General features: G+C 47.3%; 31 protein-coding genes, 13 tRNA genes, 4 rRNA genes and 2 pseudogenes (2 of these 50 only partly in view). 10 read left to right on the plus strand and 40 right to left on the minus strand.

Features of this window, described 5'->3' with window-relative positions:
* The 10 genes and pseudogenes from JNUCC31_RS10555 to JNUCC31_RS10600 form a co-directional block, all read right to left on the minus strand.
* A protein-coding gene (locus tag JNUCC31_RS10555) for a non-ribosomal peptide synthetase (protein WP_192271029.1) crosses the window boundary here: on the minus strand, nt 1-3826 show its 5' portion. It extends 1220 nt beyond the left edge of the window; only the first 3826 of its 5046 coding nucleotides appear in the window; the start codon lies at nt 3824-3826; its stop codon lies beyond the left edge, outside the window.
* A 22-nt stretch (nt 3827-3848) separates the two neighbouring features.
* Nucleotides 3849-4898 (minus strand): low-specificity L-threonine aldolase, encoded by a 1050-nt coding sequence (ltaE, locus tag JNUCC31_RS10560; RefSeq protein WP_192271032.1) that lies wholly within the window; start codon nt 4896-4898, stop codon nt 3849-3851.
* Nucleotides 4899-4941: 43 nt separating this feature from the next.
* Complete coding sequence (locus JNUCC31_RS10565; protein ID WP_228469614.1) at nt 4942-5697, minus strand: thioesterase II family protein; 756 nt, start codon at nt 5695-5697, stop codon at nt 4942-4944.
* Between the two features lie 13 nt (nt 5698-5710).
* Nucleotides 5711-6952, minus strand: a complete 1242-nt coding sequence (locus JNUCC31_RS10570; protein ID WP_192271036.1) for a cytochrome P450 — start codon at nt 6950-6952, stop codon at nt 5711-5713.
* 18 nt (nt 6953-6970) lie between these two features.
* A complete protein-coding gene (locus tag JNUCC31_RS10575; RefSeq protein WP_192271038.1) occupies nt 6971-9034 on the minus strand; it encodes an amino acid adenylation domain-containing protein in 2064 nt (687 codons plus the stop codon).
* Nucleotides 9034-16188, minus strand: a complete 7155-nt coding sequence (locus JNUCC31_RS10580) for an amino acid adenylation domain-containing protein (protein WP_192271040.1) — start codon at nt 16186-16188, stop codon at nt 9034-9036. Before JNUCC31_RS10580 ends, JNUCC31_RS10575 begins: the two co-directional genes overlap by 1 nt.
* A 33-nt stretch (nt 16189-16221) precedes the next feature.
* Complete coding sequence (locus JNUCC31_RS10585) at nt 16222-22752, minus strand: non-ribosomal peptide synthetase (protein ID WP_192271042.1); 6531 nt, start codon at nt 22750-22752, stop codon at nt 16222-16224.
* Nucleotides 22753-22801: 49 nt separating this feature from the next.
* Nucleotides 22802-23692, minus strand: coding sequence for a GHMP family kinase ATP-binding protein (locus JNUCC31_RS10590; protein ID WP_192271045.1), 891 nt, complete (start codon nt 23690-23692; stop codon nt 22802-22804).
* 11 nt (nt 23693-23703) lie between these two features.
* On the minus strand, nt 23704-25179 hold the full coding sequence (locus JNUCC31_RS10595; RefSeq protein ID WP_192271046.1) for an argininosuccinate lyase: 1476 nt from the start codon (nt 25177-25179) through the stop codon (nt 23704-23706).
* Between the two features lie 726 nt (nt 25180-25905).
* A pseudogene (locus tag JNUCC31_RS10600) lies at nt 25906-26081 on the minus strand (IS3 family transposase); the annotation flags it as partial.
* A gap of 722 nt (nt 26082-26803) precedes the next feature.
* On the opposite strand from JNUCC31_RS10600, the gene JNUCC31_RS10605 reads away from it, so the two are divergent.
* Nucleotides 26804-27172, plus strand: a complete 369-nt coding sequence (locus JNUCC31_RS10605; RefSeq protein ID WP_228469615.1) for a helix-turn-helix transcriptional regulator — start codon at nt 26804-26806, stop codon at nt 27170-27172.
* Between the two features lie 425 nt (nt 27173-27597).
* On the opposite strand, the gene JNUCC31_RS10615 is transcribed toward JNUCC31_RS10605, so the two are convergent.
* Nucleotides 27598-28266: a CPBP family intramembrane glutamic endopeptidase gene (locus JNUCC31_RS10615; protein ID WP_228469616.1), complete on the minus strand. Its 669-nt coding sequence runs from the start codon at nt 28264-28266 to the stop codon at nt 27598-27600.
* Between the two features lie 255 nt (nt 28267-28521).
* Here JNUCC31_RS10615 and JNUCC31_RS10620 point away from each other — a divergent pair, with 255 nt between their 5' ends.
* Together JNUCC31_RS10620 and JNUCC31_RS10625 are read left to right on the plus strand one after the other, a co-directional pair.
* Nucleotides 28522-29256, plus strand: coding sequence for a response regulator transcription factor (locus JNUCC31_RS10620; RefSeq protein WP_192271054.1), 735 nt, complete (start codon nt 28522-28524; stop codon nt 29254-29256).
* Nucleotides 29253-30995: a sensor histidine kinase gene (locus tag JNUCC31_RS10625; RefSeq protein WP_192271055.1), complete on the plus strand. Its 1743-nt coding sequence runs from the start codon at nt 29253-29255 to the stop codon at nt 30993-30995. Before JNUCC31_RS10620 ends, JNUCC31_RS10625 begins: the two co-directional genes overlap by 4 nt.
* Before the next feature lie 206 nt (nt 30996-31201).
* Here JNUCC31_RS10625 and JNUCC31_RS10630 read toward each other — a convergent pair whose 3' ends face one another.
* Entirely contained in the window at nt 31202-31441 is a 240-nt protein-coding gene (locus tag JNUCC31_RS10630) for a helix-turn-helix domain-containing protein (protein ID WP_192271057.1), read from the minus strand.
* A 113-nt stretch (nt 31442-31554) separates the two neighbouring features.
* Here JNUCC31_RS10630 and JNUCC31_RS10635 point away from each other — a divergent pair, with 113 nt between their 5' ends.
* From JNUCC31_RS10635 to JNUCC31_RS10650, 4 genes and pseudogenes are all read left to right on the plus strand, one after another.
* Entirely contained in the window at nt 31555-31869 is a 315-nt protein-coding gene (locus JNUCC31_RS10635; RefSeq protein WP_192271059.1) for a DUF6809 family protein, read from the plus strand.
* 393 nt (nt 31870-32262) lie between these two features.
* On the plus strand, nt 32263-32589 hold the full coding sequence (locus JNUCC31_RS10640; protein WP_228469617.1) for a helix-turn-helix transcriptional regulator: 327 nt from the start codon (nt 32263-32265) through the stop codon (nt 32587-32589).
* Between the two features lie 123 nt (nt 32590-32712).
* Nucleotides 32713-32985, plus strand: a pseudogene (locus JNUCC31_RS10645) (SDR family NAD(P)-dependent oxidoreductase); the annotation flags it as partial.
* A gap of 346 nt (nt 32986-33331) precedes the next feature.
* A complete protein-coding gene (locus tag JNUCC31_RS10650; RefSeq protein WP_192271063.1) occupies nt 33332-33700 on the plus strand; it encodes a VOC family protein in 369 nt (122 codons plus the stop codon).
* 631 nt (nt 33701-34331) lie between these two features.
* Here JNUCC31_RS10650 and glmS read toward each other — a convergent pair.
* The 7 genes from glmS to ppc all read right to left on the minus strand — a co-directional run bounded on the left by glmS (nt 34332) and on the right by ppc (nt 45301).
* Nucleotides 34332-36164, minus strand: coding sequence for a glutamine--fructose-6-phosphate transaminase (isomerizing) (glmS, locus tag JNUCC31_RS10655; protein WP_192271065.1), 1833 nt, complete (start codon nt 36162-36164; stop codon nt 34332-34334).
* A gap of 741 nt (nt 36165-36905) precedes the next feature.
* Entirely contained in the window at nt 36906-38246 is a 1341-nt protein-coding gene (gene glmM / locus JNUCC31_RS10660) for a phosphoglucosamine mutase (RefSeq protein ID WP_192271066.1), read from the minus strand.
* Between the two features lie 69 nt (nt 38247-38315).
* Nucleotides 38316-39806: a CdaR family protein gene (locus tag JNUCC31_RS10665; RefSeq protein ID WP_192271067.1), complete on the minus strand. Its 1491-nt coding sequence runs from the start codon at nt 39804-39806 to the stop codon at nt 38316-38318.
* Entirely contained in the window at nt 39799-40638 is an 840-nt protein-coding gene (cdaA, locus tag JNUCC31_RS10670; protein ID WP_062329948.1) for a diadenylate cyclase CdaA, read from the minus strand. The genes JNUCC31_RS10665 and cdaA overlap by 8 nt, the downstream gene beginning before the upstream one ends.
* 294 nt (nt 40639-40932) lie before the next feature.
* Nucleotides 40933-41547, minus strand: a complete 615-nt coding sequence (locus tag JNUCC31_RS10675) for a zf-HC2 domain-containing protein (protein WP_192271068.1) — start codon at nt 41545-41547, stop codon at nt 40933-40935.
* A gap of 134 nt (nt 41548-41681) precedes the next feature.
* Complete coding sequence (gene sigW, locus JNUCC31_RS10680; protein ID WP_017692117.1) at nt 41682-42248, minus strand: RNA polymerase sigma factor SigW; 567 nt, start codon at nt 42246-42248, stop codon at nt 41682-41684.
* 260 nt (nt 42249-42508) lie between these two features.
* Entirely contained in the window at nt 42509-45301 is a 2793-nt protein-coding gene (ppc, locus tag JNUCC31_RS10685; RefSeq protein WP_192271069.1) for a phosphoenolpyruvate carboxylase, read from the minus strand.
* Between the two features lie 575 nt (nt 45302-45876).
* Here ppc and JNUCC31_RS10690 point away from each other — a divergent pair.
* Nucleotides 45877-46182, plus strand: a complete 306-nt coding sequence (locus JNUCC31_RS10690; RefSeq protein ID WP_192271070.1) for a WGxxGxxG family protein — start codon at nt 45877-45879, stop codon at nt 46180-46182.
* Nucleotides 46183-46364: 182 nt separating this feature from the next.
* Here JNUCC31_RS10690 and JNUCC31_RS10695 read toward each other — a convergent pair.
* The 19 genes from JNUCC31_RS10695 to JNUCC31_RS10785 all read right to left on the minus strand — a co-directional run bounded on the left by JNUCC31_RS10695 (nt 46365) and on the right by JNUCC31_RS10785 (nt 54525).
* Nucleotides 46365-46435, minus strand: a tRNA-Gly gene (locus tag JNUCC31_RS10695).
* Nucleotides 46436-46443: 8 nt separating this feature from the next.
* Nucleotides 46444-46517, minus strand: a tRNA-Pro gene (locus tag JNUCC31_RS10700).
* 16 nt (nt 46518-46533) lie between these two features.
* A tRNA-Arg gene (locus JNUCC31_RS10705) sits at nt 46534-46610 on the minus strand.
* Between the two features lie 6 nt (nt 46611-46616).
* A tRNA-Gly gene (locus JNUCC31_RS10710) sits at nt 46617-46691 on the minus strand.
* Nucleotides 46692-46701: 10 nt separating this feature from the next.
* Nucleotides 46702-46782 (minus strand) — tRNA-Leu (locus JNUCC31_RS10715).
* A 10-nt stretch (nt 46783-46792) separates the two neighbouring features.
* A tRNA-Lys gene (locus JNUCC31_RS10720) sits at nt 46793-46865 on the minus strand.
* Nucleotides 46866-46874: 9 nt separating this feature from the next.
* A tRNA-Gln gene (locus tag JNUCC31_RS10725) sits at nt 46875-46949 on the minus strand.
* Between the two features lie 10 nt (nt 46950-46959).
* Nucleotides 46960-47035 (minus strand) — tRNA-Val (locus JNUCC31_RS10730).
* Nucleotides 47036-47157: 122 nt separating this feature from the next.
* Nucleotides 47158-47229: transfer RNA gene (locus JNUCC31_RS10735), tRNA-Glu, on the minus strand.
* Between the two features lie 10 nt (nt 47230-47239).
* Nucleotides 47240-47312, minus strand: a tRNA-Thr gene (locus JNUCC31_RS10740).
* A 3-nt stretch (nt 47313-47315) separates the two neighbouring features.
* Nucleotides 47316-47391 (minus strand) — tRNA-Asn (locus JNUCC31_RS10745).
* 84 nt (nt 47392-47475) lie between these two features.
* Nucleotides 47476-47592: ribosomal RNA gene (rrf, locus tag JNUCC31_RS10750) — 5S ribosomal RNA — on the minus strand.
* Nucleotides 47593-47736: 144 nt separating this feature from the next.
* Nucleotides 47737-50784, minus strand: a 23S ribosomal RNA gene (locus JNUCC31_RS10755).
* A 203-nt stretch (nt 50785-50987) separates the two neighbouring features.
* Nucleotides 50988-51063 (minus strand) — tRNA-Ala (locus JNUCC31_RS10760).
* 22 nt (nt 51064-51085) lie between these two features.
* Nucleotides 51086-51162: transfer RNA gene (locus tag JNUCC31_RS10765), tRNA-Ile, on the minus strand.
* A gap of 36 nt (nt 51163-51198) precedes the next feature.
* Nucleotides 51199-51315: ribosomal RNA gene (rrf, locus tag JNUCC31_RS10770) — 5S ribosomal RNA — on the minus strand.
* Between the two features lie 106 nt (nt 51316-51421).
* A 16S ribosomal RNA gene (locus JNUCC31_RS10775) occupies nt 51422-52973 on the minus strand.
* The 16S, 23S and 5S rRNA genes sit together here with 13 tRNA genes alongside, the layout of an rRNA operon.
* A 496-nt stretch (nt 52974-53469) precedes the next feature.
* On the minus strand, nt 53470-53700 hold the full coding sequence (locus JNUCC31_RS10780) for a hypothetical protein (RefSeq protein ID WP_017692114.1): 231 nt from the start codon (nt 53698-53700) through the stop codon (nt 53470-53472).
* Between the two features lie 207 nt (nt 53701-53907).
* Complete coding sequence (locus JNUCC31_RS10785; protein ID WP_192271071.1) at nt 53908-54525, minus strand: stage II sporulation protein M; 618 nt, start codon at nt 54523-54525, stop codon at nt 53908-53910.
* A 120-nt stretch (nt 54526-54645) separates the two neighbouring features.
* On the opposite strand from JNUCC31_RS10785, the gene pdaB reads away from it, so the two are divergent.
* Nucleotides 54646-55422 carry a polysaccharide deacetylase family sporulation protein PdaB gene (pdaB, locus tag JNUCC31_RS10790; RefSeq protein WP_192271073.1) on the plus strand — a complete coding sequence of 259 codons (777 nt, stop codon included), beginning with the start codon at nt 54646-54648 and terminating at the stop codon, nt 55420-55422.
* A gap of 132 nt (nt 55423-55554) precedes the next feature.
* Here the strand turns inward: pdaB and JNUCC31_RS10795 are convergent, their stop codons facing one another.
* Nucleotides 55555-56187: a KinB-signaling pathway activation protein gene (locus JNUCC31_RS10795; protein ID WP_192271075.1), complete on the minus strand. Its 633-nt coding sequence runs from the start codon at nt 56185-56187 to the stop codon at nt 55555-55557.
* Nucleotides 56188-56312: 125 nt separating this feature from the next.
* On the opposite strand from JNUCC31_RS10795, the gene gerD reads away from it, so the two are divergent.
* Nucleotides 56313-57083 (plus strand): spore germination lipoprotein GerD, encoded by a 771-nt coding sequence (gerD, locus tag JNUCC31_RS10800; RefSeq protein WP_192271077.1) that lies wholly within the window; start codon nt 56313-56315, stop codon nt 57081-57083.
* 127 nt (nt 57084-57210) lie between these two features.
* On the opposite strand, the gene JNUCC31_RS10805 is transcribed toward gerD, so the two are convergent.
* Nucleotides 57211-57671 carry the 3' end of an Mrp/NBP35 family ATP-binding protein gene (locus JNUCC31_RS10805; RefSeq protein WP_192271079.1) on the minus strand. The gene runs 640 nt beyond the window's last position, so only the last 461 of its 1101 coding nucleotides appear in the window; its start codon lies beyond the right edge, outside the window; its stop codon occupies nt 57211-57213.

Genomic DNA, 57671 nt, shown 5'->3' on the forward strand with positions numbered 1-57671 from the left:
CCACTGCTGCATCGTCAAAGGTCAGCGTTGTTTTCTGAAGAACGGTTTCCCCTGCTTGCAACTTAAAGTGCTTCTGCATCCAACACATTCGATTTACCCAACCCCGGTGAACATTGATAAGTCCCTTCGGCTTGCCGGTAGAACCTGAGGTATAATACACCGACACAGGCGAATCCGCTGTTACGTTGCGTATAGGTCTGCTTGTTGGCTGCTGCTTGATAATATCCCACTCCGAATCGGGGCAGATGAGGACAACTTCGTCCATTGTAAGTTTCTCTCTTGCATGTTCCTGGACAAGACATACCTTCACATCCGCATCTTGCAAAATGTGCCGAATTCGGCTTGAAGGCAGTTCCATGTCGATGGGAACGAAAGCAGCGCCTGCTTTTAAAATCGCCATCAGACCGACTACCAGCTCCAAAGACCGCTCTACGCAAACCCCTACAACACTTCGTTCGCCCAGATCGTGAAGCAACAGGTAATTCGCAAGCATATTGGAGCGTTTCTCCAGTTCCTCGTAAGTTATCATTTTGTTCTGATAGATTGCCGCTATAAGCTGTGGAGTTTCACCTGCCTGACGTTCAAATAATTCATGCAGGCATACCTCAGAAGGAAAAGCTGCAAAGGTATCATTCCACGTAAAAAGAATACGCTGCTGCTCCTCCACCGATAACAGAGGCAACCTGGCTATGCTCTGCTCTGGATCACCCAAAATCGCTTCCATCAGGGAGGTAAAGCTCTTAATCATTCGATCTATTGTTGCTCTCCTGTAGAGTCGAGTATTATATTCGAATGTACATGACAACTGTCCGGAGGCTGCTTCCTTCACAAAAAGTGTCAGATCAAATCTCGAAATCTTGCTGTTCACTTCGATTGGATGTACTGTCAGATCACCAAGCTCCAGCATTTCCTCTAACTGGTTTTGATAAGCGAACATGACCTGAACAATCGGAGAATAGGCATGATTCCGTTCCGGTTGCAGCTCTCTTACCAGCAATTCAAATGGGATGTCCTGATGCTCATAGACGTTTAGGCACCGTTCTTTGACCTTTTGCAAATAGACACGGAAGCTGTCTTCTCCCTTAAATTGGCTGCGAATAGCTACCGTATTTACGAAGAAGCCCATCATTTGCTCCAGGCCGTGCTGATTCCTATTCGCTATGGGTGACCCGACAATGATATCCTTTTGACCGGAGTAACGATGAAGCATGAGGCTAAAAGCGGCCTGCAAAATCATATATACGGATGCTTCCGTCTGCCGGCCAAGCGCCTGAATGCGCGACATCCACTGCTCTGGAAGTGTAAAATGTATTTTATCCCCCGCAAAGGTTTGAATAGGAGGTCTAGGTTCATCGGTTGGTATCTGCAAAATGGGCAGTTCTCCCGATAGTTCGTTTTTCCAGAAATCAAGCTGCTTCCGAAGACCATTCTCCCGAATCCATTCCTTGTGCCATACAGCATAATCGGAGTATTGCAGGGGCAGCTTCAATAGCGGACTTGGTCTGTAATCAAGATAAGCTTTGTACAGAATGTTCAGTTCATCCAAGAAAATCACGTTCGACCAGGCATCTGTTATCAGATGATGCATATTGATGAAGAGAATGTGGCTACCCTCTCCAAGTTTGAACAGAACCGTTCGGATCAAAGGTCCCTGCTCAAGGTCAAAAGGCTTGCGCGCTTCCTCGCTCAGTCTTTGCTGAATGAGTGTTTCTGGATGATCCTCTGCACCCGTTTCCAATGGAATGATCGGGAACTGTAGCTCCAGTTCTTCAACAATGATCGGTACGGGTTGGTCATTTACAACGGTAAAGGTTGTTCTCAACGCCTCATGCCGACGCATTAATTCGAGCAACGCCTCATGCAACGCCCGGGTATCCACATCACCTTCCAATCGGTAAGCCAAAGGCTCGTTATACACCGGATCGAGCGGGTCCATTTGCTGTACAAACCATAGACGTTCCTGGGCAAAAGACATCTCCCGCTTTTGATCGGCCAGCTTATTGGAAGTAAATAATGTCTGTGTATTCAAGTTCTCGCCCTGGTAACCACGATCTTCAAGATACCTGGCTAGATCCTGCACGTTTCTTTCGGCAAAGATCAGTGTCAGAGGCAGGTTCGGATCCGTACAGGAACGAAGCAGACTTATAACCTTTGAAGCAGAAATGGAATCTCCCCCAACTTCAAAAAAGTCATCCATCCGTCCGACTCGTTCAAGCCGTAGGACATCCGCGAACGTTTCAGCGAGAAAAGTTTCCATCTTTGTTTTCGGTTCATTCTCTGTTGTAGAGTCGCCAACAGCAACCGACGGGATGGGCAAGGCGAGACGATTGAGCTTGCTATTGCTGTTCAGCGGCAGCTCATCCAGTAGCATAATAAAATGCGGGATCATATAAGCAGGTAGCTTTTCCTGTAAAGCCTCTTTGATTTGTCCCGCCGTTGTTGACTGATCGGGGTACAATACGACATATGCTGTCAGGCGCTGGATATTGGGAATGTCCTCGCGTAGCAGCACCGCAGCTTCTTTAACGTAGGATTCGGCGATCAACGTGGCTTCAATCTCACCAAGTTCAACACGAATGCCGCGAATTTTGACCTGATGATCGGACCGTCCCACAAACCCAATGCTTCCATCCTCGTGAAAATAGGCCTGATCCCCCGTTCGATACATTCGTTCATCTGGAACAAACGGATCTTGGATGAACACCAAATTCGTGCGTTCGGGATCATTGATATATCCCTTTGATAAACCTTGGCCCGCGACATATAGGTCGCCGGTCATGCCAGTCTCTACCTTTTGCAAACGGTGGTCCAGAATATAAACCCTGCTGTTGCTCAAAGGTGTTCCAATGGAAATTTGACCCTCTGCCGAGAAGTCCTTTATCGTGCAGCGATGTAACGTGGAACCAATAGAGAGTTCCGTTGCCCCCCAAAGATTGTATAAGTCTCCAGGCATATTAAGCTGCATGTATCGGCGCCCCATCTGTGCTGGAAGTGCCTCTCCCCCTCCGAAGCACCCCCTTAAGTGTGTCATGCTTTGGACCTGTTGCGACGTAACTACATCCAGCAATCGGCCAAGCATACTTGAGACTAGAACAAGGAAAGCGACGTCATATCGTATGACAGCCTCTACGATCGCCTCAGGGTCCCGATGCAACCCTGGCTCAAGAAGTGCGATTCTTCCCCCAACAAGCAGCGGCCAAAAGATTTCCAGCGCCGCATCATCAAAGGTCAGTGTCGTTTTCTGCAAAACGGTCTCTCCAGGTTCTAGCTGCAAGACCTGCTGCATGGACAGTAGCGCCGTCACCCAGCCTTGATGCATGTTGGCAACACCTTTCGGCTTGCCGGTAGAACCTGAAGTATAATAAACAGAGACAAGATGATCCGGACGAACCCCGCTACGCGGCGAGCTGTCAGGCTGATTTTTGAGTTCCTCGAAGAAGGCCGCGAAGACAAGCATCTCCTCTGCAATGTATGAATTATCGGGCTGCCCGACTTGGTCGGTGATGTAACAACGAGCTCCTGCATCGATCAATACTTGTTGCTTGCGGGAATATGGAGCTTCCGGGTCGAGTGGCACGTAAGCACCGCCAGCTTTTAATATCCCGAGCAATACCACAATCAGCTCTGGTGAGCGATTCATGCAGACGCCTACTGGTATATCCGGGCCTACCCCTTTTTGGATCAAATAATGTCCAAGCCGGTTGGACTGTCTATCTAATTCCTCATATGTAAGGCATGAATCGTTCATGAGGACCGCAATAAGCTGCGGAGTCCGCTCGACCTGCTGTTCGAAAAGCTCATGAAGGCAAGCATTCGGAAATTCCAAGCCATTCCCCTCCCTTAATTGTTCATGCCAGTGTATCCCTCATATGATGCAATGCCTCCTCAATCTGCTGTGAGTTGACTCCTACATGAGTCACTGCCCGAATACGGCCATGTCCAAGCTCATCGACGTGTACTCCTTTTTGATGTAATTTCTGTACAAAGCTCTCCCACGTAAATCGGGGGTCGGTTACGCGAAAAAAAACGATATTGGTCTCTACAGTCTGAGGATCACATGCAATACCCGGAATGGACGATAATCCTTCCGCGAGCCGTTTGGCATTCAAATGATCTTCCGCCAGCCGCGATACCATTTTGTTTAAGGAAACCAATCCCGCTGCTGCAATTATGCCTGCCTGTCGCATGCCTCCGCCAAGCATTTTGCGATTTCGGTATACCTTTCGAATGAACGCCTCGCTGCCAACAACCATTGATCCAATGGGAGCAGATAAGCCCTTGGAAAGACAAAACTGGAGGGATTCGGCGTAATCGGCAATCGCAGCTACCGGTATTCCCATTGCTACAGAGGCATTCCAGATGCGGGCACCATCCATATGCACAGGGATTTGATGCTCATTGGCAAATGCCCGAATGTCCTCCAGATAAGACAGTGGCAATATTCGTCCGCCCATGCGATTATGGGGATTTTCCAGGCAAAGCAACCCCGGCAAAGCAAATTGCGGGTCTTCCGGGTCCCGGGGAATTGCCTTTTGCAGGTCTTCGAGATCAAGACGCCCATCAGCTTGGGTGCTGATTGGTTCGTACATAATCCCTCCACAAACACTCGCCCCCGCTGCTTCATAAATATAAATATCCGACTCATCACCAACGAGTACCTTGGATCCACGTGGGCAATGGGCCATAATAGAAGCAAGGTTAGCCATCGTGCCGCTGGGCATAAAAATGGCCGCTTCCTTTCCCAGCATTTCAGCTGCCTTCAATTCCAGCTTTTTTACAGTAAGGTCTTCACCGTACACATCGTCCCCAAGCTCAGCCTGAAACATGGCTTCCAGCATTTCAGGAGTAGGCAGAGTAAAGGTATCGCTGCGAAGTTCAATCTTGGAAAAATCAGACATACCGTCTCCTCCAGACTAAAAGCAAGATGTTCATTTCATGCGATTAAATATAGCGCCTCATCGCTTCGGCAATGGTACTTAGCAACTCCATCGGGGCTTGGAGGAAATCATGATGATCTCCATCCAACACTTTGAAGGACGCTTGTCCGTATTCTTTCCAGCCGCCTAATAGGGACGGGTTCACCTCTTTGTCTCTATTCCAGCCGATAGCGGTTACCGGAAAAGGAAGAGTCTCGGGGCAATCTTGTTTATAACTGCGATTCGCTTCCAGATCAGAACGCATGATTCCGGTGTTCAGCTCAACAATGTCAGGCAAAGCCTTGCCCCCCATTTTATGAATGAGCAATTCGATCTCCACTGCAAGCTCCTGATCATCCAGTTCCAGAAACCGGCCATAGGGGCCTTCATGGGGTGCGACTTGGGATGATATAAACAAGTGTGACGGCAATGGCCCTCCATTACGCATCAATTGAACGGAAGCCTCATAGCTGGGTAACGCCGAACCACAGTGGCCAAAAAACGCAAAGGGACGATCCATATAAGGGCGTAGTGCTTCATTAAAATTCTCTGCAAGTTGCTCATAGGATGAATAAGTGGGTTCATGAAATCTGTTCTCGCGACCAGGAAGCTGGATCGGGCATACTTCGATCTTGCCAATGAATTCAGGCCAGTGGCGATACATGCTTGCACCGCAGCCGGAGTAGGGTATACAGAACAAACGTGCTTTGGCAAATGGGGACGGCTCTCTGAGGAGCCATGGATTGTTTTGAATTTCCGCTTCTTCAATAACGTATTCCAAGTTTATCCACTCCTTACGATTTTCGTGCATACCCTCGAACAGGCATATGTTTGATGCCGCTAATAAAGTTGGAGCCCAAATATTCGACGGGTCCCATGATGTCAAAGCGTTCGTAATTCGCGAATAGCTCCTCATACAGCATGGTCATCGTCTGCTTCGCCGTTTTGTGACCGATACAGTGGTGGGGACCGCTGCCAAAGGCAATGTGCGGATTTGGCGTTCGCCGAATGTCGAAGGTATAGGGATCGGCGAAGATATCCTCATCTCGGTTAGCCGAGCCAAGCCACACAACAACAGCATCGCCTTCTTTAATTTGCGTTCCCCTAATTTCAACATCACGCGTCGCGTATCTCATAAAATGACTGGCTGGAGAAGACCAGCGAAATACTTCTTCGAGTCCACTGTCCATGCATTCCGGGTGGGAGGCAAACTCACTGTACAGATCCTTTTTGACCAGTTCCAAAAAAGAGATACTGGCAGCATGGGGTGTAGTGACCGTTGCTCCGAGTAAAATACTGTAACAGTTGGAAATCACGGTCCCCGTATCTATCTTGGCTCCATCCATTTCCACATTCATCAGAATGCTGATCAAGTCTTCGCCTGGAGAGCGACGACGCTCACTAACGATGTCCAGAAAGTAACCGAACAACTCCCGATGTGCTCGTTGCAGGGTGGCGGTACTCCCCTCGACCAACATGTATTCTTCATCATCAGGAGCAATGGCCATCGTGGTAAGCTGCGTCAGCATCGGCCAATCCTCTTCAGGCAGATCCAACATGCATCCACTCACGGCAATGGACATCTCGAACATGGCACGGGCAAAGTCTACTCCGTCCGCTTCCAAGCAAGGAGATAACAATCTGCGGATGGTCTTGCGAATCTGTTCCTCATGTTTGTCAATTGAATTGTGATTGAACCCGCGCTGGAGCGGGCGACGAATCTGGGTATGACGCGGTGGGTCTGTGACCGCCATTTGCTTCCTGCCGGCCGGGTCCTTTGTTCCCAGTAGGTTCACCAAGCTGCCCTGTTCCGAAGTAAATGTGTTGTAGTCTTTTAAAACTTGAATGGCATCTCTATGCTTCGTAATGGACCAAAATCCCAGTTCCTCATTAACCTGCTGCCAATGAACAGGCGCCTCACGGCGCATAACGTCCCATACAGCGTAAGGCTCCCCATGGCTATATAACCGAGGGTCGAGCAAATTGACTTCGGCTAAATTCACTTGTGATGTATTTGGGGCATTGGTTGTTGGCATGTATCCATCCTCCTTGAGTTAGCCTTGTGTGACCGGTTTGCTATCCTCGATCATGACAGCAAGCTCCGCAACCGTCGGCTTCGTATAAAGGAAGCGGGCAGGTATGACCGTTTCCAGTAAGTTCTCCATATTAACGATCAGTTCAGACAGGATCAGCGAGTCGCCGCCAAGTGAGAAGAAGTTGTCGTGAATGCCGACAGGCTCCACCAACAAGTTCTCTCCCCATAGTCTGACAAGTTCCGATTCCATCGCATTTCTCGGCGCAGTATAGGGTGTGCCCAATCTGCGAGGAGAGCGCACAGCCGCAGGCAATTGTCCCCTGTCTACCTTCCCGTTCGGCGTTAACGGCAATTCTGCCAACGGCATGATGGCCCATGGAACCATGTAAGGAGGCAACTGCTGACTCAGGTATTCATACAACCCGGTCAGCTTCCCAGATTCCTCATCTGGAGAAGCGTTGGTCACAACATATGCAAGCAGACGCTTGTTGCCCAACCCGTCCTCTTGTGTTGTAACTACGGCAGCCTGAACATCTCCATGTTTGGTGATGACCATTTCGACTTCATCCGGCTCTACCCGGTATCCCTGAATTTTAACCTGTCGATCTGCACGACCGATAAACTCCAAGCTTCCGTCTTCAAACCACCGAGCAAGGTCCCCTGTTCTCAACATTCGGGCCCCGGCTGTTTTACTCCATGGATTTGGCATGAATCTGCTCGCCGTCTCTGCCGGATTATTCAGATATCCTCTCGCTAAACCTGCCCCAGCAACGTATAATTCACCCTCCTGTCCCGGGGGCACCGGATTCAGATTCTCATCGCAGACGATTGCCCACGTTCCGTTGATCGGTGAACCAATCGGGACAGTAGGGTGGGTCGTCATCGTCGTGGTGGTCCAGCAGGCCGAGAATGTCGTATTCTCCGTTGGACCATATCCATTGGTGAACGTCAGATGCGGATGGGTTGCCAGAAGCAGCTCAAGGTGTGCAGACGAGATCACATCCCCACCTGCCAACACATGTTTAAGCCCCTTAAACATATCCAGATAGGAATTCACCATTACCTGAAACAATCCAGCGGTTAGCCATACGGTCGTTACTCCCTCCGTTCGGATCGTTTCAGACAGCAGGTCCGGACGTATCACTCCGCAATCGTAGATAACCAGCCGCCCGCCATTGGTAAGAGGAGACCAAAGTTCAAACGTGGAAGCGTCGAAAGCGACCGGTGAAACAAGCAAAAATACATCATTGGGTGTAAACGAGAAATCCTTGGCATTATCGACTAAACGAGAAACCGCCCGATGCGGTACACATACGCCCTTCGGCGTGCCTGTCGAACCTGATGTATAACTAATATAAGCCAAGTGCTCTGGTGTCACTTCTGCTTTCTTCCGCCTATGGGCCGAAACAAAAGTCTGTTTGTCATGATCCAGCAGCAGTACAGGTATCGAATGTCCTTCGAACCGCTCACTGAAGCAGCTTTGAGTAATAACCAGGCAGGGCGAAGCATCTTCAAGGATAAAATTCAGCCTTGCCTGCGGAACATTTGTCTCGAGCGACAAGTAGCATCCCCCTGCCTTTAGGATGGCTAATAACGAAATCACGAGGTCAAAAGAACGATTGGCAAGAACCGTAACGATGCTGTCAGGGCCAACTTCAAACTCTGCCAGCCTGTTTGCGAGAGCTTCAGCAGCTTCATCCAGTTCACGGTAAGTCATATGTGTGGATTCATAGGTCAGTGCAACGCTATCAGGATTCGCTTGCGCATGGCGTTCGAACAAGTGATGGATGCAGGAAGACGGATTCAAAGGGATGACGCTCCCGCTCCAAAATGGGGCTGGCTCCGTTTCCGAAATTTCCTGAATACATCCCTCTTTCACTAAATCGCTGACAAATGAAGGATTAGGCTGCAGGCTTACTGGCCGCATATCCGTCCAGACGCCTTCGATCTGCTTCAGACATTCCTCGACCGTTCCTTCAAAGCCCGCGTATTCCCAGCCATATGCAAGCTCTCTCTCCACAGGCCAGATAGAATATTGTCCGTCGCTATTTCTAAGCGTTATATATCGCAATTGGGCTGACATCAGACCGACTCCTTCGCTTCATGGGTATAGGATTTCAGATACGCTGCAATCCGTGCAATATTCGAGGGATTCATCATGGAATAGTGATCCCCGTCCAGCATGATGCTATCTACTTGCTTGGCATAGTTGCTCCAGTCACCCTCCATAGACAGAGCACGTTCCTCCGCTTGGGCCTTGAACCAGGTTAACGTACCACCAAACCATTGGGGAACATGCTCGTGCATCGCCCTGTAATTGGATTTGAACAGAGTATAGAAATGATTCAGATGCTCCTCATCAGGACTCCACTCTTTTTTCCGCTCATCAGAACGATCCCCTATCATTTGTACGCCTGTAAGGTCCTGCAGGAAATGTTCCTTCCATTCGTTCTCCGAAAGCTCAAACGCTGCTTCGTCATGAGACCTTAGTCTTGCATCAAGCAGCATCAGCATCTCGACCTCTTCTCCCACCTGTTCAAGCTGGCAGGCCATTTCATGCGCCACAATACCGCCGAATGACCAACCTAACAAGGCATAGGGTCCTGTTGCCTGCACAGCCCTGATCTGTGCAATATACTGATGAGCCATATCCTTAATCGAAGAGAAGGAACGCTCTGGCATGTCATAGTTCATGGGTCCGTTCAAATGCTCGTCCTGAATGGCGTAAACAGGCCATTCCGCTCCCAAAGCCTGTGGAAAAGCGTTATAACATACGATGCTTCCACCTACAGGATGAATGCAATAAAGGGGCGTTCTGGAACCTGAAGCATTTAAAGCAACAAGAGATGATGGTTTTGGCTCTCCTGTCGGAGCCTGACTCAGCAGTGTGGCTAACCGCTCGATCGTGTCATACTCTAGAATCGTTGATAATGGCAGCTTGCGGTCAAATGCCTGTTCTACTCTGGCCATGAGCTGAATCGCGAGTAATGAGTTACCGCCCAGGTGGAAAAATGAGTCCCTGATGCCTGGAGCAGCGATTTGAAGAACCTGTTTCCAAATATCCGATAATTGGTGCTCATAGGAATTCCTTGGCGGCTGGAATGCATCATTCAGTTCTGCCACAGGGTCCGTATTGGGCTGCGGGAGCGCCTTCCGGTCTATTTTTCCGCTAGTCGTTAACGGCATTTTATCAATGAACATCCAATGAGCAGGGATCATATACTCAGGCATGCGATTTTTTGAGAAGCTGTACAAGTCTTTGCGAACCAGCGGAGCATTCGGGTTGCTTTGCACGATGCAAGCAACTAGCTGCACATGCTGCCGATTGTCACTGGTCGTGTATACCACGCATTCCGCAATGCCGGGATGTTCGCCCAATCTGGCCTCAATCTCCCCCATTTCAATACGATGACCGCGTATTTTGACCTGGTGGTCTAGACGACCTATATATTCAATAGCTCCGTTCGGAAGATACCTGGCTTCATCCCCTGTTTTGTACAGGCGTGCATTTGGCTCGGTTCGGAGTGGATCGAGTATAAATCTCTCCGCATCCAATTCCGGCCGGTGATGGTATCCGCGTGCCAGGCAGACGCCGCCGATATACAGCTCACCAGGTACACCGACAGGCACAGGCAACATCCGTTCATCGAGTATCCGCAGATAGACATTGGCAATGGGATAACCGATTGGAACGTGGATATCTTCCGGTTTGCATGACCAACTGGTTACATCAACAGCAGCCTCCGTAGGTCCATACAGGTTATGCAATTCACACGACAGCTTTTCAAAAAATAGTTGTTTTAACATATGCGTAAGTGCTTCCCCGCTGCAAATGACCCTTTTCAGTGTGGTACATTGCTCTACTCCTCGTTGAGCCAAAAAAGCATGCAGCATGGAAGGCACGAAATGTATCGTTGTAATCTCTTCTTCCTGAATGAGCTTAACCAGATATTCCGGGTCCTTATGCCCTTCAGGCTCTGCAATGACTAATCCCGCTCCCGAAATCAACGGCCAGAAAAACTCCCATACGGAGACGTCGAATGTAAATGGTGTTTTCTGAAGCACCCGATCCATTCCGGTTAATCGATATTCTTTCTGCATCCAGAGAAGACGGTTAGCAATCGCTTTATGCTCGATCAACACCCCTTTGGGTCTTCCCGTAGAGCCGGAGGTATATATCATGTATGCAAGCTGCTCAGGCAGGCACGGGACAATGGGATTCGATGCAGACTCGGTGGCTAATTCCTCATGAATCCGTTCCATATACAGAACTGTTCCAGCGTATCCTTCAAATAATGAAGCCCACTTTTCGCTGGTCACGACAAGCCCAAGATCAGCATCCTGAATAAGCTCCTGAACGAAAACTGCCGGATGATGCGGATGAATCGGTACGTAGGCGCCGCCCGCCTTCAGAATAGCCATCAGACTGGTGACCAGTTGAGTGGATCGTTCCAAACATATACCTGCCTTCACATCTGGCCCAACTCCATGTTTATGCAAGTAATGAGCTAGCCGATTCGCTTGTTCATTACACTCACGGTAGCTTAAGCGTTGACCTTGATAAGCAAGAGCAAGCTGCTCAGGTGTGCTCTCCACTTGCTGCTCGAATAACTTGTGCAGCAGATGGACCTGGGGAAAATGGTTTTCCGTTTGATTCCAGTTATCTATTTCCTGAAGTTCCTCAACAGACAGTAAGGTGTCGTGATCAGCGACTTCATAGGTATGATGAACGATTGCACGGAGCGCCATCTGATAGTATCCGGCAACTCGGCTCATTTGCTCTTCGCTGAACAGCACCTGATCCCAACGGAGCGCCAGCCTTAATTCACCACTTTCACCATCCAGCGAAAATTCAGCACCAAATGGAAAACTGTTATCGGCGTATCCCGGCTCCTCAACAATGTGCAGTTTCCCATAGGAACCCAGCTTCTGCTCAGATACATAGAAATGAGTGAAATTAAAGAATGTCTCAAATAACTTGCCGTTTCCGGTATCCTGTTGGATCTGGGCCATAGGATATCTGCGATATTGCAGCATTTCCTTTTCGGTTTCCCACGTTTTTTCCGCAATGGCGGCCCAGGTCCCTCCGTCCAGTTGCATGCGAAATGGCAGTGTATTCAGAAATAAGCCCAGGGCGCGATCACCATCCTTCTGCTCAAGACGACCGTGGAACAGCACTCCCGTTGTGATGTCCCGCTGATTGGTTAATGTTTTTAAAATGTGTATGTGAACGGCCAGCAGCCAGCTCTTGATCGGAATCAGCGTCCTCTGTGCGAGTTCATGCACGTCACGTGAAAGAGATGGCGATATGTCCACCTCCTTGAGCTTCATGACGGGAGGAGCTGTATCTGCCGGTTCCCACTGTGGAAGCCTAATTCGGGAAAAGCCGTCCAGTTTTCCCTCCCAGTACTCCTTGTGCTCGGGGGATTGTAATGCGTTCAATTCCTCTCTCACATATTGCTTGAATGTCGTTTGTAATCGTGGAGCAGGCTCCAATACCTGATCTTGCAAAAGGTGATCCACTGTTCCGAACAACTCTGCTGTAAAATGGGCCACACTCCAGCCATCCAGTACGGAATGATGCATGGACACGATCAGTTGAACCCAGTCCTTCGCGCGCTGCAACAGAACGACACGCAGGAGCGACTGACTCCAATCAAAGGATGTATCCATTTCATGCTCCACCCATTCCTGAAGCATTTCCTGTTGTGTGTCAGGGTCCATATCGCTTACATCTACATACTTGATAGGCAGCTTGCCTTTTGTATGCACCAATTGCAGAGGAAGACTGTAACTCGAGAGATCAAACGTCGTACGCAAGATCGGATGACGGTTGATTAACATCTGGAAGGCTTCGTCCCATACTTTCCTATGGAAGGAACCCTTTATGGAAAATTGAATGAGATCATGGTACAACCTGGACCCCGAATGCAGCTCACTTTGAAACAACATGCCTCGTTGCAGTTGTGTAAGAGGGTACGCATCCTCTATTTCTTCAGGCAGTTTGGCAAGGTCCTCTTCAGGCACCAGATCAAACCTCTTGTCTGTAAGCTTGACGATGTCCTGATTCATCAATACATGAGGGGCAAGCTCCCGGATTGTTTGATGAGATAACAAGTCCCTGATACCGAAATAGAGATTGGCATCTTTGGCAAGAGCAATAATCGACAGCATCCGGATTGAATCTCCTCCACAGACGAAATAATTGTCCTTGACGCCGATCCTGGAAACTTCAAGCACAGTCTCCCATATGTTTACCAGGCTCTCCTCAATTGGATTGGCTGGGGGCACATAAGCGGACCGCCTCGACTTATGTTCCGTGTTACTCTGAAGAAGATCATAGTCTATCTCACCGCTGGTCAATCGAGGCAGTTGTTCCACCCAAAGCAACGTTCCCGGAACCATATATTCAGGGAGCTTGTCCCGCAGATCATGCTGAACCTGTTGTACGGGAACAGTCTGCCCAGTCACAGCAACTAGGTAAGCCATCACATACTCAACACCGTATTCGTCTCTCTGTACCTGAATTGCTGCTTCCTGAACAGCCGGGTGATGAAGGCACGCCATTCGTATTTCATCAAGCTGAACGATATATTCACCTAGCTCCGCTTGGTTATCCAAATGACGTAAGCATTCGATCTCTCCGTTCGGTAAATAGCGACACATATCGTCCAGACGATATAACCATACACCGGGCTCGCCGTTTACTGAACGATAGCTCCATCGCTCATCGAGGTGACTGGCGTGAAACGCTCTTGCATGATCCGAATCCGGCTCGCTCACATGCAGTGTACCCGCGGCACCCATCGGCACAACCTCGCCACTGGCATCAAGAATATACAGCACCCGCCCAGTTAATGGTGCACCAATTCCTCGATCTGGTCGTTCATATGAATTTCCACTAGCCGGAATGATACGACTACTGACCACGCCCCCCAGTTCGCTCAGGCTGTTTATTTGAATGAGTTGCGGCTGGTGACGGGTATGACGACCTAACCACCCATTCAATGAAGGTATGGTTATGTTCTTTCCTTTAATAAAAATCGTACGAAGGTCCAACTTCCCTTTTGCATTGGTTTCATCCAGCCTGATCCAGGCGAGAAATGAAGCCTGAGTTAGTGTAAGACGCGTTATTTTTTCCTGAATCAGCAGTTCATTCATATATTTAGGTTGATCGGCAATCCATCCAGGCACGATAACCAGTGTTCCTCCATTGAACAACGCTCCGCATATTTCCCATAACGCAAGTTCACTGTCCACTGCATGAAGCATGGCCCATACATCATCCTGATTCAAATCAAACGTTCCCGTTGCCGATTGGGATAGCTGCACAATTCTGTAATGAGGGACAGCGACAGTTTGTGAAGCACCAGATGCTCCAGCATTCCAGAACAGATACGCTCCATCATGTGCAGCCACCTGTACCTCAGGATTGGCAGCATACGCAGGGATGTCAGGAATCCGTTCCAAACAAAAGATCTCTTGTCCTGCTTGCGGGACTTTGCGGACGTTGTTTTCGTTTGTAACAATGCATGATACACCTGCATGTTGCAGCATCATAGTATTCCGTGCTACAGGATGCTCAGAATTCAACGCAACGCAGCAGCACCCTGCTTTCCATACGCCCAACATACTCACAACGAGGTCTATGGATGGATCAAGCCATAGTCCTACGGCCGTGCCGGGAACAACCCCGTTCTCACGCATATACCACGCAACCTGATTGGCTCTCTGATTAAGTTCAGCGTAGGTCATTGCTTCACTTTGATCACGAACGGCAATGGTATCCGCTTGCAAGACAGCCCAGTGTTCAAACGAATGATGGCCACATGTCGAACTCGGTACTTGGATCTTCGTATCCTTTTGCTGATACAGTTGTTCGTTTATAGACCGCTTCTCTTGTTCATGCATAAAAGGAATATGCCATATTTGCTGCTCCGTATCCTCCAGAATGCTTTCTATGAGTTGCACATAATGGACAGATAGCTGTTCAATCAGAGCCTCATCATATAAATTCTTTTGGTATTCGAATATGCCATGTAGTCCAGCTGACGATTCCGCAACGTCTAGATACAATTCGAACTTGGCTGTACCCAGATCTAACTCAACCGGCTTAATATCGATATGTGGCAAATCGAGCTCTAGCTTCGGATGATTCTGAAACGAGAACATCGCCTGAAAGATTGGTGTCTGTCCGAGACTACGCTCCGGGGCCAGTCTTTCAACGAGCATATCAAAGGGTACATCCTGATGCTCGTAAGCTTCTAATGCAGTCTTTCGTAGCTGCATCAGCATTTCCCGAAAGGTAGGATTGTCATGCAGACGAGCACGCAAGGTCATTGTATTCACAAACATCCCAATGACGTTCTCAAGCTCAATGTGATGCCGATTGGCGATAGGCGTTCCGATAATAATATGGTCTTGACCCGAATAACGAGCCAGAAGCAATTGGTATACAGCCAAGAGCCCAATATATAACGACGTACCGCTGCTGCTGCATAACTGCGCGAAGCGCTCAGATAGCTGTAGAGGAATGTGAAATTCAAGAGAAGCTCCTGTATTATCGATCACAAGTGGTTTTGCTGGATCAACAGGAAGATCCAGAACAGGTAGTTCTCCTTCCAGATGCTTCTCCCAAAATTGCATTTGTTTCTCCAGCCCTTCGCCTTGCAGGCTTTCTCTTTGCCATTGCGAAAAGTCAGCTACCTGGATCGGCAGCTCTGGTAACTCAGCCTCTTTTCCTTGTCGTCCAGCGGAATACAGCAAACTCAGCTCCCGCATGAAGACAGAATAGGACCAACCGTCCGTAATAATATGGTGCATGTTGATTAAAAGGTAATGTTCCTGTTCACTAATGGAGTAAAGAACCATCCGGAAAAGGGGGGCCTGTTCCAATGAAAACGGACTGCGTATGTCCCGCATTATCCGCTCATTAATTCGCATGACAGCTTCGGTCGGTAATTGAATATGACTGATGACATAGTCCAGTTCGGGAATGATGACTTGCATGATGTCATTGTTCTCCACTGTAAAATAGGTTCGGAAGGATTCGTGACGCTCCACCAGTTTGTTAATAGAGCGCTGAAGTACTTCGAGATCAACGGGTCCGTCAAGCTTATACAGCAGCGGCACATGATAGACAGAAGGATCAGTTATGGTCTCCTGAACAAACCATATTCGTCTTTGAGCAAAGGACGCTGGAAACAAATAATGGTTACTGCTAATCGTTGTACTCAATTGGTCAGTCCCCTTTTTCCTTAGATGGTGGCTTCACGCTTTCGTGCCCCTCGGCATTCTTGAAATTTTCGGAATTTCCACTTTGTTTTCCGCTTCAATACTGCTGATAATCTGAGCCAATTCCATAATCGTTGGCGAATCAAAGATCGCTTTAATGGGTACGTTCTTGGAGAACTCCTTGCGGATTAGAGAGTTCATCTGGGTTGCAAGCAGAGAATGGCCACCTATCTCAAAGAAGTTTTCCTTCGTCCCAACTCCCTTTCGATGAAGGAGTTGACACCAGATCCGAGACAAGCGTTCCTCTGTTTCATTCGCAGGCTCCACTGAACCTGTATTTTCCGCTGAACCTACATCCGGTTTCGGAAGAAGCGCGCGATTAATCTTTCCACCCGCCGTAAACGGGAAATTCTTCAATGTCACGTAGAAGGATGGTTGCATATAAGAGGGCAGTAGCTGCTTGGCATCATGGCGGATGGTATCCAGAACAGCCTCTCCATTTTTGCATTTGATGTAGGCGACAAGTTGCTGCCCGGAGGCATCCAAGTCATCTCTCACCGTCACCAAAGCCTGTTCAACCTGTGGTAACTGTTCCAAACAAGACTCAATCTCTCCAAGTTCGACGCGATACCCTCTAATTTTGACTTGCGAATCTTTCCTTCCGATGTATTCGATCTGGCCGTCCGCACGATAACGAACGTAATCCCCGGTTTGATACAAGCGTTCCCCCTGTTGGAACGGATGAGGAATAAAGGCCTTGTCGGTTAGCCCCGGTTGATGCAGATAGCCTTGGGCCAATCTCACTCCGCCTATAAATAATTCCCCTGCAACACCAATGGGTACGGGCTGAAGCAAGTGATCCAGAATGTATAGCTGTGTATTCGGTAAAGGTCTGCCAATCGGAATGTCCTCATGCTCTTCATGCAGCTTATCCATATCATCATAAAAAGTGGTCGCCGCTACCGTTGCCTCTGTCGGCCCATACGCATTGCTCCAGCGAATACGTCCCTGCGTAATCTGCTTCCATCTTTCGTATATGGCTATGGAGGCTTTTTCTCCGCCGACGGATACCAGCTTCAAAGACGCTGGAAAAGCATCTGTTTCATCCCACTCGCTGACGAGCAAATGCCAGTAAGCTGTAGGCAAGTAAAGTACACTGATTTCTTTCACGTTTAACCAGCGGACGAACTCATGCGTATCTAATACCGATTTCGGACGCAGTACGAGCGTTGCACCTGTGAGAAGCGCTGGAAACATCTCATGGATGGAGAAGTCGAAGCTGATCGCTGAAAATTGCACAATCCGGTCGTTATCGTTCAGACGGTTCCCCTCTATGACAGTCTGAACATGATCCGCAAGCGAACGCTGCGAAATCATGACTCCCTTGGGCTTACCCGTAGACCCCGAGGTATAGATTACATAAGCTGTATTTTCCATGGATATGCACTTCGAAGGTAGTCCAACTTCCTCTTGGGAGACACGTTCCACCTGTATTCCTTGCAGCTTGTCCACGGCTACCACACAATCATGATCAATAGGCAAACCATCCATTAAATCGGAGTGCGTCAAGACAATCGGTATCCTGCTGTTCTCCACCATCCAGCGAATACGCTCTGCTGGGTACTCAGGGTCGATCGGCACAAAGCAGGCGCCTACCCTCAACGTCCCGAGCATGGACGCCACCAGTTCTATCGAACGCTCCATGTACAAACCAATGACTGTACCCGCCTCAGCTTGTGCATCCCATAACATGCATGCAATCGTCTGAGCTTGGGTCTGAAGCTCTTCATACGTGATTGTTCGTTCTCCATCCTCAATGGCGACAGCATGTGGATGACGAAGGACAGCTTGCGAAAATTGCTGATAGATGTCCTGCTCCTGGGCCCTATGACTTACCCCGGACCTCGCCGTATCATTCCAGTCGACGAGCAGTTTCCTCCGCTCCTGTTCGGTCAACAGGGAAGCTTGTGCAATCGATGTTTCCGGCTGCTGTATCATGCTCTCCAGTAACTGTGAATAGTGCTGGGCGAACCGCTCGATGGTTCCTCGTTCAAACAGAGCAGCCCCATACTCAATCGTGACTTGAAGCTCGTGGCCCTCCTCAATGAACATGCTGATATCAAACAACGAATTGATGTTTTCCAGATTATACGGGCTGAACTTTAATGCCTCTCTATCATTTACATGTTGCATATTTTGTAGGGAAAACATCACCTGGAATACGGGCGAAAATCCCTGGGAACGTTCCGGTTGCAACTCTTGGACCAGCTTTTCAAAAGGAATCTCCTGATGGGAGAAAGCCTCCAACGTGACCCTTTTCACCCTGCCCAACAGATCCTTCCACGTCATCTCAGAAGACACACTAGTTCGGAGCACCAATGTATTCACGAAAAAACCGATCAACTGCTCCCATTCCGTCCGATTGCGATTGGTCATGGGTGAACCAACTAGAAGGTCTTGCTCCCCAGTATATCGATACAACAGGGCCTTGAACGTCGTAAGCAGGGTCATATATAATGATACATTTTCCTGCTTACTGAATTGCCTCGCTTTCTCGGCGAGTCGTCGATCTATAGTAAAGTCAACATGCGCCCCTTTATACGATTGCTGGGCAGGTCTCGCCCGATCGGTAGGTAATTGCAGAATGGGAAGTTTACCTTGCAATTGGTTTTTCCAATAGGCCATTTGTTCTTCCCAACGGACACCTTGAAGCATATTTCGTTGCCAAATCGCATAATCCACGTATTGTAGAGGAAGGGCTTCCCTTTGAAAAGAAGGGTCCTGCTTGCAGCGATCATAATTTTCCCACCATTCCTGTTCAAGCAACGACATGGACCAACCGTCGAAAATAATATGGTGTACCACCAGCAGTAGAACCCACTCTTCATCGTCCAAACGATACAGACTCGTTCGAATTAACGGATCGTTGGCCAAATCAAATGGCTGTTGCTCCTCCTCAGCAATCAAAGCTTGGAGACGGACATACTGGCGCTCATCCATGTCATTACGCAAATCTACCCGTCTAATCGGAAGGGACCGAAAGGGATGGATCATTTGCTTCGGCTGTCCGGCTTGATCCACAAAGTTGGTTCGCAAGCTCTCATGACGCTCAATTAATTGCTGGTAGCTCTGTTCCAGAGCTGCTTCGTCCAACTCCCCCATAACACGTAAAGCCTTGGAGATGTTATACATGGATGAGTCCTGCTGCCATTGCTCAAAAAACCAAATTCGCTCCTGAGCATAAGAGAGTGGCATATAAGGCTCGCGAGGTACTGGAACTATACTTTCACTTTCCGATGAAAGACGTTCATGCTGTGTTGCCAGGTAATGCACTAAATGTGCTGCAAAGTCACTAAGCTGTGGAAACTCAAAAATGGTATACAGCGGCAAATCGGTCTGGAACGCGCTTCGGATGCGAGAGATAACCTTGATCGCCAGCAATGAATGACCGCCCAGTTCAAAAAACTGGTCCTCCAGTCCAACTTCTTCGCATTCGAGAATATCTACCCAAATGGCGGCAACACCCTTTTCCGCTGCAGTGACAGGAGCTGTCTTGTTTTTTCCTCCCATGTTGCGTTTGGGCTGTGGAAGAGCAGATCGACTGACCTTGCCACTCGGTGTCAGCGGCATCTCCTCAATCTTCATGAAAATGGTAGGAAGCATGTAATCCGGCAATTTCTTTTTTAAGTGCTCCCTTAATTCAGGCTCTGCAATATCCTTATCCACTACAACGTAAGCGACCAGTTCATGTGGTGCTTGCTGTTCCTGGTATGCCACGACCACCGTCTCCCGAATACCAGGATAAGTGCTAATGACTGATTCCACCTCACCTGGTTCCACGCGGAAGCCGCGAATTTTGACCTGCTCATCCATTCTCCCTAAAAATTCAACATCACCGCTTGGCAGAAAACGGGCCAGATCCCCCGATTTATACATACGCTGACCAGGCTCATCTGCAAACGGATTAGGGATAAATCTGTCCGCGATCAGTTCCTCCCGATTCAAGTATCCTCTCGCGAGACATATTCCACCAATATACAGCTCTCCATATACACCAACCGGGACAGGTTGAAGTTCGTTGTCGAGAATGTATATTTCACAGTTATCAATGGCTCTGCCTATGGGTGGCAGCGGATTAACTTCATCCATATCTTCAATCATAAATGCGGTAACGACATGGGTCTCCGTTGGGCCATAGTGATTCTGAACCGTGCAATTCCCAAGCTTTTTATGCCAGTTTCTGATCTGTGGTGTAACGCGAAGCTGCTCTCCTGAAACAGTAATATCTGTAATCTCATATTCGATGCCTTCGATCTGCTCGGCGACTTCAGCCAGCTGCTGGAAGCTGATGTAGGGCAAGTGCAAACGCTGAACTTTATGCTCAATGATCAGTTCAAGTAGACTCTCCGGATTTTTGCGAGTCTGCTCATCGACCAGAATCACCGTGCCTCCGCTGCCAAAAGCTGAAAACATCTCGTGGCATGACATGTCGAAATTCAGGGTCGAAAACTGAAGCACGGTCGCCTGTTGCGGTGACTTCAGGTTTTTCATTTGCCAAGCCATCAGATTTACGATAGGGCGATGATCCATCACGATGCCCTTTGGTTTGCCCGTTGAACCCGAAGTATACAATATGTATAAAATATGATCTGGACCAACACCAGACTCCGGGACTTCTTCCACAGGCTCAAGCTCTTCAATATGATCCAGAACGAACAGATTTGTGCCAGCCTCCCCAATAAGCGACAACAGTGTGGATTGAGTAATTACAACCGGGACATCCGTATCCTCCAAAATATAAATTAAGCGGTCCTGAGGATAATGTGGATCAAGCGGGACGTAAGCTCCTCCAGCTTTTAGAACACCAAGCACCGCAACGACCATTTCCAATGACCGTTCCATACAGATTCCGACGCAAACATCTGGGCCCACCCCATGCTCCCTAAGCTTGAAAGCAAGCCCGTTAGACAGACGATCTAACTCCTGGTAACTCAAGCGAGTGTCCTTAAAGACGATAGCACTCTTATCAGGTGTCTGTTTGACCTGACGTTCGAAATACTGGTGCAAGCAGATGTCATCCGGATAAGGCACGGTCGTCTGATTCCATTGCTCCAGAAGCTGACATTCCTGTTTCGATAAAAATTGAAGCTGCGAAATCGGAACATCCGGATGCCGAACGACGGACTCCAGCAGCAGCAGATAGTGCTGGATTAAGCCGGTAATGGTATCTTCCTTGAACCGGTCGGTACTATATTCAAATCCACCAGACATCCCTTCAGCGTGTTCAATCAGGGTAAGCTCCATCTCAAACTTCGATGTTTGATTATCAATCTCCAGAGAGGTAACATGAAGCCCATCCAGACTCAGCCGAACATCGTTAATCAGATTGAACATCACCTGAAATAGCGGGGTTCCACCCAGATTCCGCTCAGGTTGAATGGCCTCAACAATGGTGTCGAATGGCACATCCTGATTCGCATAGGCATCCAGTGTTACTTGCTGTACCCGTTTCAGCAGGTCCACAAAGGACATGTCGCTGGATATGGATGTACGAATCACTAAGGTATTCACAAAAAATCCAATCAAATCTTCCAATTCATTGATATTACGATTGGCGATTGGCGTTCCTACGATCAGGTCTGCTTGTCGTGTATATCGATATAAGAGAATTTTATAAACGGTCAGAAATGCCATAAAAGGAGTTGCTCCATACGTTCGGCTTATCTGCTTCAATGCAACATTTATTTCAGATGGAATCGTAAAGGTAGTAAATGCACCTTTGAACGTTTGGCGAGAAGGACTTGGAAAATCATATGGAAGCTGTAATACCGGTAAACTACCACTCAGCTTCTCCTCCCAATAAGACAACTGCTGCTGAACTTCGCTTCCTTTCAGATGCTCGTTCTGCCAGTGTGCATAATCTGCATACTGAATCTCAAGAGGCAGCAGAGGCACATCCTCACCATTCCGATTCGCACGATAAAGCAGTTCCAATTCCTGGCACAGGACGCCTGTTGACCAACCATCAAAAACAATATGGTGGATGTTCATCATGAAAAAGTGATCATCCGGCTGAACGCGAATCAAACCGGAACGCAACAATGGCCCTGTCGATAAATCAAACGCTGTCTGTGCTTCCCGCTGGAACAACTCCATGGCGGCGAGTTCCCGCTGTTCTTCAGGCAGATCGGTTACATCGTTCATTCTCCAGTGATATTCAGACTGATCATGGATAATTTGAACGGGTTCCCCGTCTTCAACTGCAAAGGTGGTTCGCAACGACTCATGCCTGCTGACCATCTGCTCAAGACTTTTGGTTAAAGCACTCGTATCCAGCTCTCCTTTGAAGCGAAATAGAAAAGGAATATTGTAAAATGCGTTTTGTGGATATAACTGATCCAAAAACCAAAGACGCTTTTGAGCAGAGGATACCGGAGAAGATTCCGTCCGCGATACAGGCTGAATAGTTGTATAAACGGCTGTGTTTCCCACTCTTTGTTGCAGCAATCTTTGGAGCATTTCTTGCTTGGATGCAGGAATTGAAGACTTGCGTTGACCTGTTTCCATTCAAATTCTCCTTCCGTGGATCAGAATGAATAACTGTTTTTCAGACGGCTTACATATTGGTATGAAAAATTGTAACCTCGCCATGCAGTAAACTCATCAGTTGATAGGCCTTATGTAATTGCCAGCAATACTCGCCATCAGTTTGGTCCAGCAAAATTCCAATGCAGGTACCGCTATGCGTGATGACAATACCCAACCCGCCCACCTCATTGCATATATCCAGAACCTGCTCCATCTGTTTTTTCTCCAGCAGTCGCTGATTCATAATTGCGCTTTGAGTGGAGATTCTCCCCATAGCCTTCAAATCATTTTCTTTTATCGCAGCAGAAATGCTTGCAAGCATTTGGTCGTAATCCAGCTTCTCCACTGCAGTAAAGGATCTGGAAATTTTATTGAACTCTGTTGTATCAACTTCGCCACCTTCATCAATACTTACAATAGACAAATTTGGAACCGGGCCAAGACTCTCACGTAACCTCACAGCCCGATGATAATAAGATACGATACCGTCATACATGACACCGTCCGTTGGTTCAATCTCCTGGATTAACGCCTCCAATTGTTCTGTGGTCAGATTCAAACCAAAACAATGATCAATCGCTCGGGCAGTTGCAACAATATCAGCTGAGGAACTGGCCAAACCCTTTCCAACCGGAATGTTGCTGTTAATCTCAATAAATCCTCCCATCGGAAGGTCATACAATTGAAGAATTCTAAGCGCGATTTGTCTAGACTTCGATCTGTAACTGGGAGATACAATCAGGTGGGGGAGGCTCGGCTGTGACTGAAATGTTACATGTGAATATCGGTTGATCGGCAGCGTGATCAGGAAATTCTGTGCATCGGTTCCCACCCCTTGAAGAAGTTCACCAAATGTCCCGAATGATTTTCCAACTCCAATCGACTTTGTTACATTTTTCCCCTCCAAATATGAGCTCATCTGGTAACCCCCTAGGTCAGTAAATAAGTTCGACTTCTCTCCTTCACATTCTGCACATATTCCCAAGTCAACGCTCGTTCCCGTTCTTGAATGGATATAAGCTCTGCCACCTGATCCGGGTGAGTAGATCCTGAAGACCGCTTCGCAGATAAACCAGATTCAGCGGAAAAACATTGGATCAAAATCTCATCCTGAAGTTGACTGACATAACCCATCTCAGCGCATATCGTTCGGAGTAACTCTGAATCAACATCCAATGGCCTTCGCCCCTGTTCAATCATGGCTGTAATGTACTTTCCTGCTATGATCTGAGCATTTCGATAGGGGATATCGCACTGCAAGGTTAGTTGATTCGCTAAGGAGAATCCGCCAAAAAACTGCTCGTTGCAAACCCGTTCCATTTGCTCTTGATCAAAGCTTACATGCGTAATGACATGAGTCAGCAATTGAATCGCGCTATTCATAGTCTCAAGCATGGTTAAAAAATGGCTACCTCCCTCCTTTGCTGTCTCAACCAAATTGGTATATGGAGTTCGTTGTTGCCCCATCACAAGATCGAGATAATATGCAGGAATATGAGCCAATTTCCCTCTAATTCGTTCTAAAATAGTAAAATTTTTCTTTTGAGGCATGGCTGAAGAAATGCCGCACAGATGATCGGGCAACTGCAAGAAACGGTATTCGCTACTCCCCCAATTCATGAAATCTGTCATAAATCGCGTTAACGTCACACTCACATTGGATAACTCCGCACCAATCAGCAGCATGAAATCCTTGGAGGCGACACCCATCAATGCATGACGACATTCCCGATCAAATCCTAACATTCGTGCCATGTTCCTTCGGTCCCACTGTAATTCCAGACCTGACATTGCCCCTGAGCCTAGCGGACATTCATCCAGGCTTGTCCAATGGTTTTGAAAGCGTCCAATCGTTTGTCCAATGTGCTCCAGCATTGCTGCAAAATAAAAACCCGGGCTGATGATTTGTGCTGATTGGTAATGTGTATAACCGGGCATTTTGGTATGGATATGTTTCAGTGCAAGTGGATGAATAGCATCAGCGAGTGAGAGTAGAGCTTCCATCATATCGAGCAGTTGGTCTCTGGCAAGCATGACCTGAGCTGTTGCCTGTACATCATTACGACTTCGATCCAGATGCCAAGCTATAATAGAGTGGCTGGTATTCTGTTCTACATAACGTTCAATCGCAAACAAGATATCCGTCATGTTTTCCTGAGGATTGCCTACCAATGTGTCCATGTCGAGTTTGTCCAATTGAAGCAAAATATGCTGCAACGCTTCATGTTCTAGCAACCCCATGCGGGTATATTCCATGGAAATGACTTTTTCGATTTGAATATAATAGGGAAGCAGGTGTTGAACCTCGTATTTGAATTGAGGATACAATATTTCATCATGAATAAAGGTGTTAGGTTGCTCCTTTAGCCGCCCAGTTAGTGTGTTTTGGCCCATCCTTTTGTCCATAAATCACTCTTCCTACCGTCATATTTAAAAAGCATTTTAACTGCAACCTGACTAGAGAAAAAAGACAAAAAATAATTAGGAAAATTTTCATATATTTGATGTAATTATGTTTTCTTCTTCTTAATTACTTTTAACACAACCCACATGTCGAAGTAAGTCGCTTCTTGGTAAAATACCTTGATAATTTGTTTTTTTTCACATTTCTTTCTCAACAGCCTAGAATTGTGTGCGAATCGGTTATGACAGTTTTTTCACAAAAGGTAGTTATATGTATTGATAGACATGCACCTGATGAAATATCAGAAATATCTATGAAATTCACTCCGACCATCAAAGACTTGGTTTAGTATCCTTTTGATTTGAATATGTCATGACACATAAAAAAGGCCGTCCAAAATGACTCGGATGACCTCCTTTTCATGCAGTGTTATGCAACAAACATACAGCCCGTTAGTCCCAAAAAGAAAGTTGGAAACTTGTACTTTACGATAATATAATTATCATAACCATTTCCTCAATATACTGAATGTCGCATATAACGTGCTTAAATGATCAATCTTCCTTTTCAAAGAATTATCTCCGATAATCTGTCCATCTTTAGTCCATTGTCCATATATTTGAACTAATCGCCCTGTAGTTCGTGAGAGTTCAAGAAGGGTGCCATTGCCTAGACTTAAGCTTGAATCCGAATTAGTTATAGTAGGTGAAGTAGTCTCGAACGGTCTAAAGGGCGATGGCCGTTTTTGTACACTTGAGATCTTCGAGGTAGAACGTTTCAGACTTTAGTGTGGAATGAAACGAGGGGCATTGTCAGCGGGCGTTCCTTTACGGGACATGCTCATGGTAATGCCTTTTCCTTTTCCTTTTACTACAGTCTGGTAAACTTGAGAAGTATACACGCTAGCTAAGACGATAATCCATATGAAAATCACCAGCATAATTTATACGAACACAACGATCGTTCCAACTCGCTCAATGTCACCTAAGAAACTCCAATGGTAATAGCGAACTCAGTTTGATTTAACTTATGTAGCTTCCGTATGCTTCTAATTCGTTCTCCAATAGTAGACAAATAACCTCCTTAAATTAAAGAAAAGTCCTGATGACATTTAATCATCAGGACTCCTTAATGTTACACTTCAAAGTATTAATTTTATAAACAATGATCGTTGTTTTGACTTACCAACTATAATGTAACTGAACACATCTTTGCTTTTGAAGAAGTTAAAAATAGTTCGCAACTGAAAACCCATGACACTTCTAACTTTCCTTGTCTTAGGATCGATTTAAAGCTTGTAACTGAATCTTCTTTACAGGAAAATAAATTTTGTAACTTCATATCAGGGTAGTCCATTTCAGTAGATCTGTTTATTGATTCAGTTTCCAAAAAAATATTTATCCCACATCTTAGAATTTCGTAACTTTATGCTCTCAGCCCGACTATACCTTTCATCATCATCACGAATCATAAGATCGGTATTGATCTGTTGTAACTATTAAATCTTATATTTTCATAACTCTTTGATGAAGAAATTATAGGCTCTCTGTGCGCTTATTCTTCATTAAGCTGAGCAACCGGATTCACTCCACCCAGAAGGAAGTCGGCAACACGCATTACAACAAGATGTCCGTCATCCGCACCAAAATCTACAACCAGCCCTTCCTGAACTGGACGATCGAAGGCCTATCCCACGAGCTGACCATGAGCCGGTCCTGCTTCCAGCACCTGTATAAGGACTTCTTCGGCGTAAGCCCGATGGCTGACGTCATTGCCAGCCGGATCGAACATGCCAAATATCTGCTCACGACCACAGACATCTCCGTCAAAAAGATCGCCGAGATGAGCGGCTACGCCAGCGAGATTCACTTCATGCGCCAATTCAAGCAGCAGACGGGGCAGACGCCATCAACAGTCCGTCTGCACCAGCTGGCAGTGTCCAAGCAACTCGTCAGGCGTGTACTGGTCACAGTACTTTTTATACTCAGGAAATAAGTTCGGATATCGGTCCCGCAGAATCTTCGCGATCCCCGACCCCATCACCCCCTGACAATTCACCTGATGCCCAAGAATATTTTCACTGGCTTCTAATAGATCGCCGTTTATGATTTGGATGGTCATGGTTCTCTCCTTGTTGTTGTGACTTGGGTGTTTGGCAGATAGATTGAACTTAAGAATGTCCGTTCCGGGATAGCCGTGACTACAGAGAATGTTTGGCCTTCCGGCCGCTGTTGTCCCCAGATTTCTTGATTTGAACTATATTAGCAGTAGAAATCCGGCGACAAAGGCGGACGCTACCGCTCCTCCAGCTCCAAAATTCTCCTCCGTCACTCTTCCCTAACCGAATAGTTTCAATTTCAATCTATCTCATTCTTGTATTAGGATTATATCATTCTCCCCCTAAGCCATTCCTCCTCCGTCTACAGCGTAGAATAATAGAGAAGATTGAGGCCGTTATACACGATATGCACCACGACTCCCGGCCAGATGGAGCCTGTCTTGCGGAACAGGTATCCCACCAGGATGCCGACCATGAATGCGTCTAACAGGATAACGGTGAATCCATGAATCACGCCGAAGATTGCAGCGCTGCCGACCACCCCGGCCCATGCTCCATATCGGTTCAGTGCATTGGCAATTACGCCGCGGAATACAAACTCCTCGCTGAGTGGCGTGAGGATGGCCCCGGTGATAATCAGAATGAAGAGCGAGAGCGGACCGCCTTGCGCTGCCGTCTGGAAGTCCGCCTGGGTGTTGATCTCGGTAATAAAGTGATAATAGATTCCTTCAATAACAAAGCATCCCCCGAACGCGGCAATGCCGATTACGACCGCCACCAGCAACCATTTCCGTTCAGTCATCCGAAACCCGAAAGCACGTAAATTGCGAATCCGCAAGGCGTAGGCTGCAAACAAAGCCAGGAAGCCAATCAGACCATTGCCCGCACCTCCGATATTAATCCGCAAGATGGCTTGCTCATCAGGAAGTTGAAGCATCCAGACACCAAGGATAACAACGCCAACCATATAGAGGGACAGTGCAGTTAGGATCTCCGGCCAGCCGGGCCGGGTTTGAGGTATTTCAGACATGGATGGACTGCTCATTGCCAGCCTCCCGGTAGTGACCATTTTTTACTCATGCTATTAACCTCCGCTTTAATAGATTGAATGCAACCATCCTTTTCCTGCTACTCCTCTCATCGAAGCTCGAATATGCTGCTCAGACCTATCCTACCAACCCCGCTGGAACGGAACTTAAACGAACCGATGAATTTTTGCTTAATTTTGTCCCTGCTGTTTAGGTCCTGTTAAGATAAATATGCTATTTTGAAAAAGGGTGAGAAAATGCCAAATCTATCCGCTATTAAAATCGCTATCGTTGACGACGAACCTTCGATGATCACCATGCTGCAAATGGTGCTTCGCCGGGAAGGTTTTCATCAACTGTACGGGGCTTCCACTTATACCGAAGCTCTCAGCCTAGTGCAACGCGTGGTCCCCGATATTGTTCTGCTTGACATTATGCTTCCCGACGGCAGCGGACTGGAGCTCTGCTCCAAGATCCGCGAATACGGGAACCCGTATATACTGTTCCTGACAGCCAAGGCGTCCGATCTCGATATTCTAAAAGGCTTCGCCATGGGTGGGGATGATTATATCACCAAGCCCTTCAACCCCCTGGAGGTAGCCGCAAGAATTCAAGCGCGCATACGCCGGTTGGAGCCGGAAGCCCTGGCGTCCGGTTCTGCGAAGCATCCCGATGCGGGAATTTACCGGTTCGGCCGCTTTACCATCAACGAGTCGGAGGGCGAGCTGACCGTAGAGGGACAGCCCGTTCCTTGCCCTGCACAGGTTTTCCAGCTATTACTGCACTTCTGCAGACATCCCGGAATCGTATTCTCCAAAACCCAGCTCTACGACAATGTCTGGGGGATCAACGGACAGGGCGATGATTCGACCGTGATGGTGCATATCCGCCGCATACGGGAGAGGATTGAACTCGATCCCGGCAATCCAAAGCTGCTGCTTACGGTACGCGGACTTGGCTACAAGCTGGTGAAGGAGCCGGAGGAGCGATGAAAATCCAGCAACGTATGGCTTTCCACTTCACGTATCAGTTGATTTTCTATGCTCTGGCAATTGTGACCATTGCTTTGGTTGCCTGCATCCTGTTCTTTCAGAACATGACCAGTAATGAGATACGCCGGAACTTTCCGGTTGGCGTCCTGCAACAGATTGCCCAAGAAGCCCAGTACAAAGACGGAAAAATTCACATCTTCCCCCAGTGGGACAAGCTTATCGAAGAGAAAGAGATGTGGCTGCAGGTGGTTAGTGCGGAAGGAGACGTAGTCTACAGCATTAATACAACTCCCTACCCCGCACTACCTGCCTCCTACTCCACCGCTCAATTGCTCGATATCCAGGAGACACGGAGACTGGGGTCTTATGCTGTGCAGACGCAACTGAATTTCTCGTTCCAGGACCCGCTTCTATATGTACTCGGCTATCCAACCCCTGACCTTGACCAGCTCACGGCGTGGTTCAACGCTTACGGACAGCAGGGCATGGTAAGAAGTGAAGCGGTTCCCCTCTTGGAACAGCAGCTTCGAAAGACTGGCAGTTATCTGCAAGTGATCGACCCTGAGAGTAACACCGTACAAGGCATTGGCGATCAAACGTATGTACAAAAGGCATATCGGCCGCTGGATATTCTGGCCATCCAGCAGTCTCCAGACAACTATGAAGCGGGTATTGTGGCCCACCGGGACGAGCCGAGCGGAATGACCTGGATCGTCTATACGCCCCATGCAGCCGGACTCCCTCTGAAGCATCCTGTATTGGAAAACGCAACGCCGAGACTCATCTGGATTGCGGTACTGATCCTGATCCTCGCTCTGTCGATCTCCATCTGGCATGGCTACCGCTATGGGCGGCCTCTGATTCTGTTCGCAGGCTGGTTCGAACGGATGGGCCAAGGGCAGTACGACGAGGTGCTGACCGCCAAGGACAAACGCAAGGTATTCCGCCGCAATGGCACTATGCGAACCCGCAACAGGCTCTATCAGGAAGTCATTCAAGCCTTCTATCAAATGACTCATCAATTGGCTCAAATCGAGAGGGACCGCAAGAGGCTCGAGAAGGAGCAGGCGGAGTGGATGTCAGGGATCTCCCATGATTTGCGCACACCTCTGGCCACGATTCAAGGCTACGGATATATGCTGGAGAAGCTGCCTGAGCAATGGAGCCAAGAGGAAATGCGGATCATGGGTGCGACCATCCGGGAAAAAGGGGATTATATGCTTGAGCTGATCTCCGACTTCTCTCTAATCCATCAGCTCAAGCAGAGCGATTCCATCATGGTCCGCCGGGACATCGATCTGGCAGAGTTGATACGCTGCTCCGTGTTGAAGTACGTCAACGATGCCACCATGTCTGAGTATCTGTTTCACTACACCGGGGAAGAGGGTTCCCTGTTGATACAGGGAGATGTAACCTGGTTACAGCGGCTGATGGACAATTTGCTGTCCAATGCGGTCAAGCATAATCCGCCAGGCACAACCATTACCGTCAATCTTATCCGAGTCAACGGCCAAGCTTGCATACGGGTACTCGATAATGGGAACGGGATGGATGAGGAGACACTGCATCATTTGTTCAATCGCTATTACCGCGGAACCAATACCGAGGAATCAACAGACGGCTCCGGACTCGGAATGAGCATCGCCAAAACCATCGTCGAAGCACACGGCGGCGAAATCAAGGTCCAATCGAAAATTGGGCAAGGCACGGAATTTGAGATTCTTTTGCCCTGCTGCTAGATCACGCTAATCTGTCAAGTTCAGCTAATTCTGTAATGAAGCAAAGAATTCAGGCAATCGGCCCTTAATCGTACGATATCAATTCACTTCAATCCAAATGGGGGAATTAAAGTTTCTGAAATAACTTACCAAATTATAGAGTTAATATTGAATGGATAAAAACCAAAAATGACTGTGCAGAAATCTGCAACAGTCATTTTTGTGTTTTATATTCTCTTGGCTCCAGCAATCTCTTCCTCCACAAGCCTAACCAATTCCGAAGCCTTCATATTCAACGCCTCAGCAAGCGCTAGCAATGAGTTCAGGGTAGGCTGATGAATCCCGCGTTCCAGCATCGATATGTAAGTCCGGTCAAGATTGCTTTGGAAGGCTAACTTCTCTTGACTCATCTTGTTTCTCTTCCGAATAGTCTTTAACACTTGCCCAAAGATTTCTTCTGATTTCAAGGCCATACCTCTTTTAGGTTAATTATCTAGTTGTCCGAACATTCAAATCCACGTAGTATACTCTACAAAATGATAATAATTCATGATATAATTTGCATAATGGGGATGAGGGAATGAAGAGTCTTTTAGAAAAGCTATATCATGGCCATTTGCATCCGAATGAAAACGTAATACCAAGTGACCCGCAATACTCTGAATTATGTCAACAAACATCTGAAATCATAGAGATTTGGAAGAAACGACATACAGAAGAGGAGTTCCAACAATTAGAAGCATTGTTAGACCTAAACGCTCAGACACACGGCATGGAGCTATCCTCGATTTTCAAATATGGATTCCGTCTAGGAGCAGGCATTATGGTTGAGGTTTTAACGGGGGAGGAGGATCTTGCTAGTAGGTTGAGTAGTGTCACTGATAAGACTCAGTGATTAACGGAAAAATTCTGCGTGGTTCATAAATGTTAACCTCAATTAAAAGTAATCAGAAACCTTGATTTCTCAAGGTTTTCTTTGCAATGCCAGAGTGAGCGGCTATTATTGATCTCCGGTCGCTCAGTCGTTTTAGTACATCTCTCATAAAGCTAAAGTGTATCTGAAAATGCAACTTAAACTGGGTATCGTCAAGCATACTGCAGTCCCTTGCAGGTTGCCAGGGCAGAATGCTGGTAGGCAGAAATACACGGGGATTTTCGGTGCTCAAACACTTGGGCCGAATCCAGACATCCCGAATCCCGCGCACCTCAATTTTCCGCTGCGTAATCCTTCTCGACTTGTCCAGATATATGATTTCTAAAGTTTGGACGATGTTCATCCTTATGATTTATGTCGGAGCTTTTCGAGCTGGAAGATACATTTATGTTGCCAGCAGATTTCCTTTTAGATGTATACCAGCCTCCAGATGATCGCGACGTCCGTGTGCGCATCTGGGTCCAACCTGACATTGCCGATAAGGTAAGGGAATCGAACAACTTCTATATAGAAACCATAGAGGATCATACGGAAGGGTTGCTGGTGACCTTACGTGTTCGGCAGCCTGAGGAATTGCTGCATTGGGTGCTCGGCTGGGGAGGCGAAGTGGTTGTGCTGGAGCCGGAATCCTTCCGACATCGGGTTAGAAACGAACTGAAAAAAACGTTAAAACGCTACTGACATAACGGTGTCAGTAGCGTTTTTGTATACTTCAAATAAGTAAAAGCTCGAATTTGAGCTTTTATTATATCTCCTGTTATAACTATTTGTGTTATAACAAGAAACATTACAATTATTATGGAGGAATCACTCGCGTCCGCACTTGGAATCGTTTTGGGCAAGGAGGTTCTCGGCCAGCAAGTAGATGATGCCACCTATGCCGAGATCATGAAAAAGGCTGGCGTACCGGACTTCGTTATTCCGATTCTTGTAGGGATTCAGCAAGGTATTCGGGGAAGAGCTTTTGAGGTGGAAAGCAACGATTTCGATAAGCTGCTTGGCCGGCCATTAACGCCAACGAACGAAGCCCTAAGTCAACTTGTACAAGGGATCTCCTATAAGCAGTTGGATAACTAGACTGCCGTGTGGCGAATGACCCTCGAGCGAGTTATGAGTTAGAGAGCTCCGAAAGGCTCCAGACACGAATAGTGCGTTAAGGTCAAGCCGTGTGGTCGCAAAACAGCTTCTATTGACATACGTAGTGTAATGGCGGTTTCCTTGAAAAGGTACCCAAGAGAGGTATCCAAATCTATCTGCGATTGTTTTTGACTCATGTCAGGAGAATGTTAAACCTTCGTGTAATTGGTATTAATTTCCACAAAGGAGGTGTTGCCCAAGGAAGAAAAGTTGAAACATTCCCGATGTCAGTATTACGACTTATATTAATAACATAAACAACCCCACATACAAAGGAGGACATTAAATGTCAGTAATTGGACCCGACTTCATTTCACTTCAAGTGAGCAATCTTGAAGGCTCTGCGGAATTCTATCAAAACTATCTCGGACTGGTCCGCTCACAGGCGGGACCACCTCATGCTGTGGTCTTTGAAACAAAGCCTATTGCATTTGCTCTTCGTGACCTAATGCAAGGAATAGAACTCGGTTCAGGTACTCAGCCTGGACTTGGTGTCGCTCTGTGGCTTCATGCCCCTGATACGCAAGAAATCCACGACAAGCTTATTGCAGGAGGCGTAAAGATTACATCCGCACCAATAGATGGACCATTCGGGCGAACCTTTACATTTGCCGACCCAGACGGTTACCTAGTTACCCTTCACAGTAAAGCCTAATACGCAAATGTATCCAGGGGGATGGTTCAGTGAATGAGTTTTTCATAAGAAAAGTTAATCATCTAGAAACCTGTAAGTTGATGCATCTCGTTGAAGAAAGTACGCGCGAAGGTGCTAAAAGAAACCAAGAGCAATTTTCTGCTCTTGGTTTCTTTTTACTGATCTTTTTGATTTCTAGAATCTCATCAGGAAAGCACAACGAGAATAGGTACTAATTATTATTAAAAAAGTGCTGCTAAAAATCACATATTAGAAACCATCATTTATTATCCCTTCTCTTTTTCCTAAGCCCCTAGGCAAGCTACCAACGGTGCTCTGTGAACCCCAAAGTACAATAAGATACTTAGATTGGCCGTTAGCCCATTTCATGGCCCTTAGGAGGACCATATGTGTTGGAGACATATATTTTCGACAAAAAGGCTGTTGAATGGCAATTTAAGCCCCGAGAACGGCCACTCCAATACGGAATTTGTTTTTAATCTTATTAAGACCCCTGATTTTCCTGATTAAACAACAAATGAGCTCAGACTAATCTGAGCTCATTTGTATGTTGGTTAAGAAGTTACAATCTATATTTTTCAGTTACATACTAAATTTAACGCATTCATCTTTGAAATTAAAGACTCTTCCCTTACTCTACCGTTACACTCTTCGCCAGGTTACGTGGTTTATCCACATCGTGACCCAGAGCGAGAGAAGCGTAGTATGCAAGCAATTGCAAAGCTACAACGGATAGAGCCGGGCTGAGCAGTGGCAACGTCTTAGGAATGGCAAACGCTTGGTCAACCGATTTCAGCAATGGTGCTACGTGCTCTTCGTACGTAATTGCCAGTACGTCTGCACCACGTGCTTTCACTTCTTTGATGTTGCTCACCGTTTTCTCCAGAACGTTCTCCTGCGTTGCCAGAGCAATGACAGGGATACCGTCCTCGATCAATGCGAGTGTACCATGTTTCAACTCACCCGCAGCATACGCTTCGGAGTGAATATAAGAGATCTCTTTCAGCTTCAAAGAACCTTCTTGTGCTACTGCATAATCCAGACCACGGCCGATGAAGAAGAGATGTTGATGTTTGGAAATTTGTTCTGCATATCCTTTAATGGCTTCCGCTTGCTCCAGCATAGATTCCACTTGCTCAGGCAGAGCTTGCATTGCTGCGAGCGTGTGAGCAATCTCTTCTGCTGTTTGTGTACCACGAACTTGTGCAAGGTACAGACCCAGCAGGTTAAACGCAATCAATTGCGAAGTATACGCTTTGGTAGAAGCTACAGCAATTTCCGGTCCTGCCAATGTTGCGATCACATCGTCTGCATCACGTGCAATGGAGCTACCTACAACGTTAGTGATGGCGAGTACATGTGCACCATTCGATTGTGCTTCGCGCAGTGCAGCAAGAGTATCTGCAGTTTCGCCAGATTGGCTCACTACGATTACCAGTGTATCTTTGTTAACGATTGGAGAACGATAGCGGTACTCGGAAGCAACGTCAGTTTCTACCGGAATACGCACCAATTGTTCAATTACAGTACGTCCAACCAGACCTGCATGGTACGCTGTACCACAAGCAATGATTTGAACGTTACGAATATTTTTAATTTGCTCTTCTGTCATTTTCAACTCAGGAAGTTGAACTTTTTTGCCTTCATTGTCGATGCGACCCAGCATTGTATCACGGTATGCTTTTGGTTGCTCATGAATTTCTTTCAGCATGAAGTGCTCGAATCCGCCTTTTTCTGCAGTTACAGCATCCCAATCGACATGAATCATTTCCCGAGAAATAAAGTTGCCTTCAATCGTCATCAATTCGACAGCATCATGTGTCAAAACAGCCATCTCACCATCATTCAGAATATACACATTACGTGTATGTTCCAGAATGGCCGGGATATCGGAACCGATAAAGTTCTCGCCTTTACCAATACCGATAATCAGCGGGCTTGCTTGACGCACAGCTACGAGTTTCTCAGGCTCATACTCTGTCAGAACACCCAGCGCGAATGCTCCGCGCATCAATGTGATCACTTTTTGCACTGCTTTAACGATATCTCCATCGTATTCACGTGCAATCAGGTGGGAGATGACTTCAGTATCTGTCTCGGATGTGAATGTGTGACCTTGAGCAATCAGTTCGTCTTTCAGATCCAAATAGTTCTCGATAATTCCGTTGTGAACAACAGAGAACTTCTGGCTCTCATCCGTGTGTGGATGGGAATTCTCGTCAGATGGTTTACCATGAGTAGCCCAGCGAGTGTGTCCGATTCCGGCATTACCTACCAGCGGAGCACCATCCAGTTTGGCTTCAAGGTTCGCAAGACGTCCCAGAGCTTTGGAGATTTGCAGACCATCCGGTGTAAATACCGCAATACCTGCAGAATCATAACCACGATACTCAAGCTTTTTCAGTCCTTCGATCAATACCGATTGAGTGTTCTTATTACCAATATATCCAACAATACCGCACATAGTTTAGTTCCTCCGATTGTATATGAATACTGTGTCACGAAGAGAAACAGGCTGGCACGGCATATCGAAAAAATGAAAATGATTGCCTAACGTATCATGAAAACTTTCAACTATTCAATTATCAATGATCAGAGCAGCCTCTTGCCGCTCCGCAGTCATAAGCTGTTATTAGATGCAATCATGAATGTACATCATTTTCCCGTCCGCGCACTGTACACGCTCTTCGCGCACATTCATTTTAATTTTAGTTGACTCTTGCACCTACCGGCGCGTTGTGTGGACAGTCACCCATCCATTTTCCGCAATCCGGTTTACGGCTCTGGTGCATCACCGGGAGGTCCCCGCCGAACAATTCGAACACCCCCACCTCGTCAGCTTGATTGCCGTCGATTATTGCTCAGTAGCATCTTAAGCTTCAAGATTCATACTGGTCAAAATCCTTCCCGCGCAACTTCAAGCTCTGGCGCTTGTGTAACTAGTACCTTACGATCCTCACTTTCTGTGTCTGAATGACGACTCCACTCATTATATGCACGTCACGTTCATTTTGCAATGGAGCAAAGTACCTGTGACAATTTCGGCATATTTACCCACAATCCCGACCGAATAAACAGACCCATGGTCTCACTAGGCCGGGACGTAGGAATATGGATTTGTATGGCATAACCCCTGTTAGATTAAACCTTATAAGACAGTGATTCCCTTGAAATAACCGGGTTTGGAAGGCCTATTGATCAGGTCCTATACCAGTTCTTTTTGCACAACATCCGCAATTTGAGACACGAATTGTTCAAGTTCATCCTTATCTGGTCCTTCCGCCATAACACGGATCAGGGATTCAGTACCGGACGCACGAACAAGTACACGTCCATTATCGCCCAGCTGCTGCTCTACTGTAGCAATCGCTTGTTCAATCGCAGAATTGCCCTCATATTTGCTCTTATCTTCAACACGCACGTTCACCAAAACTTGTGGGTACTGAGTCATCATTGCTTTCAACTCACTCAGCTTTTTACCGGAAGCTTTTAGCGTATCCACGAGTTGAATGGCCGTCAGCATGCCATCTCCAGTGGTATTGTAATCCAGGAAAATAACATGACCGGACTGCTCTCCCCCCAGGTTGTAACCGCCACGACGCATTTCCTCCATCACATAACGATCACCCACTGCGGTTTTGGCAGTTTTCAATGCGAGCTTCTCGGTTGCTTTGTAGAATCCAATGTTACTCATTACGGTGGAAACTACAGTACTGTCTTTCAGCTTGCCTGCACGATTCATCGCATCACCACAGATACACAGAATAAAGTCGCCATCGACCTCTGCACCTGTCTCATCAATTGCAATCAGGCGGTCTGCATCACCGTCAAAAGCAAGGCCCAGATCCGCTTTATGTTTCAGCACCTCTTGTTTCAAATGCTCCGGGTGAGTTGATCCGCATTGCTCATTGATATTCAGGCCGGTAGGCTCCGCGCCAATAGCAATGACTTCTGCACCAAGTTCTTTGAACAATTTGGGTGCCAGCTCATAAGCTGCTCCATTAGCACAGTCGAGAACAATTTTGAGTCCTGAGAACGATTCATTTACCGTTGTCTTCAAGAAATCCAAATAACGGAAACGGGATTCATCATCCGTCGTTACAGTACCCAAACCACCACCAACAGGACGAGGCAGTTGATCCGTTTCAGCATCCATCAATTCTTCGATCCGGTTCTCGGTTTCATCAGAAAGCTTGAATCCATCACCACCAAAGAACTTGATTCCATTATCCTCAACCGGATTGTGAGAAGCCGAGATCATTACCCCTGCATCTGCCTTCAGCAGACGACTAATATAAGCCACTCCAGGTGTAGATACAACACCCAGACGAATCACATCAGCGCCAATGGAGAGCAGACCTGCAACCAGTGCGGATTCCAGCATCAGTCCCGAGATTCGGGTATCCATACCGATAACCACTTTGGGTCTTTCCACACCACCTGCAAGCACATAACCACCACAACGCCCGATGCTGTAAGCCAGCTCCGCCGTTAATTCTTTATTGGCAACACCTCTTACACCGTCTGTACCAAAATATTTCCCCATGATCTAACTCCTTCTATTCGCATCATATAAGAGCATAAACATTATTTTCAAATTTCTGAATCTGAACATTTACGGGTTTGAGCCACTACTGCTGCTCCCGCTGTTATTGTTATTTGTATTACCTCGATTGGTTGCATTACCTTGTTGGCTCTGCTCCTGATTGTCCGTATTCGATTCGGTTTCCTCTTCATCAGGAACAGGTTCCGTATCCCCATTCTCAACCTCTGCAGGTGAAGGCTCAGGCCCTACCGTCCCTTCATCATTCGGGTCCTCTCCGGGGGCTACCGTCGTATCTTCAGCTTTTTCGCTAATTTTGACAGTAGCACTCAGACCTTTTGATGAATCTTCAAGTTTGGCAAAACGCGGCAAGTCCGCTTCAAGTTTCACTTCATGTGTTCCTGCGGCGAGTCCGGCAAGATCTGCAGTCAGCTTGATATCATCACTATTCAGACCCTCAAGCATACTTGATGAACCTTTGAGCGTGATATTTAGACCGCCGCTTTTGGGAGTGACCAGTGTACCTTCCAGTCCATTCTCAGCACCCGTAAGCGTAATGGGTACGTTGGGAAAGACTCTGGTCGTCTCCTCAAGCTCATCGAATGGTGATACCGTCACCTTGAGCTGAATCGAACTAGGCTCGATTTTCTCAAAACCGGAAGGCGGCGTCAAGTCCACGTTAACTGTCGACGTACCTGCCTCATCGAACTGGGTCAAATCAAGGGTTACTTGGTCGTAGGACTGTATACCCGCAAGCACGTCCTCTGTTCCGTAAACCGAGACTTCTTTCACGCTTGGCTCAACCGTGGAGAGCACCAATCCCTCCGGCAGCTGTCCTGAATATTTGATTCTTAAGGGTACAGTTGTATAGGGCTGATTGACCGGAATGCGGACTTCAACCGTTTCTGGCGTAACAATGGCATTCTCGATGACTTTGCCTTCGGCATCATAGGCCTGTAACTTCACTTTCTTCTGCGTCACATCATCCTTCGCATCCTTCACGCTCACACTGCCCTGAACCTTCGCTACGGCGTCAAGTTGCCCTTCGGGCAGAGTAACCTTAACTGGACCTGAAGGCTCAACAACGGGCGTTCCAGTGCTGTATCCGGCGGATGGTTCTCCTTCGGGTACAATATTCACATCGAAGGATTTGGTGCCCAATTTTTCCACATTGACTGTAACCATAGAAGGCTCCATACTGACCACTTCAACCCCTGAAGGTAAATCAGGGACTAATGGTAACGTATTAGACCCATCTTTCACCTGACTGAGGTCAACGAGCACTTTATAATCATCATTCGTAAATATGGAAGTTAACATGGAGCGCTGTCCTTTGATCTCCAGACGCACTTCATCCGTACTGAGCGAAGTAAGTACATAGGAATTGCTATCGAGCCCATAGGGCTGAACAGGAACCGTTCGCTCCACAACCTTATTGGTTGTCCCGGTCGCGATTGTTGGCGTAGTCGGTACTTCATCCAGATGTATCATGAACCAAAGCAACAAACTGACGGCAAGGGCAAGAATCTTAGCGAAATTGTTATTGTTAAACCATTTATCCATTTTTACGTCCCCCCTTCCGTTTCCAGAAGGTAGCCCAACCATTCTTTTTATTCAAATTGGATGTCGGACGCAGTTCCTCGTACAGTTTGGCAATTAGTGACTCTTCTTTAATATCACGTACAACCTGTCCATTCATCGCGAGCGACACCTGACCTGTCTCCTCCGAGACGACCAGACAAATCGCGTCCGCCACTTCGGTAATCCCGATTGCTGCACGGTGACGCGTCCCCAGCTCCTTACTGATAAACGGATTTTCGGACAGAGGCAAATAACACGCTGCAGCCGAAATCTGTTTGCCTTGTATAATGACGGCTCCATCATGGAGCGGTGTATTGGGAATAAAAATGTTAATCATCAGCTCTGAGCTGACCAGTGATTGCATCTGGATCCCGGATTCCGTGTAATCGTTCAGACCCGTTTCCCGTTCGAATACAACCAATGCACCGATTTTTCTCCGAGACAAATAGTTCACAGACTTAATAATCTCACCGATTAACACGGTTAATTCTTCATCACTCGCTGCGGTCGTGCGTCCAAACAGCTTGCCACGCCCCAATTGCTCCAGACCACGGCGCAGCTCAGGCTGAAAGATAATAAAGACGGCAACGACACCAAACGTAAACATCTGGTTCATCAGCCATTTAAGCGTATAGAGGTTTAGCCACGTACTTAATGCCCAGATCACCACAAGGAACAGAATGCCCTTAAGGAGCTGAACCGCACGGGTCCCCCGCACCAGTAAAATCAGCTTGTACATAATATAGGTAACGATCAATATATCGATAACGTCCTTAATGGACTCTTTCCACGTTAAGTCAGCAAAATAGTTCATAAGCCAGCCCCCGCTATCCCCATTGATGAGTAAACCCTGATCTCATATTAACCCTTTAGGATTTTAAATAATCCTTTGTCTTAGCATTACAAAATGCTTTTCTATATGTAGTAGTATGTTCTCTTTAGTATCTAGGTTATAACGTTCACGTTCAGGTTGCAAGTTACGGGAGTCACAAACTGCGCAGAAACGACTCATATTCCATAAATTACAAACCCATAAGATAAAAAAAGAGTACCCCAGCAATCTGGAGGTACCCTGCTTGGTATATACCCTTGAAGAATTTACCCTATTTTAGCGGTAAGCCACTTCATTTACCATATTGGTTATTTTGTACCAGAACCAGTCCAAGGCCTGATCAATACTTTTCACCTGACCTGAAATATGCGCCGTTGAAGCCTGATACAACTGTCCATCAATAACCGTCAGATTGCCATTTACATCACCGTAAACCTGAGCGGTTCCATTCTCTATCGTAAGATCGCCAGCAATTGACTTGCCTTCTGGAACAATAACTGTGTTTCCTTCAATCACGATCTGGTCCAAGTTATTTCCCTTCACAACCATTTCGTTATTTTGATTCCAGAAATTCCAAGCGCTAAAGAGCATCACGACCAAAAAGAAGGCTGCCGCCGTCAGCGCGGGATGTCCTTTGACCCATTTGAGCCATACTTGCTGTCTCTTGGGCTGAGGCAGAGCATTCATAATTCGATTGGTCAGCTCATCCGAGGCAGACGGTGAATAGTGTTTCATGGCAAAGAGTAGCATTTCCGTCTGTTCCAACTCTTTAAAGCGCATGCGACAATCCGGACAGGTCACAAGGTGACTTTTCAATTCAACCTTCTGGGTCGGGGACAACGACTCATCCAAACATTCATGCATTAAAGAGACGGCCGAGTTGCAATCCATATGAGAGCCAATCCTTTCTTCAATCACTTAGTCCCTGCATCATCAAAAAGCACGCATAAGACTTGCATACATTACATACGCATCCGTTTCGGATATGTTTCAAATAATTTCGCCCAAAATAAAGACGTTTCACTTTACAACTTATACTCCAGTTTTTTCCGCAAAAAATCACGGCCCCGATGAACACGAGTTTTAATCGTTGTTACGGGCATGCCTGTCACATCACTGATTTCCTGTAGCGACAAGTCCTGTAAATATCTCAAAATCATGACTGATTTATACTTGGCCGGCAAACTGTCAATGGCTTCACGAATAAGTGTCTGCGTCTCTGACAGAAGTGCTTCACTCTCTGGTGTACGATCATCACTCGGAAGCATTGCGTAACCGTCAGATCCTTCCTGATCATTCAACTCCGCATCCAGTGAGTAAGATGGTTTCTTTCTCCGTAGGCGGTCGATACACAGATTGGTTGCAATCCGATAAATCCAGGTTGAAAACTTCTGGTTCGGATCATACTTCTCCATATTACGAAACACACGCAAAAACGTCTCCTGTACAACGTCTTCAGCCTCATGACGGTTGTTCAGCATCCGATATGCCAGATGAAACAGCTTGTCCTTGTATAATTCAACGATTTCTGCAAAGGCCCGCTGGTCACCCTTCAGTACCAGCTTAACCAGCCTGTTCTCCAAATTGTCCACCCTTATTCCCCCAGACATGCTGATGGGTCTTCCGCCTTCTGATACCCGTCCACACTTGTAATTCACCAATCAAATCGTAAATCAACTTTGGTCAAAAATCAAGACTGTATGACAAATATCCGCCAAAAACAGTAAAAACGGGAACTCCCGCAGGAGTCCCGTTTCATCTCTCGCTCCGTAGAGCAGAGAATGGAGCTTTTATTCAACAAAGTAATGGGTAACTGGCTACATATAATTATTCAAATGCAGCAGTTCAATGATCAGCCTGTATTACGCAGTCCTGCAGCAATGCCATTGATTGTCAGCAACACTTCTCTAAGCAGTTCCGTATCATCCTCACCACGTTCACGCATATCTCTGAGCTCGCTCAGAAGTTGAACCTGCATGTAGGACAATGGATCAACATAAGGATTGCGTAGTCGGATTGACTCTTGAATCACCGGTACGTCATCCAGAATTTCAGCTTCTCCGGTAATTTTCAAAATAAGCTCTTTAGTCAGCTTAAATTCGGATTCAATCTGACCATAGATGCGGTCACGCGCTTCCTTGTTGGAAGTCATGGCTGAGTATTCTTTGGCAATCACCAGATCTGCCTTGGCTACAGCCATCTGAACCGTATCAATCAGCGTGCGGAAGAATGGGAAGCTTGCATACATTTCTTTCAGGACAATCAGATTTTCCTCTTTATCCTGATAGAAACTTTGCAGCCCTGTTCCAGCCGCATACCATGCTGGAAGCAGATAACGACTTTGTGTCCATGCAAATACCCAAGGAATCGCTCTGAGATCTTCGAACTTGTCGCTACCTTTCCGCTTGGACGGACGTGAACCAATATTCAGTTCACCCACCTCTGGAAGCGGTGTGGATTCCTTGAAGAAGGTAAAGAAGTCCGGATCACGGAAAATCAGATCCTGATATTTCGTCAGGGATACTTCCGAAATCTCTTTGATGATGCTGTCCCAATGACGCTCGGATTCTGATTCTTGCGGCTCAAGACCATTCAGTGCTGCTGTAATCAAAGCAGAAGTTGCCTGCTCCAAACTACGGTATGCAATCCCCTGAAGGGAATAACGAGAAGAAATGACCTCTCCCTGCTCTGTAATCTTGATGCCTCCGCCAATGGTATGCGGTGGTTGAGCAAGAATACTGCGGTTGAGTGGCATGCCGCCACGTCCAAGAGCTCCGCCACGTCCATGGAAGAACTTCAGCTTAACGCCGTGTTCATTTCCTACAGCCGTGATCGCATTCATTGCTACACGCAGTTCCCAGTTGGCTGTAACCACCCCGCCATCCTTGTTGCTGTCGGAGTATCCCAACATGATTTCATGCAATTCATTCCGTCCGCTCACACTTGCACGGTATACCGGAAGGTTAAACAGCTTTTGCATAATATCGGAAGCGGCATGAAGATCATCAATCGTTTCAAACAGTGGAACTGCTTGAAGCGAAGATACCACTTCGCCGTTAGGTCCTTTGCTGAACAAGCCTACTTCCTTGGCAAACACCATGACTTCAAGCAGATCACTTGCTCCCTGGGTCATACTAATCAAATAACTTGTGATACAACCGGCCCCAAACTCGCTTTGAGCACGCTTAATTGTACGGAACACGTCCAAGCACTCTTTAGTCCCCTCCGTGTATTGGTGATAAGGAGAAGTAAGCGGACGAGGGTCGTCCAGCAAACGAGCGAGCAAATCGATTTTGCCATCCTCCGTCAGACGAGCATAATCTTCTACGATGTTCATCTTGGCCAAAATCTCCGACATCGCATTTTCATGCTCTTTGCTGTGCTGACGTACATCCAATGCAGCCGTATGGAAACCAAACAGCTCCACTTGACGAATCATTTTGCGAATGGTCGTATCCGCTACATAGTCCGCAAAGTGATGACGTAGGCTGCGATCGATAATCATCAGATCATCCATCAGACCTTGAGCGCTGTCATAGCGGTCAGGCTGTCCCACTTTGTTCTCATCCAAGACATTGTTCAGCTTGGCAATCATATATGCCAATTTGATCCGATATGGCTCTTTTTCATTCCGCCACATATCCACTTTTTTCAACGTTACACAACTACGGTCCTGCTCAATTGACTGCACCAGCTCATCCGATACGTGGATGATGTTCGTGCTGAAGCTGAGATGTCCCATAAGTTCAATCATAATCCGCTGATACTCACGCAAAGCGAGTTTACGCTGCATCAACAGTGTCTGCCATGTTACGTCTGAAGTTACCGAAGGATTTCCATCCCGGTCTCCACCGATCCAGGAACCGAACCGCAAATACGTCGGCACATGCCAGTCATGGTCAGGGTAAAATTTATTCAAGCAGCGTTCAAGCTCCTGATATACATCCGGAAGTACGTGGAATAACGTTTCATGAAAGTAATACATCCCGTTCCGCACTTCATCGAGCACAGTCGGTTTACGGTCACGAAGCTCATCGGTTTGCCATAGAGTAATGACTTCGTTCAGCAGCTTTTCCCGTAACTGTTCACGTTCACGCAACGTCAGCGTAGGATTATCAAGTAGCATGACATCTTCGGATATCCGTTTGTGGATGTCCAGTATAACCCGACGCATAGCTTCGGTTGGATGAGCTGTCATAACTAATTCCAGAGACAAATCCTCTAGAATATCCTCTACTTCTGTATGAGACAGTCCGCGTTCCTTCAGATCCTGTACTGCTTTCTCAATCGATCCTGGCTGCACAGCGTTCCCTGCAGAACGTTCATAATCCCGTTTACGCCGGATCCGATGGTTTTGTTCAGCAATATTAACTAATTGAAAATAAATCGCGAAAGCCCGAATAACCTGATGGCGATTTTCCGAGTCTAATTCCTGGATCATCGTTTTGAATTCTGCATAAAGTTCTGGCAAGAACTCTGCTCGCAACGATTTGCTCGTTTCCCGAATCTTCTCAACGATATCTAGAAGCTCCGTGCCTCCTTGATGGACAAGAACTTCTCCGAGTATGTTGCCCAGGAACCGCACGTCTCGCCGAAGCAGGTTGTTGGATTGGCTTTTGCTGGCGGTTACCATAGTTTCAGTCATGCTTATCCTCCCATCTGATCGTTCCAATCGTACACGCAAATTTGACACCTTCATAACATCATACAATAAAATGGTACGAAAATCTTTATTTTTCTACTAGTAAAAATGGGGATCAGCCCCGATTTACAGCACAAAAACACGCTTTATTATTCATTTTCTTGTTCTGCTTCGATCAATGGTCAAATGCTGTCCCATGATACATTTATCACGTACTATTCATAATACAAAATTCACATACCTATTCCTAATTTCTTATAAATATACAGTCGTACGGGTATGATTTACTTTCGAATAGATTCATGTCTACAAGCATTTCCACTGCTACAAACCAGACGAAACATACAGAAACATGACCGGCAAAGCAAGCTTTTGTATACTTTACCACAGTGACGTAATAAATTAAAGGTCAATTTGTAATTTTCTTTCCTCTAAATGGCGCTTACTTTAGAATTTGTTATATACGTTGTGAGACAGCTGTAATCATAGGAATAACTTAACATTCATATTTCTACATAATATTCTTTTGCACTTGGGCAGATTAAAGGATAGTTCAAACATAAAAGGGGGGCTAACAAATGAAGAAAAAAAGTACTACTTTTATCGCTTCCATGCTTTTAGTGGCTGCATTGGCAGGTACAGCCGCTGCCCAGGGCCACACGACGAAAGGAATGGAACCCAATGCTACACATATGAGCACGTACGATAACAGCAACTACACTAACAGCAACTACACTAACGGTGACTACCGCACCAACAACGTTCGTACAAATGCTGCTACAACAGATCGAAACAAGGGAATGGACTGGGGCTGGCTTGGTTTGCTGGGTCTACTTGGATTAGCTGGCATGCGCAGAAAAGTAACTGATCATAACGATCGTTAATTTCGGCCAAACTCCCTATAAGCATTTACTTACAAGTTAACCAAAGAGCCAAGACCCTCTTGTCATTCAGTGATAAGAGGGGCTTGGCTCTTTGATATGTTTTCAACAAAACCTTAGTATCTGCACGCATAAAAATAAAGAAAAGCCTCTGCATTTGCAAAGGCTCTTCAGTACAACAATTAAGCGGGTGATGGGAATCGAACCCACGCTATTAGCTTGGAAGGCTAAAGTTCTACCATTGAACTACACCCGCAAGTAAAATCGGGATGACACGATTTGAACATGCGACCCCCTGGTCCCAAACCAGGTGCTCTACCAAGCTGAGCTACATCCCGATACTTATGAAAATAATGGCGCGCCCTGAGAGATTCGAACTCCCGGCCTTTTGATTCGTAGTCAAACGCTCTATCCAGCTGAGCTAAGGGCGCAAATATTGGAGCGGACGACGGGAATCGAACCCGCGACCCTCGCCTTGGCAAGGCGATGCTCTACCGCTGAGCCACGTCCGCTTATAAAGGATGCGCGTGGAGGGACTTGAACCCCCACGTCAAAGACGCTAGATCCTAAGTCTAGTGCGTCTGCCAATTCCGCCACACGCGCATATAACAAGTGAGCCATGAAGGGCTCGAACCTTCGACACCCTGATTAAAAGTCAGGTGCTCTACCAACTGAGCTAATGGCTCAAAATAAAATGGCTGGGGATATAGGATTTGAACCTATGCATGACGGAGTCAAAGTCCGTTGCCTTACCGCTTGGCTAATCCCCATTAAGTTAAGTGGTGGAGGCTGAGGGGATCGAACCCCCGACCCTCTGCTTGTAAGGCAGATGCTCTCCCAGCTGAGCTAAGCCTCCATCCTATGACCCGTAGGGGATACTCTCACTTCGTTCGAGACTGCGATGTCATTGCTAACGAAGTTTATCCTCCGACGACCCTTTGGGATTCTCATCCCTTTTCAAGCTAATAAATATAGCTATGACCCGTAGGGGATTCGAACCCCTGTTACCTCCGTGAAAGGGAGGTGTCTTAACCCCTTGACCAACGGGCCCCATTTCCAAAGCTCTCAACCGGGATCGAACCGGTGACCTCATCCTTACCATGGATGCACTCTACCTACTGAGCTATGAGAGCAAATGGCTCCCCGAACAGGGCTCGAACCTGTGACAACTCGATTAACAGTCGAGTGCTCTACCAACTGAGCTATCAGGGAATAATATGCATTTGCAGTGCAAATGCAATTCATCGTACAACGTCAACATGCAGAGCCTGTTTTCTATGTATGATGAAAGAGTTCGCTTGGCGGCGTCCTACTCTCCCAGGACCCTGCGGTCCAAGTACCATCGGCGCTAGAGGGCTTAACGGTCGTGTTCGGGATGGGTACGTGTGGAACCCCTCCGCCATCGCCACCAAACATGATTTGTCGAAGCATCGCTTCTTGAAATCCATTGTGGAACTGAAAATCATACACACATTCTGTGATGTACCTATTTTCATTTCAGAGATTATTCTCTGAAAACTAGATCCGAAACGAAACCTGCGATTACAACCTGCATATTTGGATAAGCCCTCGACCGATTAGTACTGGTCAGCTCCATGCATTGCTGCACTTCCACCCCCAGCCTATCTACCTCGTCGTCTTCAAGGGGTCTTACATACTGGGAAATCTCATCTTGAGGGGGGCTTCACGCTTAGATGCTTTCAGCGCTTATCCCTTCCGTACATAGCTACCCAGCGGTGCTCCTGGCGGAACAACTGGTACACCAGCGGTACGTCCATCCCGGTCCTCTCGTACTAAGGACAGCTCCTCTCAAATTTCCTACGCCCACGACAGATAGGGACCGAACTGTCTCACGACGTTCTGAACCCAGCTCGCGTACCGCTTTAATGGGCGAACAGCCCAACCCTTGGGACCTACTTCAGCCCCAGGATGCGATGAGCCGACATCGAGGTGCCAAACCTCCCCGTCGATGTGGACTCTTGGGGGAGATAAGCCTGTTATCCCCAGGGTAGCTTTTATCCGTTGAGCGATGGCCCTTCCATGCGGTACCACCGGATCACTAAGCCCGACTTTCGTCCCTGCTCGACTTGTAGGTCTCGCAGTCAAGCTCCCTTATGCCTTTGCACTCTTCGAATGATTTCCAACCATTCTGAGGGAACCTTTGGGCGCCTCCGTTACTCTTTAGGAGGCGACCGCCCCAGTCAAACTGCCCACCTGACACTGTCCCCGCACCGGATTACGGTACCAGGTTAGAACCTAGATACGATCAGGGTGGTATCCCAACGGTGCCTCCACGCAAGCTGGCGCTCACGTTTCAAAGGCTCCCACCTATCCTGTACAGATCGTACCCAAATTCAATATCAAGCTGCAGTAAAGCTCCATGGGGTCTTTCCGTCTTGTCGCGGGTAACCTGCATCTTCACAGGTATTAAAATTTCACCGGATCTCTCGTTGAGACAGCGCCCAAGTCGTTACGCCATTCGTGCGGGTCAGAATTTACCTGACAAGGAATTTCGCTACCTTAGGACCGTTATAGTTACGGCCGCCGTTTACTGGGGCTTCGGTTCACAGCTTCGGATTGCTCCTAACCGCTCCCCTTAACCTTCCAGCACCGGGCAGGCGTCAGCCCGTATACTTCGCCTTACGGCTTCGCACAGACCTGTGTTTTTGCTAAACAGTCGCTTGGGCCTTTTCACTGCGGCCCCCTCGTGCTATTCACACTACCGGGGCACCCCTTCTCCCGAAGTTACGGGGTCATTTTGCCGAGTTCCTTAACGAGAGTTCTTCCGCGCGCCTTAGAATTCTCTTCTCGCCTACCTGTGTCGGTTTGCGGTACGGGCACCATCACCTGGCTAGAGGCTTTTCTTGGCAGTGTGAGATCATGACCTTCGCTACTATAATTTTCGCTCCCCATCACAGTCCAGCCTTACGATGTGCGGATTTGCCTACACATCAGCCTCACTGCTTAGACGGACATCCATCAGTCCGCGTCACTACCCTGCTGCGTCCCCCCATTGCTCATAACGGCTTACGGTGGTACAGGAATTTCGACCTGTTGTCCTTCGACTACGCCTTTCGGCCTCGCCTTAGGTCCCGACTTACCCTGAGCGGACGAGCCTTCCTCAGGAACCCTTAGGCTTTCGGCGGATCAGATTCTCACTGATCTTTTCGTTACTCATACCGGCATTCTCACTTGTATAATGTCCAGCGCTCCTTACGGTACACCTTCAACCTTTATACAACGCTCCCCTACCCCTGGATCGACTTCACTCCAGCTTCGAAGTCCTGTGTTTATCCCCTGGGAAGCATTTGGTCAACCAAGATATCATCTCTTGTCAGACAAAAATGTCCTTGTGGTAAACACCGCCTCAAAGAAGCAGTGAAGTCGATCCAAGCCATAGCTTCGGTGGTGTGTTTAGCCCCGTTACATTTTCGGCGCAGAGTCACTCGACCAGTGAGCTATTACGCACTCTTTCAATGGTGGCTGCTTCTAAGCCAACATCCTGGTTGTCTGTGCAACTCCACATCCTTTCCCACTTAACACACACTTGGGGACCTTAGCTGATGGTCTGGGCTGTTTCCCTTTTGACAATGGATCTTAGCACTCACTGTCTGACTCCCGGAAGTAAGTCTATGGCATTCGGAGTTTGACTGAGCTTGGTAACCCTTGCGGGCCCCGCACCCAATCAGTGCTCTACCTCCACGACTCTGTTTTCCGAGGCTAGCCCTAAAGCTATTTCGGGGAGAACCAGCTATCTCCGAGTTCGATTGGAATTTCTCCGCTACCCCCACCTCATCCCCGCACTTTTCAACGTGCGTGGGTTCGGGCCTCCAGTGCGTGTTACCGCACCTTCACCCTGGACAGGGGTAGATCACCCGGTTTCGGGTCTACGTCCACGTACTCATTCGCCCTATTCAGACTCGCTTTCGCTGCGGCTCCGGCTCTTCACCTTAACCTTGCACGGGAACGTAACTCGCCGGTTCATTCTACAAAAGGCACGCCATCACCCCTAAAACGGGCTCTGACTTTTTGTAAGCACACGGTTTCAGGTTCTATTTCACTCCCCTTCCGGGGTGCTTTTCACCTTTCCCTCACGGTACTGCTTCACTATCGGTCGCTAGGAAGTATTTAGCCTTGGCAGATGGTCCTGCCGGATTCATACGGGGTTTCACGTGCCCCGCACTACTCGGGATCCGTCTCGGAGAGAGCAGACTTTCAACTACAGGGCTTTTACCTTCTTTGGCGGGCCTTTCCAGACCTCTTCGTTTAACCGGCTCCTTTGTAACTCCATGTGAGACGTCCCACAACCCCAAAGAGCAAGCTCTCTGGTTTGGGCTTCTCCGCGTTCGCTCGCCGCTACTGACGGAATCACTATTGTTTTCTCTTCCTCAGGGTACTTAGATGTTTCAGTTCCCCTGGTATGCCTCTACACAACCTATGTATTCAGTTGTGAGTAACTGGATATTACCCCAGCTGGGTTTCCCCATTCGGACACCCCCGGATCAAAGCTTGCTTACAGCTCCCCGAGGCAGTTTCGTTGTTCGCCACGTCCTTCATCGGCTCCTAGCGCCTAGGCATCCTCCGTGTGCTCTTAGTAGCTTAACCATTTCGCTCGTGTTCGAGCTGTCGCTCCGCTTGTTTTGGACTACGTCCAAAGCCAAAAGTCGCTCCATTTCGATCACTCGCTCATGCAATCTACCGTTTTTATTGAAACTTGTTTAACACAAGTTCAGCTAAAAAGGAATGTTCTAATTCGCATTTTTCGTTTCGATATCTAGTTTTCAAAGAACAAGCTTGTAAAATCTTGTTGGTGGAGCCAAGCGGGATCGAACCGCTGACCTCCTGCTTGCAAGGCAGGCGCTCTCCCAGCTGAGCTATGGCCCCATATTAGATTTTAAGGTATACATGGTGGGCCCTGGTGGACTCGAACCACCGGCCTCACCCTTATCAGAGGTGCGCTCTAACCAACTGAGCTAAGGGCCCACATTATATATCATATTGAAACCCATAAGGGTTTACGCTTGGCGGCGTTCTACTCTCCCAGGACCCTGCGGTCCAAGTACCATTGACGCTGAAGGGCTTAACGGTCGTGTTCGGGATGGGAACGTGTGGAACCCCTTCGCTATCGCCACCAAACGTTTGAGAGTTTGAGCTCTCAAAACTGAGCAACGAGTGAGTAACTAGCCGACCTGGCTAGATTTTGTATTTGAATGTTTCCGTTACAGGAAACGATTCTCCATAGAAAGGAGGTGATCCAGCCGCACCTTCCGATACGGCTACCTTGTTACGACTTCACCCCAATCATCTATCCCACCTTCGGCGGCTGGCTCCTTGCGGTTACCCCACCGACTTCGGGTGTTATAAACTCTCGTGGTGTGACGGGCGGTGTGTACAAGACCCGGGAACGTATTCACCGCGGCATGCTGATCCGCGATTACTAGCAATTCCGACTTCATGCAGGCGAGTTGCAGCCTGCAATCCGAACTGAGACCGGCTTTTTAGGATTCGTTCCACCTCGCGGCTTCACAGCCCGTTGTACCGGCCATTGTAGTACGTGTGTAGCCCAGGTCATAAGGGGCATGATGATTTGACGTCATCCCCACCTTCCTCCGGTTTGTCACCGGCAGTCACCTTAGAGTGCCCACCCGAAGTGCTGGCAACTAAGATCAAGGGTTGCGCTCGTTGCGGGACTTAACCCAACATCTCACGACACGAGCTGACGACAACCATGCACCACCTGTCTCCTCTGTCCCGAAGGAAAGATACATCTCTGTACCGGTCAGAGGGATGTCAAGACCTGGTAAGGTTCTTCGCGTTGCTTCGAATTAAACCACATACTCCACTGCTTGTGCGGGTCCCCGTCAATTCCTTTGAGTTTCAGTCTTGCGACCGTACTCCCCAGGCGGAGTGCTTAATGTGTTAACTTCGGCACCAAGGGTATCGAAACCCCTAACACCTAGCACTCATCGTTTACGGCGTGGACTACCAGGGTATCTAATCCTGTTTGCTCCCCACGCTTTCGCGCCTCAGCGTCAGTTACAGCCCAGAGAGTCGCCTTCGCCACTGGTGTTCCTCCACATATCTACGCATTTCACCGCTACACGTGGAATTCCACTCTCCTCTTCTGCACTCAAGTCACCCAGTTTCCAGTGCGATCCGGGGTTGAGCCCCGGGATTAAACACCAGACTTAAATGACCGCCTGCGCGCGCTTTACGCCCAATAATTCCGGACAACGCTTGCCCCCTACGTATTACCGCGGCTGCTGGCACGTAGTTAGCCGGGGCTTTCTTCTCAGGTACCGTCACCTTGAGAGCAGTTACTCTCCCAAGCGTTCTTCCCTGGCAACAGAGCTTTACGATCCGAAAACCTTCATCACTCACGCGGCATTGCTCCGTCAGGCTTTCGCCCATTGCGGAAGATTCCCTACTGCTGCCTCCCGTAGGAGTCTGGGCCGTGTCTCAGTCCCAGTGTGGCCGATCACCCTCTCAGGTCGGCTACGCATCGTCGCCTTGGTGAGCCGTTACCCCACCAACTAGCTAATGCGCCGCAGGCCCATCCCCAAGTGACAGATTGCTCCGTCTTTCCAGTTTCCTTCAGGCGAAGAAAACAACTATTCGGTATTAGCTACCGTTTCCGGTAGTTGTCCCAAACTTGAGGGCAGGTTGCCTACGTGTTACTCACCCGTCCGCCGCTAACCATCTGAGAAGCAAGCTTCTCATCAAGTCCGCTCGACTTGCATGTATTAGGCATGCCGCCAGCGTTCGTCCTGAGCCAGGATCAAACTCTCCAATAAAGTATTGAAAAGAGCGATAAGCTCAATTTGAATCTGACGAGATTAAAAACCTCATTTGTGCTTCGAAATCATACCGTCCGAAGACGTGTACCGATTTCTCAGCGTCGATCTTGCAAGCAAGATCGTTACTCACTCGTTGTTCAGTTTTCAAAGATCAAACATTCAATTTGTTACTGTTTTTCGCGTCACCGTGTTTTCAGCGGCGACTTTTATAATATATCATGTTTAAGTTTACTTGGCAAGCACTTTTTTCGATTTAATTCTCATCACTCTATTTCAGCGCTTGTTTCGGTTAACTTCTCCTTAAAAATGGAACGAAAATTAATTTATCATATTGAATAAAAAAGGTCAACCCTTTTTCGACAAATTGTTTCCTATCCCTTCTCAAGCTCTTCTCTTCTTTAACCTTATATCTCATTCATAGTGTTTGAGGTACAGCACTGGCTATACGGGCCGCACCTCTCTTATATTCTGAATTATCCTTATAGGCATATCGTTATGGCTTGGACTTTTTTAATTTACCGCCTCTTGCATATTTGGATAGCTCTTTGGGTGGTGCAAAGCGTGCATACATCCGGAACACTGTCTTGTAGCGACTCGCAATGGCGTATTTGATCTCTTGATCGAGACGGTTATCACTTAAATCGAACAGCATTTCATCAAGTTCTTTGCGTAATACATAATCCAGTTCTTTGCATTCCTTCTCGTTAAACAGCATACCCAGCATTAGAGTTCTCCTTTTTCTGCAAATGGATAATTGGCGTGCCTATGTATTCAAGTTCATGCCCTTTCGGTCAGAGCTCTATATTGGACAACGCCGGTTTGAGAAGCAACCCCAGGATCATCTTTATTTGCCCTTTGTGGTTGCTTCTGAAACCCGTTTTATTGTTATGGTCAACTTTCTGAAAATTTATGAATACCATCCCATATTAATTTATCCTCGCACCAGGCTGTATGTGAGTGTACTTTCGATTATCGCTGCAACAAGAAGCAATATAACAATCCAATAGGAGGCGGTTACGGTAGTGCGCATAAATGAACCCCACTGGCTGCCGAGCTTATTTCGTTTGTCCCCTCTAAATTGGACAAGACTTTTGAGAACCAACCCACCAAATCTTAATCCGAATGCACATGCGATAATAATGACCGGAATTTCAATAATACCATGGGGAAGAAGCCCCTTAACGACAATATCGAAAAAGCTTGCCCCATAGTTCATTGTGGTGTGCACCAGAAAACCGATAACCATTCCATTAATCAACAGGAAAATGACAGGTAGAATACCAAAGAACAGACCGGCGTATATCACGAGTACGCTTTTGATGGCATTATTGAAAAAGATAAAAAGGAAAAAGTTCCATTGCACATTCCCCCCCTGCTCCAGCCGTTCACTGACTTCTCTAAGTCCCCCAATCTGTTTTAACAACAAATCCTCCAGTGGACCCGTACCGACCCACCCTGCACCTATGCCAACAACAAACAGCGCAACTGACCAAATTAATGCACTCCTAATCGAACCTAGAGCTCTGAGAAATGTACTGAATTTTAACATGATAACCTCCTGTGGAAACAAGATGATGGACAAACAAACGTCTGATACGAATAACTGCGAGGTACGAGCATACATTGGAGAGTAAACAAGCATTTCTTAAGGGAGAGGGGCGCTTATTGAATGAACTCGTTCTATGTATTTAGCGGCAAAAAGATCAAACGTTTCCTGATTGTGCTGGTTGCTGCCGTCTTTGCTATCGGGATTATTTATCTGGAGAGCGGCAATATTTCTGTATTCTCGGAGGAAGCACCATCCGCCGTGTACAGCGTTCCAACCGAAAAGAAGGTGATTGCACTCACCTTTGACATTAGCTGGGGAGATAAAAGGACAGAACCTATTCTGAAGGTCCTTCAGGATAATAAAGTTCAGAAGGCCACTTTCTTCTTGTCCTCCCCCTGGAGTAAGACACACCCCGAGATTGTAAAAGCCATCCAAGACGCAGGATACGAGATTGGCAGCCACGGGCACAAACACGACAACTACAGCAGTTTGACTGAAGACCAAATACGCAAGGAAATTTCTACAGCTCATAGCATTTTAACCGATTTAATAGGAAAAGAACCGAAATTACTGCGCCTGCCTAATGGGGATTTTGACAAACGAGTTCTTCAGGTAGCCAATAGCCTAAACTATCAAGTTGTCCAGTGGGATACCGATTCGCAGGATTGGAAGAACCCTGGTGTACAAACCATTGTTGATCGTGTTGTTAGCAAGGCACATCCGGGTGACATCGTGCTGCTGCACGCCAGTGATTCATCGAAACAAACGCACGAAGCATTGCCTGTCATTATCGACAAGTTAAAAAAGCAAGGGTATGAATTCGTGACTGTTTCCGAACTGCTCAATCATTCAAGTGTTAAAGGTAAAGAGGTTCGCGATCAAGCCAGTGCACAGTAACGTTAATCGCATAGCTTAGCTGCTGCAACTACCGTAATCGTAACCTTTGGAGTTATCCAGTAAAAGCGCTGAATCACCATAAATGAAAAGAGCTAACCTGGTTAGCTCTTTTTGGCGTTTTTAAGATAATCGTTACGCATGGCTTTCTTGTATTTGCTCTTTCTTTTCGCTTGCCCGTTCCTCCACGGCTCCATCCACCAGCTTATGCAATATCAGCATTTGGTATGCATTACAGATTAGCAGTGGAACCACAATAAAGATGGTGGCCGCATTCACATCAATTCGCAGCACACCGATCGTCTCCACTACGGTAACAGCTACCATGAAAAAGAGCGTAGGCACCAGGGCCGTAATATGCGTCTGCTTCACCTTTACGTAAGCGGTAACAATTCCAGCTGCCAAAATAATGATTCCAAGCACAATATCGGATAGGCGTTCTCGTTCCCCACCGACAAACAAGCGTAAAAACATCACATCAAGCAAAGCCAACACGGTTAAAACAATCTGTACCATTTGCCAACTTCGTTTTGAAAATACACCTTTACCCATATAGTTCAATATCAAGTATGCGAAAAAACCCATCTGCGAATACACGCTAATCATAATTCCGGACCCAAACAAAATCAGGAGATAAATTAAAAAATCGGTTACCCCATTCGTTTTTTCTCCATTAACCAACATCATAATTAGACCCGTCACTAATGATCCTGCAGCCCCAATCAGCAAAGCTGACCAAAATAGGAAAAACCATTTACGTAAATTCAAATGTTTTCCACCCCCGAGAGTTTATTTTACCAACCTTCACAGCAAAAAACCATCATCATTCAACATATTTAGCGGTTTACCATCACATACTACATCCAGTATCTAATCAAGGAGGGGTTGTGCACATGAAACGGCCTATGTGGCAGTTATGCTGTGTCGTAATTGGACTATCCGTCATGCTCGCCGGCTGTGGCTCAGATCAGAATTACTCGCCTCCTCAGGGCGGTTATAAAGAGATGAAAACGATGGTCGTGGATATTCTCAAAAGTGACGAAGGAAAAAAAGCGGTTGAAGAAGCTCTTACGGGACAAAGTTCTTCCGGAGGCGGAGAAAGTGGAGGCGCCGGCCAAGGTGGTGGTGCAGGCGGTGGATCTGGGACAGTGGGAATGAAAATGTTAATGCCAATGCAATCTTCGGAACAAATACGTATTGCTGTAAAAGATACCATCACTGCTCCAGAGTACAAGAAGGAATTCGAGAAAATCATGACAGACCCTCAATTCGCAGGCGAATTTGCCAAAGTAATCAATGCTCAAAGCAAACAACTGCATATGCAATTGATCAAAGACCCAACGTATCAAAAGTCGATTGAAGATGTCATGAAATCCCCTGAAGTATCCAAGATGTTTATGGACATGACCAAAACACCTGAATACCGTAAACAAACGATGACTGTTATGCAAGAAGTCATGCAGAACCCTTTGTTTCGCATGGAGGTACTGACCTTATTAAAGAAAGTAGTACAGGATGAACTCCAGCCCAAAACTGAAAGCGGCGGTCAAGGAGAACAACAAGGTAAAAGTAAAGGTGAAGATGGCGGTAGCGGCGGTGGGGATGGAGGAGATGGCGGCAGCGGCAGCGGCGGCGGAGAGTCTGGAAGTAGCGGAGGATCTTAAGATAGGATAAAAACGCCTCAAATGCTTCGAAATAAAGCAGTTTTGTAGGGATACACGATATAGATGCACAAAAGCCCGCATTCGAAGATGTGGGCTTTTGTTTTTACATTTTACATATTCCAAAAATTTAAAACTTGGTATCAATAGACAGAGCAACCTCATCGTAAATCGCTCCAATTCGCGACTCTGCCTTATAAACAGATGGGGAAAAGTCCGGTTCCGAAATATGATTGTCCGGCGCTCCCAATGGAATTTGCGCTAGCAAAGTTGTATGCAGGCTCTCGGCAAGAGTTCCACCGCCACCTCGGCCAAATACGTAATCCTTCTCCCCGCATTTGCTGCATTCATAATAAGCCATGTTTTCCACAACACCAAGAAGTTCATGTTCCGTCTGAATCGCCATGGCACCTGCACGTGCAGCTACAAAGGCAGCTGTTGCATGCGGTGTTGTAACGATAATTTCTTTGCTATGTGGCAGCATCTGATGCACGTCCAATGCGACGTCACCCGTTCCGGGAGGCAGATCGAGCAGCATGTAATCCAACTCCCCCCAATTTACATCGGTAAAGAATTGACGCAACATCCGTC

Source organism: Paenibacillus sp. JNUCC-31, assembly GCF_014844075.1.
Lineage (GTDB): Bacteria > Bacillota > Bacilli > Paenibacillales > Paenibacillaceae > Paenibacillus.

Excerpts from the sequence above, each read along its gene's own strand:
- ltaE (WP_192271032.1), bottom strand. The coding sequence starts at position 4,898 with ATGTCTGATTTTTCCAAGATTGAACTTCGCAGCGATACCTTTACTCTG.
- JNUCC31_RS10570 (WP_192271036.1), bottom strand. The coding sequence starts at position 6,952 with ATGCCAACAACCAATGCCCCAAATACATCACAAGTGAATTTAGCCGAA.
- JNUCC31_RS10575 (WP_192271038.1), bottom strand. The coding sequence starts at position 9,034 with ATGTCAGCCCAATTGCGATATATAACGCTTAGAAATAGCGACGGACAA.
- JNUCC31_RS10585 (WP_192271042.1), bottom strand. The coding sequence starts at position 22,752 with ATGGAAACAGGTCAACGCAAGTCTTCAATTCCTGCATCCAAGCAAGAA.
- JNUCC31_RS10590 (WP_192271045.1), bottom strand. The coding sequence starts at position 23,692 with ATGAGCTCATATTTGGAGGGGAAAAATGTAACAAAGTCGATTGGAGTT.
- JNUCC31_RS10595 (WP_192271046.1), bottom strand. The coding sequence starts at position 25,179 with ATGGACAAAAGGATGGGCCAAAACACACTAACTGGGCGGCTAAAGGAG.
- JNUCC31_RS10605 (WP_228469615.1), top strand. The coding sequence starts at position 26,804 with ATGTCCGTCATCCGCACCAAAATCTACAACCAGCCCTTCCTGAACTGG.
- JNUCC31_RS10615 (WP_228469616.1), bottom strand. The coding sequence starts at position 28,266 with ATGTCTGAAATACCTCAAACCCGGCCCGGCTGGCCGGAGATCCTAACT.
- JNUCC31_RS10620 (WP_192271054.1), top strand. The coding sequence starts at position 28,522 with ATGCCAAATCTATCCGCTATTAAAATCGCTATCGTTGACGACGAACCT.
- JNUCC31_RS10625 (WP_192271055.1), top strand. The coding sequence starts at position 29,253 with ATGAAAATCCAGCAACGTATGGCTTTCCACTTCACGTATCAGTTGATT.
- JNUCC31_RS10635 (WP_192271059.1), top strand. The coding sequence starts at position 31,555 with ATGAAGAGTCTTTTAGAAAAGCTATATCATGGCCATTTGCATCCGAAT.
- JNUCC31_RS10640 (WP_228469617.1), top strand. The coding sequence starts at position 32,263 with ATGTCGGAGCTTTTCGAGCTGGAAGATACATTTATGTTGCCAGCAGAT.
- JNUCC31_RS10650 (WP_192271063.1), top strand. The coding sequence starts at position 33,332 with ATGTCAGTAATTGGACCCGACTTCATTTCACTTCAAGTGAGCAATCTT.
- glmS (WP_192271065.1), bottom strand. The coding sequence starts at position 36,164 with ATGTGCGGTATTGTTGGATATATTGGTAATAAGAACACTCAATCGGTA.
- glmM (WP_192271066.1), bottom strand. The coding sequence starts at position 38,246 with ATGGGGAAATATTTTGGTACAGACGGTGTAAGAGGTGTTGCCAATAAA.
- JNUCC31_RS10665 (WP_192271067.1), bottom strand. The coding sequence starts at position 39,806 with ATGGATAAATGGTTTAACAATAACAATTTCGCTAAGATTCTTGCCCTT.
- cdaA (WP_062329948.1), bottom strand. The coding sequence starts at position 40,638 with ATGAACTATTTTGCTGACTTAACGTGGAAAGAGTCCATTAAGGACGTT.
- JNUCC31_RS10675 (WP_192271068.1), bottom strand. The coding sequence starts at position 41,547 with ATGGATTGCAACTCGGCCGTCTCTTTAATGCATGAATGTTTGGATGAG.
- ppc (WP_192271069.1), bottom strand. The coding sequence starts at position 45,301 with ATGACTGAAACTATGGTAACCGCCAGCAAAAGCCAATCCAACAACCTG.
- JNUCC31_RS10690 (WP_192271070.1), top strand. The coding sequence starts at position 45,877 with ATGAAGAAAAAAAGTACTACTTTTATCGCTTCCATGCTTTTAGTGGCT.
- JNUCC31_RS10780 (WP_017692114.1), bottom strand. The coding sequence starts at position 53,700 with ATGCTGGGTATGCTGTTTAACGAGAAGGAATGCAAAGAACTGGATTAT.
- JNUCC31_RS10785 (WP_192271071.1), bottom strand. The coding sequence starts at position 54,525 with ATGTTAAAATTCAGTACATTTCTCAGAGCTCTAGGTTCGATTAGGAGT.
- pdaB (WP_192271073.1), top strand. The coding sequence starts at position 54,646 with ATGAACTCGTTCTATGTATTTAGCGGCAAAAAGATCAAACGTTTCCTG.
- gerD (WP_192271077.1), top strand. The coding sequence starts at position 56,313 with ATGAAACGGCCTATGTGGCAGTTATGCTGTGTCGTAATTGGACTATCC.